The 56,708-nt window shown below is 69.8% G+C and carries 55 protein-coding genes (2 of these 55 running past the window's edge); 31 read left to right on the top strand and 24 right to left on the bottom strand.

The genetic code is table 11. The features are described from left to right. The 5 genes from mycP to ACN27E_RS16890 all read right to left on the bottom strand — a co-directional run. Positions 1 to 1,220, bottom strand: partial view of a type VII secretion-associated serine protease mycosin gene (gene mycP / locus ACN27E_RS16910; protein WP_422743179.1) — the 5' portion only. Its footprint begins 127 nt before the window's first position; only the first 1,220 of its 1,347 coding nucleotides appear in the window; the start codon lies at positions 1,218 to 1,220; the stop codon falls past the left edge of the window. A 230-nt stretch (positions 1,221 to 1,450) separates the two neighbouring features. Next, positions 1,451 to 1,708, bottom strand: coding sequence for an HPr family phosphocarrier protein (locus ACN27E_RS16905; protein ID WP_422743177.1), 258 nt, complete (start codon positions 1,706 to 1,708; stop codon positions 1,451 to 1,453). Between the two features lie 28 nt (positions 1,709 to 1,736). Then, on the bottom strand, positions 1,737 to 3,761 hold the full coding sequence (locus ACN27E_RS16900) for a PTS fructose transporter subunit IIABC (protein WP_422743175.1): 2,025 nt from the start codon (positions 3,759 to 3,761) through the stop codon (positions 1,737 to 1,739). A 31-nt stretch (positions 3,762 to 3,792) separates the two neighbouring features. Beyond that, positions 3,793 to 4,782 carry a 1-phosphofructokinase family hexose kinase gene (locus ACN27E_RS16895; RefSeq protein WP_422743173.1) on the bottom strand — a complete coding sequence of 330 codons (990 nt, stop codon included), beginning with the start codon at positions 4,780 to 4,782 and terminating at the stop codon, positions 3,793 to 3,795. Continuing rightward, positions 4,779 to 5,546 (bottom strand): DeoR/GlpR family DNA-binding transcription regulator, encoded by a 768-nt coding sequence (locus tag ACN27E_RS16890; protein ID WP_422743171.1) that lies wholly within the window; start codon positions 5,544 to 5,546, stop codon positions 4,779 to 4,781. Before ACN27E_RS16890 ends, ACN27E_RS16895 begins: the two co-directional genes overlap by 4 nt. A gap of 88 nt (positions 5,547 to 5,634) precedes the next feature. Between ACN27E_RS16890 and ACN27E_RS16885 the strand changes: the two genes are divergently transcribed. After that, the gene (locus ACN27E_RS16885; protein ID WP_422749931.1) at positions 5,635 to 7,389 is read left to right on the top strand and encodes a phosphoenolpyruvate--protein phosphotransferase; all 1,755 of its coding nucleotides are present in this window, start codon (positions 5,635 to 5,637) and stop codon (positions 7,387 to 7,389) included. Here ACN27E_RS16885 and ACN27E_RS16880 read toward each other — a convergent pair. Continuing rightward, complete coding sequence (locus ACN27E_RS16880) at positions 7,386 to 7,625, bottom strand: hypothetical protein (RefSeq protein WP_422743169.1); 240 nt, start codon at positions 7,623 to 7,625, stop codon at positions 7,386 to 7,388. The two genes, ACN27E_RS16885 and ACN27E_RS16880, sit on opposite strands and share 4 nt — an antisense overlap. 63 nt (positions 7,626 to 7,688) lie before the next feature. Between ACN27E_RS16880 and ACN27E_RS16875 the strand changes: the two genes are divergently transcribed. Continuing rightward, positions 7,689 to 8,675 (top strand): pirin family protein, encoded by a 987-nt coding sequence (locus ACN27E_RS16875; RefSeq protein WP_422743168.1) that lies wholly within the window; start codon positions 7,689 to 7,691, stop codon positions 8,673 to 8,675. A gap of 1 nt (position 8,676) precedes the next feature. On the opposite strand, the gene ACN27E_RS16870 is transcribed toward ACN27E_RS16875, so the two are convergent. Both ACN27E_RS16870 and ACN27E_RS16865 read right to left on the bottom strand, forming a co-directional pair. Beyond that, positions 8,677 to 10,830, bottom strand: coding sequence for an FUSC family protein (locus ACN27E_RS16870; protein ID WP_422743166.1), 2,154 nt, complete (start codon positions 10,828 to 10,830; stop codon positions 8,677 to 8,679). 30 nt (positions 10,831 to 10,860) lie between these two features. Beyond that, on the bottom strand, positions 10,861 to 11,427 hold the full coding sequence (locus tag ACN27E_RS16865) for a TetR/AcrR family transcriptional regulator (protein ID WP_422743165.1): 567 nt from the start codon (positions 11,425 to 11,427) through the stop codon (positions 10,861 to 10,863). Positions 11,428 to 11,564: 137 nt separating this feature from the next. Here ACN27E_RS16865 and ACN27E_RS16860 point away from each other — a divergent pair, with 137 nt between their 5' ends. The 7 genes from ACN27E_RS16860 (at position 11,565) to ACN27E_RS16830 (ending at position 17,248) form a co-directional block, all read left to right on the top strand. After that, complete coding sequence (locus ACN27E_RS16860) at positions 11,565 to 12,197, top strand: TetR/AcrR family transcriptional regulator (RefSeq protein ID WP_422743164.1); 633 nt, start codon at positions 11,565 to 11,567, stop codon at positions 12,195 to 12,197. An 86-nt stretch (positions 12,198 to 12,283) separates the two neighbouring features. Next, positions 12,284 to 13,237 carry a class I SAM-dependent methyltransferase gene (locus ACN27E_RS16855; protein ID WP_422743162.1) on the top strand — a complete coding sequence of 318 codons (954 nt, stop codon included), beginning with the start codon at positions 12,284 to 12,286 and terminating at the stop codon, positions 13,235 to 13,237. A gap of 10 nt (positions 13,238 to 13,247) precedes the next feature. Continuing rightward, positions 13,248 to 14,015, top strand: a complete 768-nt coding sequence (locus ACN27E_RS16850; protein ID WP_422743160.1) for an SAM-dependent methyltransferase — start codon at positions 13,248 to 13,250, stop codon at positions 14,013 to 14,015. A gap of 89 nt (positions 14,016 to 14,104) precedes the next feature. After that, a complete protein-coding gene (locus ACN27E_RS16845; RefSeq protein ID WP_422743158.1) occupies positions 14,105 to 14,971 on the top strand; it encodes an SDR family oxidoreductase in 867 nt (288 codons plus the stop codon). Positions 14,972 to 14,977: 6 nt separating this feature from the next. After that, a complete protein-coding gene (locus ACN27E_RS16840; protein ID WP_422743156.1) occupies positions 14,978 to 15,940 on the top strand; it encodes an NADPH:quinone oxidoreductase family protein in 963 nt (320 codons plus the stop codon). 121 nt (positions 15,941 to 16,061) lie between these two features. After that, entirely contained in the window at positions 16,062 to 16,766 is a 705-nt protein-coding gene (locus ACN27E_RS16835) for a haloacid dehalogenase type II (protein WP_422743154.1), read from the top strand. Beyond that, complete coding sequence (locus tag ACN27E_RS16830; RefSeq protein ID WP_422743152.1) at positions 16,763 to 17,248, top strand: DUF456 domain-containing protein; 486 nt, start codon at positions 16,763 to 16,765, stop codon at positions 17,246 to 17,248. The genes ACN27E_RS16835 and ACN27E_RS16830 overlap by 4 nt, the downstream gene beginning before the upstream one ends. Before the next feature lie 33 nt (positions 17,249 to 17,281). Here the strand turns inward: ACN27E_RS16830 and ACN27E_RS16825 are convergent, their stop codons facing one another. The 3 genes from ACN27E_RS16825 to ACN27E_RS16815 are packed head-to-tail and all read right to left on the bottom strand — an operon-like array spanning position 17,282 to position 21,747. Continuing rightward, the gene (locus ACN27E_RS16825) at positions 17,282 to 19,642 is read right to left on the bottom strand and encodes a PEP/pyruvate-binding domain-containing protein (protein WP_422743150.1); all 2,361 of its coding nucleotides are present in this window, start codon (positions 19,640 to 19,642) and stop codon (positions 17,282 to 17,284) included. Between the two features lies 1 nt (position 19,643). Next, a complete protein-coding gene (locus ACN27E_RS16820) occupies positions 19,644 to 20,621 on the bottom strand; it encodes a TIGR03617 family F420-dependent LLM class oxidoreductase (RefSeq protein ID WP_422743148.1) in 978 nt (325 codons plus the stop codon). Between the two features lie 10 nt (positions 20,622 to 20,631). After that, entirely contained in the window at positions 20,632 to 21,747 is a 1,116-nt protein-coding gene (locus tag ACN27E_RS16815; RefSeq protein WP_422743146.1) for a hypothetical protein, read from the bottom strand. A 49-nt stretch (positions 21,748 to 21,796) separates the two neighbouring features. On the opposite strand from ACN27E_RS16815, the gene ACN27E_RS16810 reads away from it, so the two are divergent. After that, on the top strand, positions 21,797 to 22,396 hold the full coding sequence (locus tag ACN27E_RS16810) for a TetR-like C-terminal domain-containing protein (protein ID WP_422743145.1): 600 nt from the start codon (positions 21,797 to 21,799) through the stop codon (positions 22,394 to 22,396). Positions 22,397 to 22,759: 363 nt separating this feature from the next. On the opposite strand, the gene ACN27E_RS16805 is transcribed toward ACN27E_RS16810, so the two are convergent. Continuing rightward, on the bottom strand, positions 22,760 to 23,551 hold the full coding sequence (locus ACN27E_RS16805) for a tyrosine-protein phosphatase (RefSeq protein WP_422743144.1): 792 nt from the start codon (positions 23,549 to 23,551) through the stop codon (positions 22,760 to 22,762). Then, a complete protein-coding gene (locus ACN27E_RS16800) occupies positions 23,548 to 24,789 on the bottom strand; it encodes an acyl-CoA dehydrogenase family protein (protein ID WP_422749929.1) in 1,242 nt (413 codons plus the stop codon). Before ACN27E_RS16800 ends, ACN27E_RS16805 begins: the two co-directional genes overlap by 4 nt. A 30-nt stretch (positions 24,790 to 24,819) precedes the next feature. On the opposite strand from ACN27E_RS16800, the gene ACN27E_RS16795 reads away from it, so the two are divergent. Continuing rightward, complete coding sequence (locus ACN27E_RS16795; RefSeq protein WP_422743142.1) at positions 24,820 to 25,065, top strand: hypothetical protein; 246 nt, start codon at positions 24,820 to 24,822, stop codon at positions 25,063 to 25,065. Between the two features lie 58 nt (positions 25,066 to 25,123). Here the strand turns inward: ACN27E_RS16795 and ACN27E_RS16790 are convergent, their stop codons facing one another. From ACN27E_RS16790 to ACN27E_RS16760, 7 genes are read right to left on the bottom strand one after another with little or no spacing between them, the layout of a single operon-like run. Then, a complete protein-coding gene (locus ACN27E_RS16790) occupies positions 25,124 to 26,257 on the bottom strand; it encodes an acyl-CoA dehydrogenase family protein (RefSeq protein ID WP_422743140.1) in 1,134 nt (377 codons plus the stop codon). Between the two features lie 24 nt (positions 26,258 to 26,281). Then, positions 26,282 to 27,151, bottom strand: coding sequence for a DUF4436 domain-containing protein (locus tag ACN27E_RS16785; protein WP_422743138.1), 870 nt, complete (start codon positions 27,149 to 27,151; stop codon positions 26,282 to 26,284). Positions 27,152 to 27,156: 5 nt separating this feature from the next. Next, a complete protein-coding gene (pntB, locus tag ACN27E_RS16780) occupies positions 27,157 to 28,581 on the bottom strand; it encodes a Re/Si-specific NAD(P)(+) transhydrogenase subunit beta (protein ID WP_422743136.1) in 1,425 nt (474 codons plus the stop codon). Position 28,582: 1 nt separating this feature from the next. Then, entirely contained in the window at positions 28,583 to 30,118 is a 1,536-nt protein-coding gene (locus tag ACN27E_RS16775; protein WP_422743134.1) for a Re/Si-specific NAD(P)(+) transhydrogenase subunit alpha, read from the bottom strand. A gap of 25 nt (positions 30,119 to 30,143) precedes the next feature. Next, on the bottom strand, positions 30,144 to 31,472 hold the full coding sequence (locus ACN27E_RS16770) for a glycosyltransferase family 2 protein (RefSeq protein WP_422743132.1): 1,329 nt from the start codon (positions 31,470 to 31,472) through the stop codon (positions 30,144 to 30,146). Continuing rightward, on the bottom strand, positions 31,469 to 32,455 hold the full coding sequence (locus ACN27E_RS16765) for a hypothetical protein (RefSeq protein ID WP_422743130.1): 987 nt from the start codon (positions 32,453 to 32,455) through the stop codon (positions 31,469 to 31,471). Before ACN27E_RS16765 ends, ACN27E_RS16770 begins: the two co-directional genes overlap by 4 nt. Further along, positions 32,452 to 33,408 carry a WcbI family polysaccharide biosynthesis putative acetyltransferase gene (locus ACN27E_RS16760; protein ID WP_422743128.1) on the bottom strand — a complete coding sequence of 319 codons (957 nt, stop codon included), beginning with the start codon at positions 33,406 to 33,408 and terminating at the stop codon, positions 32,452 to 32,454. Before ACN27E_RS16760 ends, ACN27E_RS16765 begins: the two co-directional genes overlap by 4 nt. Positions 33,409 to 33,512: 104 nt before the next feature. On the opposite strand from ACN27E_RS16760, the gene ACN27E_RS16755 reads away from it, so the two are divergent. From ACN27E_RS16755 to ACN27E_RS16740, 4 genes are read left to right on the top strand one after another with little or no spacing between them, the layout of a single operon-like run. Further along, a complete protein-coding gene (locus ACN27E_RS16755) occupies positions 33,513 to 34,562 on the top strand; it encodes a glycosyltransferase family 1 protein (protein WP_422743126.1) in 1,050 nt (349 codons plus the stop codon). After that, the gene (locus tag ACN27E_RS16750; protein ID WP_422743124.1) at positions 34,559 to 35,653 is read left to right on the top strand and encodes a glycosyltransferase; all 1,095 of its coding nucleotides are present in this window, start codon (positions 34,559 to 34,561) and stop codon (positions 35,651 to 35,653) included. Before ACN27E_RS16755 ends, ACN27E_RS16750 begins: the two co-directional genes overlap by 4 nt. Further along, on the top strand, positions 35,650 to 36,630 hold the full coding sequence (locus tag ACN27E_RS16745; RefSeq protein ID WP_422743122.1) for a glycosyltransferase: 981 nt from the start codon (positions 35,650 to 35,652) through the stop codon (positions 36,628 to 36,630). Before ACN27E_RS16750 ends, ACN27E_RS16745 begins: the two co-directional genes overlap by 4 nt. After that, the gene (locus tag ACN27E_RS16740; protein ID WP_422743120.1) at positions 36,627 to 37,457 is read left to right on the top strand and encodes a glycosyltransferase family 2 protein; all 831 of its coding nucleotides are present in this window, start codon (positions 36,627 to 36,629) and stop codon (positions 37,455 to 37,457) included. The genes ACN27E_RS16745 and ACN27E_RS16740 overlap by 4 nt, the downstream gene beginning before the upstream one ends. A 24-nt stretch (positions 37,458 to 37,481) precedes the next feature. Here the strand turns inward: ACN27E_RS16740 and ACN27E_RS16735 are convergent, their stop codons facing one another. Together ACN27E_RS16735 and ACN27E_RS16730 are read right to left on the bottom strand one after the other, a co-directional pair. Beyond that, positions 37,482 to 38,387, bottom strand: coding sequence for an SAM-dependent methyltransferase (locus ACN27E_RS16735; protein ID WP_422743119.1), 906 nt, complete (start codon positions 38,385 to 38,387; stop codon positions 37,482 to 37,484). 59 nt (positions 38,388 to 38,446) lie between these two features. Continuing rightward, positions 38,447 to 38,575 (bottom strand): hypothetical protein, encoded by a 129-nt coding sequence (locus tag ACN27E_RS16730; RefSeq protein WP_422743117.1) that lies wholly within the window; start codon positions 38,573 to 38,575, stop codon positions 38,447 to 38,449. A gap of 143 nt (positions 38,576 to 38,718) precedes the next feature. Between ACN27E_RS16730 and ACN27E_RS16725 the strand changes: the two genes are divergently transcribed. Together ACN27E_RS16725 and ACN27E_RS16720 are read left to right on the top strand one after the other, a co-directional pair. Then, positions 38,719 to 39,405 carry a TetR/AcrR family transcriptional regulator gene (locus ACN27E_RS16725; RefSeq protein WP_422743116.1) on the top strand — a complete coding sequence of 229 codons (687 nt, stop codon included), beginning with the start codon at positions 38,719 to 38,721 and terminating at the stop codon, positions 39,403 to 39,405. A gap of 8 nt (positions 39,406 to 39,413) precedes the next feature. Continuing rightward, on the top strand, positions 39,414 to 40,178 hold the full coding sequence (locus ACN27E_RS16720; RefSeq protein WP_422743115.1) for an SDR family oxidoreductase: 765 nt from the start codon (positions 39,414 to 39,416) through the stop codon (positions 40,176 to 40,178). On the opposite strand, the gene ACN27E_RS16715 is transcribed toward ACN27E_RS16720, so the two are convergent. Continuing rightward, complete coding sequence (locus ACN27E_RS16715) at positions 40,175 to 41,287, bottom strand: alcohol dehydrogenase catalytic domain-containing protein (protein ID WP_422743113.1); 1,113 nt, start codon at positions 41,285 to 41,287, stop codon at positions 40,175 to 40,177. The genes ACN27E_RS16720 and ACN27E_RS16715 overlap by 4 nt on opposite strands. 34 nt (positions 41,288 to 41,321) lie before the next feature. On the opposite strand from ACN27E_RS16715, the gene ACN27E_RS16710 reads away from it, so the two are divergent. Both ACN27E_RS16710 and ACN27E_RS16705 read left to right on the top strand, forming a co-directional pair. Continuing rightward, a complete protein-coding gene (locus ACN27E_RS16710; protein ID WP_422743111.1) occupies positions 41,322 to 41,762 on the top strand; it encodes an acyl-CoA thioesterase in 441 nt (146 codons plus the stop codon). A gap of 17 nt (positions 41,763 to 41,779) precedes the next feature. After that, positions 41,780 to 42,223, top strand: a complete 444-nt coding sequence (locus ACN27E_RS16705; RefSeq protein WP_422743109.1) for an SRPBCC family protein — start codon at positions 41,780 to 41,782, stop codon at positions 42,221 to 42,223. Here the strand turns inward: ACN27E_RS16705 and ACN27E_RS16700 are convergent. After that, on the bottom strand, positions 42,220 to 42,936 hold the full coding sequence (locus ACN27E_RS16700) for a GntR family transcriptional regulator (protein ID WP_422743107.1): 717 nt from the start codon (positions 42,934 to 42,936) through the stop codon (positions 42,220 to 42,222). The two genes, ACN27E_RS16705 and ACN27E_RS16700, sit on opposite strands and share 4 nt — an antisense overlap. Positions 42,937 to 43,069: 133 nt before the next feature. Between ACN27E_RS16700 and fadD5 the strand changes: the two genes are divergently transcribed. The 12 genes from fadD5 to ACN27E_RS16640 form a co-directional block, all read left to right on the top strand. Next, positions 43,070 to 44,725, top strand: coding sequence for a fatty-acid--CoA ligase FadD5 (fadD5, locus tag ACN27E_RS16695; RefSeq protein WP_422743105.1), 1,656 nt, complete (start codon positions 43,070 to 43,072; stop codon positions 44,723 to 44,725). A gap of 290 nt (positions 44,726 to 45,015) precedes the next feature. After that, positions 45,016 to 45,732 carry an MlaE family ABC transporter permease gene (locus ACN27E_RS16690; RefSeq protein ID WP_422749928.1) on the top strand — a complete coding sequence of 239 codons (717 nt, stop codon included), beginning with the start codon at positions 45,016 to 45,018 and terminating at the stop codon, positions 45,730 to 45,732. A 1-nt stretch (position 45,733) separates the two neighbouring features. Then, positions 45,734 to 46,621 carry an MlaE family ABC transporter permease gene (locus tag ACN27E_RS16685; protein ID WP_422743103.1) on the top strand — a complete coding sequence of 296 codons (888 nt, stop codon included), beginning with the start codon at positions 45,734 to 45,736 and terminating at the stop codon, positions 46,619 to 46,621. A 2-nt stretch (positions 46,622 to 46,623) separates the two neighbouring features. Beyond that, complete coding sequence (locus tag ACN27E_RS16680; protein ID WP_422743102.1) at positions 46,624 to 47,844, top strand: MCE family protein; 1,221 nt, start codon at positions 46,624 to 46,626, stop codon at positions 47,842 to 47,844. Further along, a complete protein-coding gene (locus ACN27E_RS16675; RefSeq protein WP_422743101.1) occupies positions 47,841 to 48,872 on the top strand; it encodes a virulence factor Mce family protein in 1,032 nt (343 codons plus the stop codon). The genes ACN27E_RS16680 and ACN27E_RS16675 overlap by 4 nt, the downstream gene beginning before the upstream one ends. Continuing rightward, entirely contained in the window at positions 48,869 to 50,464 is a 1,596-nt protein-coding gene (locus ACN27E_RS16670) for an MCE family protein (protein WP_422743099.1), read from the top strand. The genes ACN27E_RS16675 and ACN27E_RS16670 overlap by 4 nt, the downstream gene beginning before the upstream one ends. Before the next feature lie 3 nt (positions 50,465 to 50,467). Beyond that, entirely contained in the window at positions 50,468 to 52,099 is a 1,632-nt protein-coding gene (locus tag ACN27E_RS16665) for a virulence factor Mce family protein (RefSeq protein ID WP_422743097.1), read from the top strand. Further along, the gene (locus ACN27E_RS16660; protein WP_422743095.1) at positions 52,099 to 53,247 is read left to right on the top strand and encodes a virulence factor Mce family protein; all 1,149 of its coding nucleotides are present in this window, start codon (positions 52,099 to 52,101) and stop codon (positions 53,245 to 53,247) included. Before ACN27E_RS16665 ends, ACN27E_RS16660 begins: the two co-directional genes overlap by 1 nt. Before the next feature lie 3 nt (positions 53,248 to 53,250). Then, positions 53,251 to 54,810 carry an MCE family protein gene (locus ACN27E_RS16655; RefSeq protein ID WP_422743094.1) on the top strand — a complete coding sequence of 520 codons (1,560 nt, stop codon included), beginning with the start codon at positions 53,251 to 53,253 and terminating at the stop codon, positions 54,808 to 54,810. Next, on the top strand, positions 54,780 to 55,442 hold the full coding sequence (locus ACN27E_RS16650; protein WP_422743092.1) for a hypothetical protein: 663 nt from the start codon (positions 54,780 to 54,782) through the stop codon (positions 55,440 to 55,442). The genes ACN27E_RS16655 and ACN27E_RS16650 overlap by 31 nt, the downstream gene beginning before the upstream one ends. Then, positions 55,439 to 56,416: an RDD family protein gene (locus ACN27E_RS16645; RefSeq protein WP_422743090.1), complete on the top strand. Its 978-nt coding sequence runs from the start codon at positions 55,439 to 55,441 to the stop codon at positions 56,414 to 56,416. Before ACN27E_RS16650 ends, ACN27E_RS16645 begins: the two co-directional genes overlap by 4 nt. Next, a protein-coding gene (locus tag ACN27E_RS16640) for a mammalian cell entry protein (RefSeq protein WP_422743089.1) crosses the window boundary here: on the top strand, positions 56,413 to 56,708 show its 5' portion. The gene runs 262 nt beyond the window's last position; 296 of the gene's 558 nt are visible here — the first part of the coding sequence; the start codon lies at positions 56,413 to 56,415; the stop codon falls past the right edge of the window. The genes ACN27E_RS16645 and ACN27E_RS16640 overlap by 4 nt, the downstream gene beginning before the upstream one ends.

The following is a 56,708-nucleotide window of genomic DNA, read 5'->3' as shown; positions in this document are numbered from 1 at the left end:
ATTTCCTTGACGCGGTAGGGGACCGCCGTCGGCCCCTCGGGGACATCCCAGGTCAGCGCGGCCACCGGATCGATCACCCCGGCGCCCACGTAGTTGTCGACGCCACCGCCGGGGTGCCGCGCCGTCGCGGTGATCCGGTTCATGATCTGCGCCGGCGAGAGCGTCGGGAACCGCTCCTTGAGCAGCGCCGCCAGTCCGGAGACGTAGGCCGCCGAGAACGAGGTGCCGCCGATCGGGATGGGCCCGTCCTGGCCCTGCAACGCGTTGACCGGTGCGCCGTCGTAGCCGAGCGCGGTGATGTTGGCGCCCGGTGCGGCCGCACCGACCCAGGGGCCCGACATCGAGAAATTGCTGGGCTGGCCGTTCTCGTCGATGCTGCCGACGGTCAACACCAGCGGCGAGTACCACGCCGGGCTGACGATGGTCTGCACCTGTTTCCAGCCCCGCGGGTCGGCCGGGACCGCCGGATCCGGCGGCGGGTTCTGGTTGCAGTCCTGACCGGTGTTACCGGCGGCGACGACCACCACGGCGTTCTTGACGTTGACCGCGTAGTTGATGGCCGCGCCGAGGCCGGTCTCGTTGATCGGCCGGGTGACCTTGTAGCAGGCGGCCTCGCTGATGTTGATCACCTGGGCGCCGAGATTGGCGGCATGGACGACCGCGCGGGCCAGGCTGCGCAGCGATCCCGCGGTCGGGGTGGTGTTGGGATCGTTGGGGTCCTGGCGGGCGCCGACGGGCTGGAACGCCTCGGAGGTCTGCCGCAGCGACAGGATGCGGGCATTGGGGGCCACTCCGACGAAGCCGTCGGTGGGCACCGGGCGGCCACCGATGATCGAGGCGGTGAGCGTGCCGTGGGCGTCGCAGTCCGACATCCCGTTCCCGGCCTGGTCGACGAAATCGCCACCCGGTTCCGCGGGCACCCGCGGGTTGCCGTTCACTCCGGTGTCGATCACGGCAACGGTCACCCCGGCGCCGGTCGCGAACTTCTGCGCCTCGGCGATCTGCAGGTAGTTGTTCGCCCACGGCTTGTCGGCAAAATTGCTGTTCGGCAGGACCGTGGGGGCTGAGCACACCCGGCGCTGCTCGGTGGGCGAATCCGGTCCGGTCTCGTCCGGCGGCACGGCGGAGGGGTCGATGGTGGGCGGCTCGATCGCCGCGGCCGGCGGCGCGGTGAGAAGAGCCAGCGTCAACGCCAGGAACAGCACGACGAACCGACGCATCGCCTCACACACCCCCCTCGACACTCACCCCGGTTCCCGGGGGCACCCGGGCGGATAGCAAACCGGAATCACGGCGCGTGCGCGCGTTGGCGTCCGCGTCGCCCCGACCGATCGAATGCACGGTAGCAATCGTAAGGGTGTCGCGAAGGTGGTGGCTCCGGAAATACTGCCGGCCACGCCGACCCGCGCGGCCTCGTCGCAGCTAGGAACGGGTGAAGCCGCTGGCAAACTCAGGCATCGAGATCCTGCTCGACCAGGGCTGCGATGGTGTCGAGCGCGTCCTGGTCGTCGGAGGCCACGGTCACCTCGGCGCCGTTGGCGGCGCCGAGGGTCATGATCATCAGTGCGGATCCGGCGTCGACGGGTTCGCCGCCGTCCACCGACAGGGTGACCGGGACGCCGGCATTGACAACGGCCTCGGCGATCAGCGCGGCGGGCCGGGCGTGCAGGCCGATGGACGAGCCGACGGTGACGGTCTTGGCGGGCATAGCGGATTCTCCTTCTGTTGGGGCGGGGTCAGGCGGTGGCGAGTTGGGGGGCCGCCTCGGTGCCGGCGCCGGGCCGGGCGAACTGTTTGGCGGCCACCACGGCGGCGGCGGCGGCTGCCGTGCCGGCGGCCAGCGCCACCAGGAACCAGAGCAGGTTCCCGATGGCGAAGAAGACGAAGATCCCGCCGTGCGGCGCTTTGAGCGTCACATCGAACGCCATGATCAAGGCCCCGGTGACCGCTCCGCCGAACATCATCGACGGGATCACCCGCAGCGGGTCGGCCGCGGCGAAGGGTATTGCCCCCTCGGAGATGAACGAGGCGCCGAGCAGCCAGGCGGCGCGGCCGTTCTCGCGTTCGGGCTCGGTGAACAGCGCGGGCCGCACGGTCGAGGCCAAGGCCATCGCCAGTGGCGGCACCATGCCTGCGGCCATCACTGCGGCCATGATCCGCAGCGACGCCGGGTCGGCGACGTTCAGACCGGCGGTGGCGAATGCGTAGGCCGCCTTGTTGACCGGTCCACCGAGGTCGAAGCACATCATCAGGCCAAGGATCACGCCGAGGATGATGACCGAGCTGCCCGACAGCCCACCCAGCCAGTTCGTCAGGCCGGAGGTGATGGCGGCCAGTGGGCGGCCCAGCAGCAGGAACATCAGCAGTCCGACCGCCAACGAGGCGAACAACGGGATGATCACCACCGGCATCAGGCCCCTGGACCACTGCGGCACCTTGATCCGACTGATCCACAGCGCGGCGAATCCGGCGATCAGGCCGCCGACGATGCCGCCGATGAAGCCGCCGCCGACGAAGACGGCGACCGCGCCGGCGGTGAAACCCGGGGCGATGCCCGGACGGTCGGCGATGGCGAATGCGATGTAGCCGGCGAGCGCGGGCACCAGGAACGAGAAGGCCAGCCCGCCGAGGGTGAACAGGATGGCGCCGAGGTACTGCAGCAGGCCGCCGGCGGGCAGGTTGGTCAGCGAGTTGGTGGTGGCGATGATGTTGCCGAGCGAACTGGTCTCACCGTCGGGGGTGTTGGCGATGTCGTAGCCGGCGAACAGGAAGCCGAGCGCGATCAGCAGTCCGCCGGCCGCGACGAACGGGATCATGTAGCTCACCCCGGTCAGCAGGATCTGTCGGGTCCGGGTGCCCCAGCCGACGCCCGACGAGGCCGATGCGGCGGTGGACGACCCCGCGGCCGGGCTGCCCTCCACGCGCGCGGCGTTCGGGTTGTCTGCGGCGGCCAGGGCTTCGGCGACCATCGTGTCGGGTTCGTTGATCGCCCGTTTGACGCCCGAGGCGATGACGGGTTTACCGGCGAAGCGTTGCCGGTCCTTGACGCCGACGTCGGTGGCGAAGATGACCGCGCCGGCGGCGGCGATGGTCTCGGCGGACAGGGGGGTGCTGCCCGAGGAGCCCTGCGTCTCGACGTGCAGGGTGACCCCGGCGTTCTTGGCCGCGGCGACCAGGGAGTCGGCGGCCATGTAGGTGTGGGCGATGCCGGTGGGACAGGCCGTGATGGCGACGAGTGAGCGCGGCGCGGACGGTTGGGCGGGCGGGGTCTCGGCGGGTGCGGCGGGCCGGGCGGGGGCGGGGTTGACCACCTCCTCGACCAGCGTCACCACCTCCTCGGGCGTCCGGGCGTCGCGCAGCGAGGCGACGAACTCCTTGCGCACCAGCGCCCGGGCCAGACTTGAGAGCAGCTTCATGTGTTCGGCACCGCCGGAGTCGGGGGCGGCGATCAGGAAGGCCAGGTCCGCGGGCCCGTCCGCGGCACCGAAGTCGACGGCCGGCGCGAGCCGGGCGAACGCGATCGTCGCGGTCGGTACGAACGGCGAACGGCAGTGCGGGATCGCGATCCCGCCGGGTAGGCCGGTCGCCGACTGCGCCTCCCGGGCCATCGCCGCCGCGATCAGCCCGTCGGTGTCGTCGGTGCGTCCGGCGTCGGCCAGCAGGTGGGCGAGGCGGCCGATCACGGTCTCGCGGTCACTGCCGGCGTCGACGTCGAGCAGCACCAGATCGCTGGCGATGATCGAGGCGGTGGGACTGGACATGGCGGGTTCTTTCTCTCTCGAGCTGACCGGATCAGGAACCGGCCGAAGCGGGGGTGAACATCGGGGGGAGCGGGGTGACGGCGACGCCGTCGAGATCCAGCTGGTCGGGACCGGGCAGAGCCGAACCGGGTAGGGCCGCGGCCGCGCTGCCATAGGCCACGGCCATCCGCAGTCGAACCGGCGGTTCGGCTCCGGCCGCCGTGGCGCGAAGGTACCCGGCCAGCGCGGCGTCACCGGCGCCGACGGTGCTGCGGGGCGCGATCGGCGGCGGAACGGCCAGCCAGGCGCCGGTCGCGTCGACCAGGACGGCGCCGGCCGCGCCGAGGGTGGCGAGCACCGCGCCCACTCCGCGGTCGACGAGGTGGCGGGCCGCGGACACCACCGGCCCGGGATCGCCGGCGGCCGCGGCGCGCTCGAGATCTTCGGGGCGGGCCCCGACCAGCCCGGCGAGTTCCTCGGCGTTGGGTTTGAGCAGATCGGGGGCCGCGCGGTCGAACGCGGCGGCCAGTGCGGCGAGCGGACCCTCGGAGGTGTCGACGGCTATCCGGCAGCCGGTGCCGGCCAGCGCGGCGACCGCGACGGCGTACCAGTCCTCGGCCGGGCCCGGCGGCAGTGAGCCGGAGAGCACCACCCAGTCGGCGCCTGCGGCCGCCTCGACCACCGCGGCGGTGAGGGCCTGCGCTGCCGGGGCGGCGAGTATCGCGCCGCGCTCGTTGAGTTTGGTCGTGGTGCCGTCGGGTTCGGTGATGGCCAGGTTGGTCCGTACGGGCTGGTCGGTCGGTACTCGGCGGAATGGCACGCCGCCGGTCTGCAGCGCGCTCAGCAGCGGATCTCGGTCGGCGGCGGGCAGCAGCGCGACGGTGTCGACTCCGGCCAGGGTGAGGGCACGTGCGACGTTGACCCCCTTGCCGCCCGGTTCGTCGAGTACGCGATCGACCCGCTGCACGGCGCCGCGCACCAGCGTCGCGGAGAGCATGACGGTGCGGTCGATGCTCGGGTTGGGGGTGACGGTGACGATCACGCGACCACCACCTCGACACCGCGGTCGCAGAACTGGGCGCGGTAGCCGTCGCCGAGCTCGTCGTCGGTGATCAGGGTGTCGACGCTGGACAGCGGGGCGAAACTGACGAAGTCCTCGCGGCCGGCCTTGGACGAGTCGGCGGCGACCACGACTTGGCTCGCGGCGCGCACCATGGCCCGTTTGACCGCCGCCTCCTCGCTGTCGGGGGTCGACAGCCCATGGCTCACGCTGATGCCGTTGGTGCCGATGAACGCGACGTCCACGCGCAGGGTCTCCAGCACCCGCAGCGCCTGTTCGCCGACGGTGGCCTGGGTGAGCCCGCGTACGCGCCCGCCGAGCAACTGCAGGCGCACCGTCGGCACGCCGGCCAGGCGCGCCGCGATCGGCACCGAATTGGTGACCACGACGAGCTCGCGGTCGGTGGGCAGCTGGGCGGCGATGCGGGCGGTGGTGGTCCCGGCGTCGAGCAGCACGCTGGACCCGCCGGCGGGCAGGTGGTCGACCGCCGCGGCGGCGATCCGGTCTTTGTGTTCGGCCCGGGTCTCGTCGCGTTCGCCGACGCCGGATTCGACCAGGTGCAGCGCGCGGGCCGGCACGGCGCCGCCGTGGACGCGGCGCAGCAGGCCGGCCCGGTCGAGGGCTGCCAGGTCGCGTCGCACCGTCTCGGTGGTGACGTCGTACGCCTCGGCCAATTCGGCCACCGACGCCCGGCCCTTGCGCATGACGAGGGAGGCGATGGCCTGCTGCCGTTCTTCGGCGTACATGGAGCTCCGTCAATCTCGGGCTGGCATTCGGACAAGATCCGCGGTCTGGCTTCGGAACATGCGTGGATCGGGCACCGAAAAGTTGGTTATGTTTGGTTTTACCTCCGTTCGTGTTGACTTGTCAACGAATATTTGTAATCTGGTTCACATGGTCACGCCTCTGTCGTCCACCTCACAGCCACCGTCGGGCAGCGTTCTCCAAGGAGTCCCGGTGGTCCCGGGCGTGCGGTACGGGCCGGTGATCCGGCCCGGCGGACCCCCGGTCGTCGATGACGACGGCGGTGACCTCGCCGAGGATGACCGGTCCGCCGAGGTCGCGCGCTTCACCTCTGCGGCGACGGCCGTCGCCGGCCGGCTGCGCGACCGGGCCGCGCATGCCACCGGGGCGGCCAGTGAGGTTCTGGCGGCCACCGCCACGCTCGCGCAGGACCGCGCTTGGCTGGGCGCCGCGGAGAAGCGGATCACCGGCGGCGCTTCTGCCGCGCGTGCGGTGCGGGAGGCCGTCGCCCAGTTCGTCGAACTGTTCACCACGATGGGTGGGTTGATGGCCGAACGTGTCACCGATCTGCAGGACATCCGCGACCGGGTGGTCGCCGAGCTCAGCGGCCTGCCCGAACCGGGTGTGCCGGTGCCGGCGCAGCCATCGATCCTCTTCGCGCCGGACCTGGCACCGGCCGATACCGCCGGCCTGGATCCGACGCTGGTGGTCGCGCTCGCCACCACCCTGGGCGGCCCCACCAGCCACACCGCGATCATCGCCCGCCAGCTCGGCATCCCGTGCGTCGTCGCCGTCGACGGTCTGGACACGGTGCCCGCCGGGGTGTCGGTGCTGGTCGACGGTACCGCCGGAACCGTCACCGTGGCCCCCGACGAGGCGGTCGCGGCCCAGGCGGTCGCCACGGCGGTACAGGCGGCCGAACGTGCCGGGCGCTGGAGCGGACCCGGTGCCACCGCCGACGGCCATCCGGTGGCAATCCTGGCGAACGTCCAGGATGGCGCGGCCGCGCGTGCCGCCCGGGAGACGCCGGCCGAGGGTGTCGGACTGTTCCGCACCGAACTGTGCTTTCTCAACCGCGATACCGAACCGAGCGTGGCCGAACAGGCCGACATCTACGCCGAGGTGCTCGAGGCGTTCGAGGGGCACAAGGTCGTCATTCGCACGCTCGACGCGGGATCGGACAAACCGCTGAAGTTCGCCGGGCACCCCGACGAGGCCAATCCCGCGCTCGGCGTGCGCGGCATCCGCATCGCCAGGAACGAGCCCGGTCTGCTGGAACGGCAACTCGAGGGCATCGCCGTGGCGGCGGAGCGCACCGGAAACCCACCGTGGGTGATGGCGCCGATGATCGCCACCGCCGACGAGGCGAAAGACTTCGCCACGGCGGTTCGGCGGCACGGTCTGACGCCCGGGGTGATGATCGAAGTGCCCGCGGCGGCGCTGCTGGCCGACCGGATCCTCGAGCACGTCGACTTCCTCTCGATCGGCACCAACGATCTGGCGCAGTACACGATGGCCGCCGACCGGATGTCCGCCGATCTCGCGGCGCTGACCGATCCCTGGCAGCCGGCCGTCCTCGCGCTGGTGGCCATGACGGTGCGGGCGGGCGCGGCGGTGAGAAAGCCGGTCGGCGTGTGCGGCGAGGCCGCGGCCGATCCGCTGCTGGCCGGCGTCCTGGCCGGGTTCGGCGTGACGTCCCTGTCGGCCGCGGCCGCGGCGGTGCAGGGGGTGGGCGCGCGACTGTCGGAGGTCACCCTGCAGCAGTGCCGTGCCGCCGCGGATGCCGTCCTGGCCACCGCCACCGCCGCCGAGGCGCGGGCCGCCGCACGCGCGGTCCTGGGTTAGACGGTCCAACCGGTGGCCTGCGGCCAGGCCTCCACGTCGGCGCCGTTGCGTCGCAGTGCGACGTACTCGTAGCCCTCCTCGGCCGCGTATCCCACGGTGTCGGCGTACACCCGGCGCGCCTCGTCCTCCGGTCCCGTGGCCACCGACACCTCCTGGGCGCCCTGGGCGGCGTCGCCCCGGTCGTTGAGCCGGGCGGCCACCACCTCCCATTCGGCGGGTTCATTGGCATGCGTCATGGCCGTGGGGTAACCCGGACCCGCCGCGGGAATCAATCGGACCGTGGTCCGGTTACTCGTGGCATGCCCGCGATCACTGCCGACACCCTGACCCTGCCCCGCGTGGCGGCACCCTTGCCCTCCGACACCGACCGACCCGTCCGCTCCGTCACCACCGGCCCCCGCGGCTACGAAGGCGAGGGGTTCCCGGTCGTCCGTGCGTTCGCCGGAGTGAGCGCCGCCGACCTCGACCCGTTCATCCACATGGACCAGATGGGCGAGGTGGAGTACGAGCCGGGCGAACCGCGCGGGACCGACTGGCATCCGCACCGCGGCTTCGAGACCGTGACCTACATGATCGACGGCCGATTCGCGCACCAGGATTCACACGGCGGCGGCGGTCTCATCACCGACGGCGCCACCCAGTGGATGACGGCCGGTTCGGGCATCCTGCACATCGAGACACCGCCCGCCGAACTCGTCGAGAGCGGTGGGGTGTTCCACGGGATCCAGCTGTGGGTGAACCTGCCGCGCCGCGACAAGTTCGCCGCGCCGCGCTACCAGGCGATCGAGGGCGGTCAGGTCGCTCTGCTGACGTCCGAGGACGGCGGTGCGCTGGTGCGGGTCATCGCCGGCCAGATCGCCGGGCAGCACGGGCCCGGCCGTGGCCCCGGTTCGACGCACACCCCGATCACGCTGGCGCACGCGACGATTCAGCCCGGCGCCCGGGTAAACCTGCCGTGGGAGCGCGACTTCAACGCCTTGGTGTACGTGCTGTCGGGCCGCGGCACCGTCGGCCCGCTCGGCCATCCGATCGAGCAGGGACAACTCGCGGTGCTCGGGCCCGGGGACCGTATCGACCTCGCCGCGAATGTCACCCAGGAATCCCGTCGTCCGGCGTTGGAACTGCTGATCCTCGGCGGCCGGCCGATTCGCGAACCGGTTTTCCACTACGGCCCGTTCGTGATGAACTCCAAATCCGAACTGATCCAGGCGCTCGAGGACTATCAGGCCGGCCGATTCGGCACCATTCCGCCGGATGCGCTGATGCCGCACACCTCGGGTCGTTAGCTCAGCGCGGTGCGGTCCGGGCCTCCTCGCGGCGGGGGTAGAGCAGCTCCAGCTCGCCGAGCTGGGCGGCGACGGTGACCAACGGCAGCGCCGCCGACACCGACAGCTCACGATCGCCGGCCTCGGCGCGCAGCGCCCGGACGAAGTCGTCGGTGATCGGCGGTAGCGAGCGTGCGACCGGACGGCCGAGCAACCGCAGTGCGGCCAGGTCGGCATGGCTCTCCAGCACCGCTCGGGTGCGCGGATAGACACCCAGCGGGGGCGGCACCACGTCGGCGACCAGCTCGGCGGCGGCGCGCAGCCGCACGCACCGGTTGGCGGTGCGCACCACCGGAGCCTTGGGGTCGATCTCCCCGCCGGTCTCCGAAAGATATTGCCGCAGAGCATCGTCGAGTGTCCGGGAGGCTTCCAGGGCGTCATGGCTCAGCGCCATCACCCGGTCATCGGCAGTCTCGGACGCGCCGCGGGTGACCCGCAGGACCGCCGCCTTGAGCAGCGCGGCCCCGGTCACGCCGGCCTTACGCACGGCCAGCGACACCGACGCCGACGCCCCGCGGGGCCACAGCAGCAGCGAGACGGTCACCCCCACCAGCGCGCCGACCACGACGTCCTCGACCCGGATCAGTCCCACCGACCACCCGGTGGGCTGGATGACGTTGAAGATGATCAACACCATCATGGTGAAGGCAGCCTGGCCGGCGATGAACGAGGCGACCTCGGGCACGTAGGCCGAGCCGAAAGCCACCACGGGCAGCAGCGCCCACATGATCACCGGCTCGACGCCGACCACCTCGATGACCACCACGCCGATGACGAATCCGATGCCGGTGCCGGCGACCGCTCGCACCACGCGGGTCCCGGTGGTCAGCGCGCTGCTGCGCAGTACCGACATCGCGCCGAGCACCACCCAGAATCCGTGTTCGACCGGGAACACGTGGGTGACCGCGACCGCCAGCGCCAGGCCCAGCCCGGTGCGCAGGCTGTTGCGCAGCACCACGGCCCTGGTCGCGACGAAACCCTTGGTGATCGCGGCGACGGCCGTCGTCTCGGGCATCACCCACTCGGCGGCACCGGTGTCCGGCAGGCCCCGCCCGAGCACCCGCGCCCACACCGGGCGCGCGTCGGCCAGCGCGGCGTTGCGCACGATTCGGCCGGTGACGCCGACGGTCGCGGAGAAGGTGCGTCGGCCGAGCAGGGTCCGGCCCACCTCCACCGCGGTGGCGTCGTCGGGCACCACCAGAATCTGCTCGATGTCCTCCCGGTAGCGGCCCTGCGCGATCCCGCGTAGTTCGGTCAACGCCTCGTCGAGGTCGCGGGCGTGGGCGGCGCGGTCGGCGCGGCCCGACAGACTCAACACCGCGGCCGACCCCCGCAACACCCGCATGATGGGCGGTTTCATATCGCCGAGCAGGGCGCCGTGATCGTCGGTGATCCGGTCGGCCAGCCAGCCCAGGTCGTCCACCACGCGGACCAGTGCGCGGCTGCCGGCCGTCAGGGCCACCGGCCGGAAGTCGGCGTTGACGAAGTTGTCGTAGAGCGCATTCATCGCCCGGTTGACGTCGCGGGTGCTCGCCGCCCCGTCCAGACAGTCGGCCAGCTGCCGGCACACCTCGGCGGCGTGCCGGCGCAGATCGTCGTGGTGCCGGGGCGGCAGCATGAACAGCGCCGCGGGGACACAGACCACCAGTGCGATCAGCCAGCCGGTCAGGCGTTCGTCGATCGGGCCGGGCTGGGTGCACGCCGGCAGCACGAAGGTCAGCAGCGTCGCGCGCTGTCCGGCCGCCACGATCTCGCTGAGCACCCCGGAGAACGTCACGGCTACACCGAGGACGAACATCAGCCCGACCGACAGCCACGGATACGGGGCGACCAGGGTGCCGATCGTGATCAGGACCGCACCGTTGAAGCCGAGCCCGGCGTAGGCCAGGGCGCGTGCGGGCCGGTTGCCGGGGAAGTCGGCGAGAATCAGCAGCGCGACCGAGCCGAAGATGGTGAACATCGGGGTCTGGGACTGGCCGGCGAGGACGAAGCTGACGGCCGCGGCGATGGGCAGCACGATCGCCGCGCGGGCCGCCCGACGCAGCGCATCACGCTCCGGGTCACGCCGTTCGACCCGGTCGGCCGCCCGGCGCCAGATCACGGCCGGGGTGAGCATGGTCGCCGATGGTAGCCCGGGGCGGGCGGGTCAGCCCTGGTCCGGCACCGAGGTGAACCGACCCGCATCGAGTGCAACGATCATCTGATCGGCGATCCACCGCAGGGCAGCCTCATCGGGCGGCAGCGTGCTCTGCTCGTAGCCGACGAGGATGTACACGCTCCATGCGGCGAACAGTTCGGCACGCCGTTCGTCGCCGAGCACCTCCAGGGACGATTCGCGCATGATGTCGTAGCGCTGCCGGTCGACCGCCGACTGCACGGCGTGCACGTCCGGGTCGATCGAACTCCACACCCGAATGGCGGCTTCGGCCCCGTGCGGCAGCGCCAGCGCCTCCTTGATCAGCCACTCGATGCGGCGGTGCGGGTCGGGTTCGACCCGCACCGCATCGACCACCCGCATGGTGCGGTGGTGACGCCAGTACTCGACGAGTTCACGGCTGTAGGCCGACCAGTTGGCGAAGTAGTGGTAGAACGATCCGGTCGTCACCCCGAGCCGCTGGCACACTTCGGCCAGCTTCAACCCCCCGTACCCCTGATCGGACAGCACGGCCAGGCCCGTTTCGAAGTAGGCCTCCCGTGTGATGGCACCCCCCATGTCCGGACAGCGTAGTTGCCTCAGGACGGGTTCGCGGACACATCCCGGCACCTAACAGTTTGCTGAGAATCGCCGTTCAGCCGGGATGTCGGGCGGCGAGTGCCGGGGGCGCAGGTGAGTTGTGGCACAATTTCGATGTGCCCCACACTGCCAGCAGAGGACCAGGACGGCCTCCTGCAGCGAAGGCGGCGGAGACGCGCGAACGCATTCTGCGCGCTGCAAGAGAAGTGTTCAGCGAACTCGGCTACGACGCAGCGACTTTCCAGGCTATCGCGATCCGTGCCGATCTGACCCGCCCCGCGATCAACCACTACTTCTCGAGCAAGCGGGTGCTGTACCGGGAGGTCGTCGAACAGACCAACGCCCTGGTGATCAGTGCCGGGATGGAACGGGCCCGGGGCGTGACCTCGCTCCTGGGCCGGCTGTCGGCGTTCTTCTCGGCGGCCATGCACGCCGAATCGGAGGATCGCTCCGCGGCGGCGTTCCTGGTGACCTCGGTGCTCGAGTCGCAGCGCCACCCCGATCTGCGCAGCGACGAGCACGATGCGCTGCGGATGTCCCGGTCGTTCGTGTCCTGGGCGGTCAACGACGCGATCGAGCGCGGCGAGCTGAGCACCGACACCGATATCGACTCGCTGGTGGAGATGCTCGTCGCGGTCATGTGGGGGATGGGCTTCTACGCCGGCTACGTCGGCAGTCACCAGGAGCTCGACGACATCGTCGACAAGTTCGAGCTGCTGATGGCCAACAAGTTGTGGCAGCTCAACTGAGTCGGCGGTGACATCGCGCACACTCGCATAGCTTGACTAAGCTCCTTCGCTAGCATGGACGGTCTCGGCTGGCAGAAGGGGATTCGATGAGTTCGTTGCGCAGTCACGACGACACCTGGGACATCGCGACCAGCGTCGGATCGACCGCGGTCATGGTCGCCGCGTCGCGCGCGGCCGAGACCGCGAGCGACGCCCCCCTGATCCGGGATCCGTATGCGCGCATCCTGGTCGCCAAGGCCGGCACCGGCGTCTGGGAATCGGTGCTCGACGACGACTTTGTCGCCAAGGTCGCCGACGCCGATGCCGAGGCCGCGGCCATCTTCACCCATATGAACAACTACCAGGCGGTGCGCACGCACTTCTTCGACGCGTTCTTCGCCGCCGCCGCCGATGCGGGCATCCGCCAGGTGGTCATCCTGGCCTCCGGCCTGGATTCGCGGGCCTACCGGCTGCCGTGGCCCGACGGCACCACCGTCTACGAGATCGATCAGCCCAAGGTGCTCGAGTACAAGGCGGCCACGCTGGCTGAGCACGACGTCAGCCCGGTCGCCGAGCGGCGCGAGGTGCCGATCGATCTGCGCTTCGACTGGCCCACCGCGCTCCGCGACGCCGGTTTCGACCCGTCGGTGCCCACCGCCTGGCTCGCCGAGGGGCTGCTGATGTATCTGCCGGCCGACGCGCAGGACCGGCTGTTCGAACAGGTCACCGAGCTGTCGGCGCCGGGCAGCCGGATCGCCGCCGAAACCGCCGGCTTCCAGTCCGACGACGAGAAGCGCCAGCAGATGCGGGAGCGTTTCGAGCGCATCGCCGAGAAGTTCGGCCTGACCGACACACTCGACATCCAGGAACTGATCTACGAGGACCCCGACCGCGCCGAGGTCGACGACTGGCTCAACGCGCACGGGTGGTCGGCCACCGCGGTGCGCTCGCAGGACGAGATGCGGCGCCTGGACCGCTGGGTGCTGCCCGAGGAGTTCACGCAGGACGACGACAGCCAGGGTGGGTTCTCCTACTTCGTCACCGCCGAGCGGAAAGCGTAGGGACGCCCGGGTGGAGTCGACGGGTGTCATCGGTGGAGTGAGCCCGGCGTCGGTGCTCACCGCTGCAGCCGTGGCCAGCGCCTCGGGGTGCGACGATGCGCTGACGGCCGTGCTGATCGGCACGCCGGAGATCACCGCGGTCCTGCGGCGCTCGGCCGCCCTGATCGACGAGGTGCCGGCGTTGGCGGCTGCGCACCACGTGCTCGCCGACTACCAGGCGCTGCGCAGCCGCCGCTTCGACGCCTTCCTCGAGGACGCGGGACGCGACGGGATCCGGCAGTGCGTGATCCTGGCCGCCGGCCTGGACACCCGGGCCTTCCGCCTGCGCTGGCCGGACGACACCACGATCTTCGAGGTCGAATGGCCCAAGGTGCTGAGCTTCAAGTCGGCGGTGCTGGACGCTCACGGTGCGTCCCGGCCGGCGCATTGGCGTCCGGTCGCCGCGGAGGCAGGCTCCTCGTGGCCGCGCGCACTGTGGGATGCCGGCTTCAACCACAACGAGCCGACGGTGTGGCTGGCCGAGGCGCTGTTGCCGCTGCCCGATGACGCCCAGGACGCGTTGATGTCCCAGATCGACGGGCTCAGTGCCGCGGGCAGCCGGTTGGCCTACGACGACGCGCTGGGCCGCTGTGCGGGCCGTTCGGATGCGGCGGACTGGCTCACCTCCCGCGGTTGGTGGACCGACGTGGTGGAGGCCCGTTCGCTGCCCGAACTGGCCGCCCACCGCGCCGAGCTGTCCGAGCACGCGATCCTGGCCACCGCCGAGAAGATCGCCTAGTACCCGCGATACCCGACCCGGCGTTCCGCCGCCGATGTCGCCGCCGTATACCTAAGGGTGAACTGGCCGACATCGCCGAGAGGAACCCCATGTCAGGAGTGCAGGATCGCGTCATCGTCGTCACCGGAGCAGGTGGCGGTCTGGGCCGTGAGTACGCGCTGACGCTGGCCCGCGAGGGCGCCAGCGTCGTGGTCAACGATCTCGGCGGCGCGCGCGACGGCACGGGAGCCGGATCGGCGATGGCCGATCAGGTGGTCGAGGAGATCAAGGCGGCCGGTGGCCGCGCGGTGGCCAACTACGATTCGGTCGCCGAAGCGGAGGGCGCCGAGAACATCATCAAGACCGCGGTCGACGAGTTCGGCAAGGTCGACGGTGTGGTGAGCAACGCCGGGATCCTGCGCGACGGCACCTTCCACAAGATGTCGTTCGAGAACTGGGATTCGGTGCTCAAGGTCCACCTCTACGGCGGCTACAACGTGATCCGGGCGGCGTGGCCGCACTTCCGCGAGAACAATTTCGGTCGCGTGGTGGTGGCGACGTCGACCAGCGGGCTGTTCGGCAACTTCGGTCAGGCGAACTACGGGGCCGCCAAGCTCGGTCTGGTCGGCCTGATCAACACGCTCGCCCAGGAGGGCGCGAAGTACAACATCAAGACCAACGCCGTCGCCCCGATCGCGGCGACCCGGATGACGCAGGACATCCTGCCGCCCGAGGTGTTCGAGAAGCTCACGCCGGAGTACGTGGCGCCGGTGGTGGCCTATCTGATGACCGAGGAGGTGCCCGACACCGCGTCGGTGTTCATCGTCGGTGGCGGGAAGGTGCAGCGGGCCGCGCTGTTCCAGAACGAGGGTGTGACGTTCAGCCAGGGGGTGCCGTCGGTCGACGACGTCGCCGGCAAGTGGGGCGAGATCACCGATCTGTCCGCGGCGCAGCAGGCCAGCTTCAAACTCGGCTAGCTGACCGTGAAAGCGCTTCTCGCACGCGAACTCTCGGGCCCGTCAGGGCTCGACTACACCGATGTCGAGGACGCAGGCGGGGAGAGCTCGGTGGTGGTGGACGTCGGCGCTGCCGGCGTCTGCTTCCCCGATCTGCTGCTGCTGCGGGGCGAGTACCAGATGCGCCTCGAGCCGCCGTTCGTGCCGGGCATGGAGGTGGCCGGCACGGTGCGTTCGGCGCCCGCTGGCTCCGGTCTCGCTGTCGGACAACGGGTCTCGGCGTTCACCATGCTGGGCGGGTACGCCGAGCGGGTCGCCGTCGCTGCGGACAGTGTGGTGCCGACTCCCGAAGGCATCGACGATGCGTCCGCGGCGGCGCTGCTCGGCAACTACTACACGATGTACTTCGCGTTGGTCCGTCGCGGAGCATTGCGGCCAGGGGAGACCGTGCTGGTGCTCGGCTCGGCCGGCGGGGTCGGCACCGCGGCGGTGCAGATCGCCAAGGCACTCGGGGCCCGGGTGATCGCGCTGGTGCACCGCCCGCAGGCCGCCGACTTCGTGGCGTCCCTCGGCGCCGATGTGGTGCTGCCGCTGACCGACGGCTGGCTGCAGTCGGTCAGGGACGCCACCGACGGCCGTGGCGTCGACCTGGTCGTCGACCCGATCGGCGGCCCGGCGTTCGACGACGCGGTGCGCGCAATGGCCACCGAGGGCCGGCTGCTGGTCATCGGATTCGCCGCGGGCGGTATCCCGACGGTCAAGGTGAACCGGCTGCTGCTGCGCAATGTGTCGGTGATCGGTGTCGGGTGGGGTGAGTTCGTCAACCGCCACCCCGGCGCGCAGTCGCTGTTCGGTTTCGGGCTGGGCAAGCTGGTCGAGGCCGGGCTGCGTCCGCCGCCACCGGTGCGCTATCCGTTGGCCGAGGGGCGCGACGCGCTCGAGGCGCTGGCCGACGGAAAGGTGCGGGGAAAGCTGGTGCTGGTGCCGTGACGAGCGCTTGCGCGAGGAACCGACAGTGCTGACGAGCGCTTGCGCGAGGAACCGACAGTGCTGACGAGCGCTTGCGCGAGGAACCGACAGTGCTGACGAGCGCTTGCGCGAGGAACCGACGATGTTGACGAAGATCAGGGCGCTCGCCTTCGACGTGTTCGGCACCGTCGTCGACTGGCGAGCGAGCGTGATCGCCGAGGCCGAGGCGTTCGGCCGGCGGCACGGTGTGCAGCGCGACTGGGCGGCCTTCGCCGACGACTGGCGCGGCGGATACGTTCCGGCGATGGACCGGGTGCGCCGCGGCGAGTTGCCCTGGACGAAACTCGACGATCTGCACCGGGAGATGCTCGTCTCGCTGCTGGGCGACATCCCCGGGGTCGGCGCGCAAGACATCGATGATCTCAACCGGGTCTGGCACCGGCTCGCCCCCTGGCCGGATTCGGTGGCCGGGCTGACCCGGCTCAAACAGCGCTACGTCATCACCCCGCTGTCCAACGGCAACGTCTCCCTGCTGACCGAGATGGCCAAACACGCCGGGTTGCCATGGGATTGCGTGATCTCGGCCGAGCTGTTCCGGCACTACAAACCCGATCCCGAGGTGTATCTCGGCTGCGCAGCGCTGCTCGACGTCGCCCCGCAGGAGCTCATGCTCGTCGCGGCCCACCCGAGCGATCTGCGCGCCGCGCGCGACGCCGGGCTGCGCACCGCGTATGTGGAGCGTCCGCTGGAGCGCGGGCCCGGCCGTCGGCCGCCGCGCTACGACGACGGCGAATTCGACCTCGTCGCCGGCGATTTCGTGGAGCTCGCGACCAGGCTGGACGCATGAGCGCCGGCGGGATCGTGCTCGTCGCGCTGGCGATCGCGATCGGGATCATCGGCATCGTCGTGCCGTTGCTGCCGGGCACCCTGCTGGTGTACGCGGCGATCGCGGTATGGGCGTTCGTCGAACAGCGCACCGCGGCCTGGGTGACCCTGGGGGTGGTCACGGTGATCCTCGGGACGTCGCTGCTGATCAAGTACCTCTGGCCGATGCGGCGGATGCGCGCGGCCGACGTGCGCACGACCAGCCTGGTGGTCGGCGCTGTGCTGGGTGTCGTGGGGTTCTTCGTGATCCCGGTGATCGGGCTGGTGATCGGCTTCGTCGGTGGTATCTACCTCGCCGAGCTCGGCGTGCGGCGGGATCAGCGGGTCGCGTGGGCCTCGACGGTGCATGCGATCAAAGGGGTGGCGCTGTCGATGGGGGTGGAGTTGGCCGGCGCCCTGCTGGCCACGACGGCGTGGGTGGTCGGGGTGTACCTGACGCAGTGATGCGGTGGTCCCGGTAGTCGGTGGTCCCGGTACTCAGTCGAGCCGGGTCACCACGCCGCGGTCGCCGTCCACGCGGACCCGGTCACCGGTCCGCAACACCTGGGTGGCCACCAGGGTGTTCACCACACACGGCAGGCCGTACTCGCGCGCCACCACCGCGCCGTGGGACACCGAGCTGCCGATGTCGGTGACCAGCGCGGCGATCACGGTGAAGTACGGCGTCCAACCCACATCGGTCACCGGTGCGACGAGGATCTCTCCGCGCTGCACCTCGCGCGCATCGCGGATCGACTTCGCCACCCGGACAACCCCGTCGACGACGCCCCGGCCCGCCGGTCGACCGACGATCCGGTCGTCGGCCACGGCGCCCGGCGGCGGGGCCAGCACCGGGGTGGGCCGTCCCACCGAGACGTCCTCGAACTCCAGGGCGTCCTGGAACGCCAGTGCCTCTCGACGGGCCTGCGCCCGCCGCACCAGGTCGGTGATGTCCACGTCGGCGACGACGATGGGGAGTTCGGACCGGTCGAAGAAGAAGACCAGATCGGCGTCGGGCAGCCGGCCGGAGCCGGCCAACACCTCGCCGAGGTGCCGGTAGCCGCGTTTGAGGGCGTGGGCCATCAACGCCATCTTCGATTTGGTCTCCTCGCGACCCCGCGCGCCGCCCTGGGCGAGCCGGGCCAGCATCCGCACCGCCCGGGGCGGGCGTTCGCCGGTCCGGGTGTGCACCGGCCCCCGCTCGGCCGGGTCGAGTGCGGCGCGCAGCATCGTCTGCATCATCGACCCCAGCCCGGCCGGATCGTCGGCCCAGGACGGGTCCCGCATGCACAGCTCGCGGTATCCGCGGTGACCGTGCCGGGCCAAGAAGCGCTGCAGGGCCTCTGCGCTGGGACCGGATCGCGCACGCAGCGTGGTGACCGCATCATCCGGGGCTGTGGCGAGGAACCGTGCGGCGGCGTCGCCGTCGGCGGCGAGTTCCTGCACCACCGCGTGCAACTGGTCGAGCATCATCGCGCTCTCCACGTCGGTGGCGCCGGCCATCAGCCGCATCGCCTCGGCCCGGCCGTCGTCCTCGCTGCGCCCGGCCTTGACCGCGCGGCGGATCACGGTGCTCTCGAGGATGTTCGCGGCCACCGCCGCGCGTGAGGACGACCGGACGTGCGTCAGGGTGACGTCACAGTAGAGGTCGACGCCGCGCTCCATCTCGTCGAGGATCTGGCGGGGGTCCCGGCCCGTCGGCACCGGCCACCCGCCGATCCGGCTCTCCAGGGCGCGGATGGCCGGTCCGGCCGAGAGCGCGTGCGAGGTGAGCCGGACGGTGTTGACGAGACGGCGCGAGAACGGTTGCGGCGGTTTGGCCTTGAGCTCATCGACCACCCGGCCGCAGATCGACATGGAGAACTGTTCGCGCGAGTTGCCCAGGATGCCCGAACTCAACGCCGTTCCCTCGGTGAGGTTCAGGAACATGTGACCGTAGAAGTACCCGACCTGCAGCCACGGCGTCTCGTACCGCGCCTGGGCCCGGGCCACCACCTGCGTCGTCTGCATGGCGTAGTCGATGGCATATCCGGACACCGACGCGGTCAACGGGCAGAACGCACCCGGCATCATCTCGCCGATGTTGCAGCGGGTGTAGACATGGTCCGGGCCGGCCACCGGGGAGTCCATCTCGTTGAGATCGCCGGGCAGTGTGGTGATCGGGCGCGCCTGTAGCCACCACAGCGTCCCGGACCGGTCGATCGCCCACTCCAGATCCATCGGCCTGCCCCAGTGCTGGGCGGCGCGCAGCGCCCCGCTGCGGACCGCGGCGAGCTCGTCGGTCGACAGCACCGGCTCCGCACCGGTTTCGTATACCGCGGTGGAGCCGTCGGGATGCAGCAGGATGTGATCGGGGGAGGCCGAGCCGTCGACGAGCGCTTCACCGAGTCCGGCGATGGCGTCGATCACCATCAGGTCGCGCCGGCCGGTCGCCGGGTCGGCGGTGAACACCACGCCCGCGGCGCGGGCGTCGACCATCTGCTGCACCACCACGTGCATGGTCGCTGCCCGGTGTCCGCTGTAGGACGACGCCCGCTGGGAGCGCACGGATTCGGTGCAGGTGTGCACGGCAGCGGTGAAGGCGTCGACGGAATCCACACCGAGCACGGTGTCGTATTGGCCGGCGAAGGACTGGTCGGCGCCGTCCTCGCCGACCGCCGAGGAGCGCACGGCCACCGGCCCGGATATCGCGGTGAACCGGGCGACCGCGTCGTCCAGCGCGCCGGGCGCGGACGCGTCGGCGAGGACGAAGCCGACCGGTACGGGCAGTCCGAGGCGGCGCAGCTCGGCCAGGCCGGCCGCCTTACCGCCGAAGCGGTCGTCGGTGATGTCGTCGAAGTCGACTGCGGTGGGCGACATGTCAGCGCAACGCATCCACGATCTCAGCGAGCGCGTCCACCGCGATCGGCCCAGGCTGATACAGACAGATCCGGTCGGACACTCCCTCGACGCGGCCGCGGATATGCGCGGCCACCTCGGCGGGGGTGCCGCAGGCGGCGATGGTGTGCAGGATCTCGTCGTCGATCAGCGTGGCCATCTCCTGCCAGCGACCCTGTTTGGACATCGCGTTGAGCTCGGGCTGCAGATCACCCCAGCCGTGGGCGTCGAGCACCGGCCGGTATGCGGGGGTGGAACCGTAGAACGCCAACAGCATTCGCGTCGAGTCGTGGTTCTCACCGACCGAGACGATGATCTCGGGCACCACCGCGAAATCCTCCCATCGCCGGCCCGCGGCGATCAGCCCCTCGCGGACGGCGGGCAGCGTGGTCTCGTGCAGGAACCGTTTGGTACCGAACGGCATGACCAGCAGCCCGTCGGCCACCTCGGCGGTGGCCCGGGTCAGCCGGGGGCCCAGCGCGCCGAGGTAGATCGGGGGAGGGCCGTAGGGGTTGGGGCCGGGGACGAAGGTCGGCGTCATCAGGGTGTGGCGGTAGTACTCGCCGCGAAAGTCGAGCCGTTCCCCCTCGTTCCACGCCGCGAAGATGGCGCGCAGCGCGCCCACCAATTCCTTCATCCGCGCCACCGGGTGGTCGAACGCGGCGCCGTAGCGCTTCTCGATCTGGGCGCGCACCTGGGTCCCCAATCCCAGGACGAATCGGCCCTTGCAGAGCAGTTGCAGGTCGTTGGCCTGGTGGGCGAGCTGAATCGGGTTGCGCGGGAACGCGATCGCGACATTGGACATCAGGTCCAGACCCTTGACCGTCGAAGCCAGCACCAGGGGCGTGAACACGTCGAACGGGCCCTCGAAGGTGAACACGCCCGAGGCCCCGGCCTCGCGCAGGACCGCGGCTCGTTCGACTGCATCGGTCGGTCCGAACAGCGCCGTCATGACTTTCATCGACCGTCCCCTATTCCGCGACGTCGGTCCAGTCGGAGAACCCCGACGGGTGGTGCGGGCCGATCACGCCGTGTTCGAACAGCCCGGCGCCTTCGCTACGGCGGCCGTCGGCCTCGGTGCAGACCGCCGTGCCGACGTGGTCGATCAGGCTGAACGGCGCCCGCGCCATCACGGCCGGGTCGGTCAGGTCGAAGTCGACGCGCTGGGTGAACGGCCCGCCTTTCCACGTACCGTGCGCCCACGACGAATCGCCACCGTATCCGGAGCCGAAGGCGATGGGCGCGAACAGCTTCGACTCGACGTCCAGGCGGGTCCGCTCCCCGGCGCGGTTCATGAACTCGACGCGGGCGCCGCGCGGGATCCGGGTGCCCGGCATGTAGTCGATCGTCGCGCGCACACCGTCGAGCTGCTCGACCCGGCCGTCCCGCCAGCGCCGCGTGCAGTCGTACAGGCTGCGGTGTCCGTCGGGATCCTCCTGCAGGATCAGGAACAGCTGATAGTCGTCGAACGCCAGCGGCAGGTAGAGCCACCACATGCCGCCGAATGAGGTGTCCGGCCTGCCCGCGGGTTCGGGCTCGCCCACGGGCCGGATGCCCCAGCTGCGGTCACGGCTGCCGACGCTGGTCGTGTGGTCGACGGTCAGCCGGTCGCCGTCCACCTCGATCCAGCCCGTCCAGGAGCCCACCTGGGCGAACCGACAGGCCTGCAACGTGACCCGGCGTTCGGTCACCATCTCGTGCGGGCGTTCCAGCGCGGCGGGGAACAGGCCACGCCAGGTCAGGTCGGCGGAGATGCCCTCGGTCTCGGCGACGGTCAGGTGCAGCTCCTGCAGCGGTTCGACGACGTCGAGCCGGTAGCCGCGGACGTGCTGGTGCAGGCGGTCGTCGTCGAGCGCATCACTGAAGTGCACGGCGGTCTGGGTGTCGCCGCGCCGAATCAGGAAGTAGGCGTCCTTCACGCCGAGGCGCGGGTAGTAGCCGATGCCGGTGAGCGCCATGAACCCGCCGGCGCGGTCGAGCACGTTGAAGTAGGACCGGTCGTAGAAGTTGCGGTCCGAGGTGGCCGGTGTGGCGATCGGCGCGGGCACCTGGTGGATCGGGTACTCGTCGAGCGGGCTGAGGCTCACAGCGTCTCCATCAGATACGATGCGTGCTGCATCGGAATTAACGGAGATCATGACAGCAGATCGCGACGGAGATGGCAAGGCCCCTGCGCGTCCGGCGCCGGGCCGGCCCCGCGACGGCCGCATCGACGCGGCGATCGTCGCTGCCACCCGCGAATTGATCCTGCAGACCGGCTATTCCGCGCTGTCGCTGTCGGCGATCGCCGCCCGCGCCGGAACCACCACGGCCGCGATCTACCGGAGGTGGTCGGGTAAGGCCCACCTCGTGCACGAGGCGGTGCTCTCCGACGTGGCGTTGTCCGCACCAACCGGCTCTGGGGACGTCCGCGACGACATCCGCGCACTCGTCGAGGTGACCCGGGAGATGTTCGACCGGCCCGAGGTGCGCGCCGCGCTGCCGGGCTTGATCGCCGACACCGTCGCCGACCCCGACCTGCACGCGATGATGATCGCGCGTCTCACCGGCAGCCTGAGCGCCTTCGAGACCCGGTTCGGACAGGAACGCCGCGGCGGCGACCAACTGCCGATGCTCGCCGAGGTCGTCGCGGGCAGCGCGATCTTCCGGCTCCTGATCCGCCACGACGCCGCCCTCGACGACGCGTGGGTCGACGCGCTGACGGCGATGATCGCCGAACGCTGGCCCGACGGCTGACCGCGCAGCGTCAAGCGGAGAGTTGCGTAACGCCACGGCAGATACCGCGCCCAAATATCGCCCTGGCGTTACGAAATCGCTGGCGTCCGCTGTGCCCAGGCGAGGGACAGCCGCCTGACCACAGTTCCCTCGGTGTGCGCGTCGATCCAGCGGGCGCCCGTGCAGCGCCGAAGCCGAGAAGCCGGCGAGCACACCGTGGCCACGGGTCCGCAGCGCGTGGCGCGTCAGGGTGCCCGCGGCGAGAGCAGCGCTCGCGCGGAATGGCTCGTCCATGGCGGAAGCATGCCGGTGATCACTGACATCATGCGTTCGCGTGACACCACGGCGGAAATCGGTCGCGAAATGCGCCGTGACGTTACGCGATCAGCCGCGCAGCGCGTCCCGCAGGCGGGTGATCTCCTCGCCGGTCACCCCTGCGGTCTGCAGATAGTCCTGCAGCGAGCCGTACCGCGACACGATCGTGTGCCGCGCCCGGTCGAGGTACTCCTCACGCACCCCGAGGACCTCGTCGGTCAGCCGGGCTTCGGCGAAGGTCATCACCTCGGGCGTCTCGGCAGCCCGGTCGCGCAACGACTTCAGGATCTGCTCTCGTAACTGCGGCACCGCATCGTTGCTGCGCAGGAAGTCCGCGACGATCGCGTCGCGGTCCACCCCCACGGCTTCGAGCACCGTGGCGACGGTGAACCCGGTGCGGTCCTTGCCGGCGAAGCAGTGAGCGAGCACCGGTCGCCGGTCAGCCAGCAGGGTGACCACCCGGCGCACCGCTCGCTGGGCGCCGCCGAGAGTCGGGAAGCGTTCGTACTCCTCGGTCATGAACCGCGCCGCGGCGAGCGACACGTCCTCGTCGTCGGGTTTCTCGGTCATCATCCGCTGGAAGGACGCCTCGTGCGGTGCCTCACCGTCGACCGCCGACACATCGGGGAACGGCAGCAGATGCACCTCGACGCCGTCCGGGACCAGGCCTGGTCCGCGGCGCTCCACTTCGCGCGGCGAGCGCAGATCCGCGACGTCGGCGACCCCCAGGGCGGCCAGCGTCGCGCGGCCGGCCTGGTCCAACGCGCTGATCTCACTGGACCGGAAGAACAGCCCGGGCCGGACGCCGGTCTCCTGCGCGACGTCGCGGAAGTTCCAGGCGCCCGAGAGATCCGCCGTCACGCTCCGGTCACCGCCGTGTTCGATGGGCGGCACACCGCCGCGGCGAACGGCGACTTCTCCCGCCCGAGCTCGAACCGCGCGATGGTGCGCATGTGCACCTCGTCGGGTCCGTCGAACAGCCGCATCGCCCGGTGCCACGCGTACAGCCGGGCCAGCGGGAAGTCGTCGCTCACCCCGGCACCGCCATGGACCTGGATGGCGCGGTCGATCACATCGCACGCCACCTGCGGCGCCACCGACTTGATCTGGCTGACCAGGACTGCGGCGGCCTTGTTGCCCTGCTGGTCGATGGTCCAGGCCGCCTTGTGGCACAGCAGCCGGGCCATGTCGATCTCGTTGCGGGACTTGGCGATCGCCTCCCGCACCACGCCCTGCTCGGCCAGCGGCTTGCCGAAGGCGACCCGCTTCTGCACGCGGTCGACCATCAGCGCCAGCGCCCGCTCGGCCGCACCTAGAGCGCGCATGCAGTGGTGGATGCGGCCCGGTCCGAGCCGCGCCTGGGCGATCGCGAAGCCGGAGCCCTCGTCGCCGAGCAGGTTGCTCGCCGGGATCCGGACGTTGTCGTATTCGATCTCGCAGTGGCCGTGCTGGTCCTGCCAGCCGAACACCGGGGTGCTACGGACGATGTTCACCCCGGGTGTGTCGATGGGCACCAGCACCATGGACTGCTGCTGGTGGCTGGCCGCGTCGGGGTTGGTGCGGCCCATCACGATGAGGATCTTGCAGCGCGGGTCGGCCGCGCCGGTGGTCCACCACTTGCGCCCGTTGATGATGTAGTCGTCACCGTCGCGCAGGATCAGAGTCTCGATGTTGCGGGCGTCGCTGGAGGCGACGGCGGGCTCGGTCATCGAGAAGGCGCTGCGGATCTCGCCGGCCAGCAGCGGTTCGAGCCACTGCTGGCGCTGCTCCTCGGTGGCGAACAGATGCAGCGTTTCCATGTTGCCGGTGTCGGGTGCCGCGCAGTTGAGCACCTCGGGCCCGATCTCCGAACTCCACCCCGAGAGTTCGGCCAGCGGGGCGTACTCGAGGTTGGTCAGACCCGAGACCGACGGCAGGAACAGGTTCCACAGCCCGCGCTGCCGGGCGATCGCCTTGAGGTCCTCGACCACCGGAGGGACGGTGTGGTCCTTGGGGCCCATCTCCTCGCGGTAGCGGTGGTACTCCGCCTCGGCCGGAAACACATGCTCGGTCATGAAATCGGTGAGCCGCTGGTGGTAGTCCTGCGCCTTTGCCGACATCGCGAAGTCCATGACCGCCACGATATGACGGTGCATCGACGCACCGCCCGCCGGGCCACCGAAGCCGACGTACCCGGGATCGGGCGCATCGGCCGCCCGCCGGCCCCGATGACGCACGATGACCGCGCGCTGATGACCACGGCCCGGGTCTGGGTGATCGACGGTGACCAGGGGCTCGCCGCGGTCCTGGTGACGGTGCCGCAGCCCGACCATCTGCTGCTCGACACCAACGCCGCGATGACCGAGAACCTCACGAAGTCGGTTCCGCGAACGTGACGTCGCGTGCGAGAAATCGGCGGAAACTCGAGCCGGAGCTCACGGTCGGCGGGGAGGTTCAGCGGGTGAGCGAACGCGAGATGACTAGGCGCTGAATCTGATTCGTGCCCTCGAAAATCTGCGTGATCTTCGCCTCGCGCATGTAGCGCTCCACGCGGAAGTCCCTGGTGTACCCGGCGCCGCCGAACACCTGCACGGCGTCGGTGGTCACCTTCATGGCGGCATCGGTGGCGATCAGTTTCGCGACGCTGGCCTGCGTCGAATACGGCAACCCGAGATCACGGCGCCGGGCGGCGTCCAGATAGGTGGCCCTGGCGCTGACCACCGCGGCGGCCATGTCGGCGAGCAGGAAGCCCAACCCCTGGTGGTCGATGATCCTGCGGCCGAACGTGGTTCGCTCGTTGGCGTAGGTCGTGGCCTCGTCGAGCGCGGCCTGGGCCAGCCCGACGGCGACCGCCGCGATGCCGAGCCGTCCGGAGTCCAGGGCGGAGAACGCGATCTGCAGACCCTGACCCTCGGCGCCGATGCGGCGGTCGGCACCGACCTCGGCGTGGTCGTAGTACGCCGACGTGGTGGGCACCGCGTGCAGGCCCATCTTCTCCTCCGGCTTGCCGAACGAAAGGCCCTGCTGGTCAGCAGAGATCAGAAAGCACGAGATCGACCGCTCACCCGTCCGCGCGAACAGCGTGTAGAAATCCGCCCGCCCGCCGTGGGTGATCCACGACTTCTCCCCGGTGATCACGTATCCGCCCGCGGACGGCACGGCCGCACACCGCAGTGCGGCGGCGTCCGAACCCGCCTGCGGCTCGGACAGGCTGTAGGCGCCGATCTGCTCGCCGGAGAGCATCCCGGGCAGGAATCGCTGCTTCTGCTCGTCGGTACCGAACATCAGCAGCGGATGCGACGACAGGCTGTGCACGCTCACCGCGACCGCCACCGCCGCCCAGCGAGCGGCGATCTCCTCGAGCACCTGCAGGTACACCTCGTAGGGCTGACCGCCCCCGCCCCACTCCTCAGGCTGCGGCAGGCTCAGCAGCCCCGCCGCACCGAGGGTGGCGAAGACGCCGTCGGGATAACTCTCGGACTTCTCGTGCGCGTCGACGATCGGAGCGAGCGCCTTGTCGGCGACGTCGCGGGTCAGCGCGATGAGGTCCTGGGCCTCCCGGGTGGGTAGCAGCCGGTCGACGGTCATCGGACTACCATAGGCGCGGACGGGTCAGTCGCTGCGCCGGTACCAGGCGACGAAATACAGCACCATCGCCGCGGTCAAGGCGACCAGGACCCACAGCACCAGGATCTGATCGATCCACGCGCCGGGCGGCGGCGCACCGGGCATGAAGTTGCGGATCGGCACGATCGCGAACAGCGACGCGGCGTACCAGGTGCCGAACGGTGGCATGAACTTCCGGCGTCCGCGCAGCATCTCGATGGACACGAACAACGCCAGCGCGGGCAGGGTGAGCAGTACCAGGCACAGGCCGAGGTCGAAGGCGAGCGGACCGCGCGCCCGGCTCAGCGTGACCGTCTGGTAGTCGCCGTCGTCGGCGGACTGGGTGGCCGGTCCACTGCGCTCGCTGGTGATGTCCCAGCTGTTGAGCCCGCCGGCGACCTCCAGCCGGGCGGGTTCGAACGTTCGGTCGTCGCCGGATCCCACGAGCACATCGGCGCCCAGGGGGCCGACGGTGTAGGTGTCGAACGGCCAGTTGTCCGGATCGCCGTCTGCGGTGAGCGTCGTATTGATCTCCTGCGGGAGCTGCCCCTTCGGGGTCTCCAGATCGCCGCCGACGTTCACCTCGTCGACGAACAGCCGCACCGCGATATCGGTGTTGACCACGTTGAGCTCGGTGTTCATGTACTCGTCGGCCGGGTAGACGACGACACTCACGTCCACCTTGTTGTCGACCGGGTGGATGCCCTGCAGGGTGACCTGGACGATCGTGTCGGTGTTCTCACCGAGATTGGGTGGACCCAGCGACCGGGCCGGGCCCGCGACGGCGTGGTAACCGACCAGCGCCGCGGCGTAGATCGCCACGATGATCAGAACCGTGCCGATACTGGCGAGCCGTCCGCGGTGGTTGATCGCCATGGCGGTCAGAGGGCGGCGAGGATGTCGTTCACCCGGTCCCGGGCGTCCCCGAACAGCATCTGGGTGTTCTCCCGGAAGAACAGCGGGTTCTGCACGCCGGCATAGCCCGACGCCATGGAGCGTTTGAACACGATCACGTTCTCGGCGTTCCACACCGTGAGCACCGGCATACCCGCGATCGGGCTGCCGGGGTCCTCGGACGCGGCCGGGTTGACGGTGTCGTTGGCGCCGATGACCAGAACGACGGCGGTGTCGTCGAAGTCGTCGTTGATCTCGTCCATCTCGAGCACGATGTCGTAGGGCACCTTGGCCTCGGCCAGCAGCACGTTCATGTGCCCGGGCAACCGGCCGGCGACGGGGTGGATGCCGAAGCGCACGGTGACGCCGCGTTCGCGCAGTTTGCGTGTCAGGTCCGCGACGCCGTACTGGGCCTGGGCGACGGCCATGCCGTAGCCCGGCGTGATGACCACCGAATCGGCGCCGGCGAGCAGTTCGGCCGCGCCCTCCGCGGTGATCTCGCGGTGTTCGCCGTAATCCACGTCCGACCCGCCGCTGGAACTCTCGATCCCGAATCCGCCGGCGATCACCGAGATGAACGACCGGTTCATCGCCTTGCACATGATGTAGGACAGATAGGCACCCGAGGATCCGACCAGCGCACCGGTGATGATCAGCAGGTCGTTGCTCAGCAGGAAGCCCGACGCGGCGGCGGCCCAGCCCGAGTAGCTGTTGAGCATCGACACCACCACGGGCATGTCGCCGCCGCCGATCGAGGCGACCAGGTGCCAGCCCAGCAGCAGCGCCAGCACGGTCACCACGATGAGCAGCCACAGCTGCGGGTCGATGACGAACCACACGGTCAGCGCGGCGAAGACCACCAGCGCGCCGACGTTGAGGATGTTCTTGCCGGGCAGCATCAGCGGTGCGGACTTCATCCGCGCCGAGAGCTTGAGGTTGGCCACGACCGAGCCGGTGAACGTGACCGCACCGATGAACACACCCACGAACACCTCGGCCGAGTGGATGCCGAGCATGCCCTCCGCACCCAGCGCGATCGCCTCGGCGCCGCCGGGTTGCGCCTCGACATGCAGGTAGCCGTTCCAGCCCACCAGCACGGCCGCCAGGCCGACGAAGCTGTGCAGCAGCGCGATCAATTCGGGCATCCCGGTCATCTCGACCACCCGTGCGCGCCACAGGCCGATCGCCGCGCCGACGGCCATCGCACCCACCAGCAGACCCACACCCAGCGGCTCGATGCCGTGGTTCAGCGCCAGGGCGATGGTCGCGACCAGGGCCACGGCCATGCCGGCGATACCGAAATTGTTGCCGGCCCTGGAGGTCTCGTGTTTGGACAGCCCGGCCAGCGCCAGGATGAACAACAGGGCCGCGACGACGTACGCCGCCGTGGCGGCGGTCTGAACCGTGAACAAATCAGCTCCTCGAGAACATCGCGAGCATGCGGCGCGTGACCGCGAAACCGCCGAAGACGTTGATGCTGGCGAGCAGAGTCGCCGCGGTGGCCAGGATGGTGATGGTCAGATCGTGGTGGCCGATCTGCAGCAGCGCGCCGACGACGATGATGCCCGAGATCGCGTTGGTCACCGACATCAGCGGCGTGTGCAGCGCGTGGTGTACATGGCCGATCACGTAGTAGCCGATGACGATCGCCAGCGCGAACACGGTCAGATGGACCTGCAGGGCGGCCGGGCTGAGCGCGATGAGCACGAACAGGACCGTGGCCGCGGCGAAGGTGACGCCGAGCCGGCGGCCCATGGACATGGGGGCCTTCGGTTCGGACTTCTCGACCGGTGCGGCCTTGTTCGCCGCCGCAGGTGCCGCCGAGACCTGCACCGGTGGCGGCGGCCAGGTGATCTGTCCGTCGCGCACCACCGTGATCGAGCGCTGCACCACGTCATCCCAGTCGAGGGTGAGCTGCCCGTCCTTGCCGGGAGTCAGCAATTTGAGCAGGTTGACCAGGTTGGTGGCGTAGAGCTGGGAGGCCGTCGCGGGCAGTCGGCCGGCCAGATCCGTGTAACCGATGATCGTGACACCGTGATCGGTGACCACGGCCTGATCCTTGACGGTGCCGTCGACGTTGCCGCCGTTGGCCGCGGCCATGTCCACGATCACACTGCCCGGCTTCATCGAGGCCACCATCTCGGCGGTGATGATCCGCGGTGCCGGCCGACCCGGGATGAGCGCGGTGGTGATGATGATGTCGACGTCCTTGGCCAGTTCGGCGTAGAGCGCCGCCTCGCGGGCCTGGTAGTCCTCGCCCATCTCCTTGGCGTAGCCGGTCGCCGACACCTCACCGGCGTTCGGGTCGACCGAGACGTATTCGCCACCGAGGGATTTGACCTGATCGGCGACCTCGGGGCGCGGATCGGTGGCCCGCACGATCGCGCCGAGGCTGCCCGCGGCGCCGATCGCGGCGAGGCCGGCCACTCCGGCGCCCACCACCAGCACCTTGGCCGGCGGCACCTTGCCGGCGGCGGTCACCTGCCCGGTGAAGAATCGTCCGAAAGCGTGGGCCGCCTCGACCACGGCGCGGTAGCCCGCGATGTTGGCCATCGACGACAGCACGTCCAGCGACTGCGCCCGCGAGATCCGCGGGACGGCGTCCATCGCCAGCACGGTGATCGGCCGGGCGGACAGTTTCTCGACCAGTTCGGGGTGCAGCGCCGGGGAGATCAGGCTGACCAGCGTCGCACCGTCCTCGAGGGCGGCGATCTCCTCGTCGCTCGGGGCGTTGACCTTGAGGACGACATCGGCGGCCCACACCTGGTCGTAGGAGCCGATCTCGGCGCCGGCCTCGACGTAGGCGGCGTCGGCGAAGCTCGACGCGGCTCCCGCGCCGGACTCCACCGCCACCGAATAGCCGAGCTTGATGAGCTGTTCGACCGTCTGCGGGGTGGCGGCGACGCGGGTCTCACCCGGCTGAGACTCGCGGGGGATCGCGATGAGCATCGGAAGAGTCTTCCATGCGGTGCGCTCACCACGAGAGGTCGGGTTCTCGCGTGCCGCCGTGCAGGTCGATCTCGTTCGCATCGACGGTGACGGTGCGCCCCACCCGCGCGGCGTCGGCGGGATCGGCGAATCGGACCGGTCCCGCGGTCCACCGGCGGATGCGGTTGCGGGCCCAGGTGGCGTGGCAGGTCACCGCGGTGCCCGGGGCGCCGGCGGTCACGGCGCCCACCGAATCTCCCGCGCAGACCCGCAGCAACGTCGCTGTCCCGGTGCGGGACAGTACGGGGCGTCCGGAGGTGGTGACCAGGAACCGGCAGCGCCTCAGCACATCCGGCGGCACGGGCCCGGTGTGGAGGCGGTCGTCGGCCGCCCCGATCGTCCGCAGCAACCGGTCGGCGGTATCGCCGCGCACCCACACTCCCGCGTCCTCGCCGAGGAAGCCGCCGAGGGTGGTCAGCAGCGAGCTCGCCGTGTGCTCGTCGCCGTCGACCTCGACGGCGACGTCGGGCAGGGCGTAGCGCAGCCCGGTCCGCCGGGCGTCCGGGTCGGTGATGCGGCGCGCGAGGGCCAGCGCTTCGGCGTTCTTGACCGCGGTCCGGTCGGCGACAGCGCGGCCGGCCCAGTCCGGTCCGTCGTGCCAGGCCACCGCGTCCGCGGCGTGGTGCAGCACCGCGCCACCGGCCAGCGCGCGGTGGGCGAACTCCCAGTCCTCGCCCCCGTAGCCGACGAACGACGCGTCGAAGCCGCCGATGTCGGTGAACAGGTCGGCGCTGCAGCACATCACCGAGCTGATGACGTACCGGTAGGACCGGCGGTCCAGGTGCAGCAGATCGCCGGTCGCCGCATAGCCGTCGGACAGCCAGCGCGGTTCGGGCAACTCGGCGCCGGTGTCGGTGTCCCGGTAGCGCCGCCGCCCCACCACCAGCGCGTCGGGAACCAGTGACGGCAACCGGGTGACGGCGCGCAGATAGCCGGGTTCGGGCGCGGTGTCCGCGTCCAGGAAGCACAGCACGTCGGCTCCGGATCCGCGCAGCGCCGCGGCGCCGAGATTGCGGACCGCCGCCGCGCGGAAGCCGAGGTCCTCCTGGGCGACGGTGCGGATCTCCAGCGGCGAGCGGGGCAGCACCGGGGAGCGCGCGGAGCCGTCGTCGGCCACCACCACATGGATGAGGTGGCGCGGATAGTCCTGGGCGGCCAGTGCGGCCAGCACCTGTTCGAGGCTGCGTTGCTGGTTGTAGTAGGGGATGACCACTCCGACGGTGGTGTCGCGGCCGCGGTACCCGGCCATCAGATCCCACCGGTTGCCGGGCACCGCGAAGCGGCCGTCGGTCAGCGGAAGCGGACGCTCGGTCACCGGTGCCACCCCTGCAGCAGGGCGGCGTACCGTCGGGCGGCCTCGGCGGGGGAGGGGACACAGGTCGTGCCGGCGGGTATCCAGGTCGTCGCGGGGTCGGCGAGCGCCCGTTCGAGGGCGCCGCGCAGGCCGGTCGGGGTGTCGGGGTAGAGCAGCACGGCGTCGGGATTGCGTGCGTGGAACTCCCACGTGTAGCGGTTGCCCGGCGCCAGCGGGCGCCGGCCGGCGCCGATCCACGAATTCAGCGATCCGGACGCCGAGACGTGGCGGTGCGGTGTGACCGGCACGGTCACCGCGCGCAGGGCGGTGGCGACCTCGGCGTCGGGCAGGTGTCCGGTGATGCGGAACGGTCGTGCGCGACGGGTGCAGTCGTCGCGGAGCGAGTCGGCCAGCTCCGCGTGGCCGGCCGACGGCGCACCCAGGGCCACGACCTCGACGTCCGGTGCCCAGCCGTCCAGCGCGGCGATCACCTCGGCGTGCCCTTTACCCGGATAGAGGAACCCGAACACGCCGACGGTCCGCGCATCGGCCGGCGGCGGTGGCTGCGCGGCGGCGGCGGTGACCGGCAGCGGTACCACGGCCACCGCATCCGCCGCCAGCCCGGCCTCGGCGAGCAGCCGGCGCTCGTGCTCGCTGTTGACCACCAGCCCGTCCAGCGCCGCGACCACGTCCCCGTAGGCCGCCCGGCGGCGGGCGGCGTTCGTCCCGTCCGACGGCTGGGGCAGATCGTGCAGGGTGGCCGTGACCCGTTGCCCGCGCCGGTGGGTTTGGTCGATCAGCGCGCATATCGCGCCGGCGGCCTGTTCGGGGGTGTTGCCGTACAGCCGGTCGGTGAACTGCACGTGCACTCCACCGTCGTCGCATGACGTGTGCGCCAGATCGTCGAAGCCGTTGTCGCGCAGGGCGCCTACCAGTTCGATGCCGAACCGGGTGACCCCGTGTTCGGGCGGGCCGACGATCAGATGGGTGACCCGTGCCGTCATCCGGCCACATCCGTTCTGCTCAACCCGAGCAGATCGAGCGTACCGGCGTGGCGTTCCAGCGCCAGTCTGAGGAAGTCTGGATTATCTGCGTACCAACGCATTTGGATGGCATGGACGGCGTCGGGCCGCCAGGTGCGATCGCCCTGCTCCCACTGCGGTCGCGGTGCCGCCTCGATGCCCAGCGCGGACAACACGCGGCTCTCGAGCGGGGCGCGGATCGACCCGAGCAGCGTCCGCGGCGGCGGAAGGACCGGCAATGTGACATTTCGGTGACGCATCACCCGAGCGGCCAACTCGGCGAGCACCGCGTTGCCGGGATGATTGATGGTGTGGGCGGCGTCAATTCCCGTCCCAGCCAGCACGTCGGACACCCCGACGTCGGTGTGCGCCCGCTCGCGGCGGGCGAGTTCGGCCCGGCTGGCCTCGGCGACCGCCCGCACCTGGGCGGCCGACACGTCGACGTCCCAGGGGTCATCGGGGGAGCGCCGGTCGCAAGCGGCGACGACGGTCCGCAGATCGTGGTACGGCACCGGCGGCGGGGTCACCGACCGGTCGGCCGGGTGCCGCACGATGACCTGGAACGGATACAGGCCGGCGTACCGAATCACCGGCCAGCGCACCACTTTCGCGCCGGCCGGCAGCCGCTCGATCAGTTGCCGGGTGCCGATCGGCAGGCCGCGGTAGTCGTCGCGGATCGGCTGGCAGACCAGCACAGCGGTCTCGCGCAGCAGATCGTCGAGATGACCCAGATCCGAGGGCTCGAGTTCGTGGACCGGTGGGATGCGGGCGGTGCGGTAGGGGCGGTCGGGCACCGCGTCGAGGATCACCCGTAGCGCCTCGGCCTGACAGTTGCCGACCACCAGCCACAGCGGCGCCGAGGACGCCGGCCCCGATCCGGGCGGCCGGTAGAAGTCCCGGTAGTGCCAGACCCGGGCGGGGATGTCGTCGCTCACGTCGTCGAGAGTAGGTCGGCTGATCGTGATACAAATTTCGTGGCGCAATCGTCTAGCAAGCGGCGAGGGTGTGCCGCCCCTGCTTGCTCGACAGGTTTGGATGGTTGATCGCTGTTGCCTCGGTCCCTGCTGCGCACCCCTACGTGCGCACCATCACCGACCCTGATTCCGTAGTACTACTGGACGATCCGCGCCCGGTCGGCGCCACGCTGCCCGGCCAGTGGTGGCCGCCCCGACTGCTGGAGCCGGACTATCTGGCCGGCCACGCCGACCGGTTCGACGTGCTGCACGTGCACTTCGGATACGACTCGACCCCGCCGGCGGTGCTGCGCGAGGTCATCGCGGTGCTGAACGCCGGTCGCACGCCGCTGGTGGTCACCGTGCATGACCTGCACAACCCGCACTTCGCCGATCCGCGCGAGCACCTGGCCCGGCTGGATGTGCTGATCCCGGCGGCCGATGCCGTCGTCACGCTGACCGCCGGGGCGGCCGACGCGATCGCCGATCGGTGGGGCAGGCGGGCCACCGTAGTGGCCCATCCGCATGTGCTTGCCCTGGACGCGGTCGGCGCCCCGCGTCCGGTGCGAACCGTGCCCGTGGTCGCCGTGCACGCGAAATCGTTGCGGGCCAACATCGATCCGCTCCCGGTGCTCGAGGTGCTGCTCGCCGCCGAGGAGCCGGCCTGGCGGCTGCGCCTGGATGTGGACGACGATGCGCACCGCTCGGCGCGGGCCGGTGTGCTGCCCCCGCAGCGGCTCGACGACCTGCGCGCCCGCGGCGTCGAGGTGCGGGTACATCCGCGTTTCACCGACGCGCAGTTGCAGCAGTATCTGACCGAGATCGATGCGCTGGTGTTGCCCTACCGGTTCGGGACCCATTCGGGCTGGGTGGAGGCCGGCCACGACGCGGGCGTCGCCGTGATCGTCCCCCGGTGCGGATACCTGCACGAACAGCACGGCGACCCCAGCTATGAATACCGAACCGATGAGGCCCAGGGGCTGATAGCCGCGATCCGCACGGGATTGGCTGCTGCACAACCGCTCTGCGAAGGTGACCCGGATCGGCGACGGCAGCGCGAACGTCAACTGCGAGATGTCCGGCGGGAGATGACCCGCCTGTACCGCACCGTCCTGGCGAATGCGGACGCCGCGTGACCCGCTCGATGCGGGTGGCCCTGATCGCCTCGGCGCGTTATCCCGTACGTCAGCCGTTCGCCGGCGGCCTCGAGGCGTTCGTGTACCAGTTCGCGCACGCCCTCACCGCCGCAGGACATTCGGTCACGATGTTCGCCGCACCGGGCTCCGCGGTGGACCTGCCGTGGGATGTGATCCCGGTGCACTCGCTGGAGATGACCGAGGCATCCCGGCAGGATCCGTCGGTGCCGGACTGGGTGGTGCACGAGACGCACGCCTACCTGTCGGTCATGTTGAATCTGGCTGACCGGCTGCGCAATTCGTTCGACATCGTGCACAACCACAGCCTGCACTATCTGCCCCTGGCGATGGCACGCACGCTCGCGGTACCGATGCTGACCACCTTGCACACCCCGCCGTTGAAGTGGCTCGAGCAGGCTGTCGCGCTGCCCGGCGGGGTGGCCAGCGCCTTCACCGCCGTCAGCGCCTTCACGGCGCGACAGTGGGAACCGGTCAACGGGCCGGTCCCGGTCATCCACAACGGCATCGACCTCGACGACTGGCAACCGGGACCGGGCGGGGAGTACGTGGTGTGGAGCGGACGGCTGGTCCCGGAGAAGGGGCTGCCGGATGCGGTCGCCGCGGCGGCACTGGCCGGATTCCCGCTGCGCATCGCCGGGCCGGTCGGCGACGAGACCTATTTCGAACAGTCGGTACGGCCGCTGCTGCGCGGGCAGGTGAGCTACGAGGGGCACCTGCGTCGCGACGAACTCAACGAGCTGGTCGGCGGTGCCGCAGCCGCATTGGTGACCCCGCGCTGGGAGGAACCGTACGGTCTGGTGACGGCCGAAGCGCTGGCCTGCGGCACCCCGGTGGCGGCCTTCGCCCGCGGTGGCATCCCCGAGACGATCGACGCCGACAGCGGCCGGCTCGCGCCGCCGGGCGACGTCGACGCGCTGGCCAGGGCGTTGCGGGCCGCCGCGCAGCTGCCCCGTGGTCCGGTCCGGGTCCGCGCCGAGACGCACTGCTCCCAAGCGGTCATGGTCGAGCGCTACCTGGCCCGCTACCGGGAGCTGACCGGTGACGCCGAGCCCGAACGCGTCCCGGCGTGATCGGTTACTACGTGCACCACCACGGGCGGGGCCACCTGTCGCGCGCGTTGGCGGTCAGCGGACAGCTGGCCGAGGACGCCGTCTTCTTCTCCTCCGCACCCCGCCCGGCCGGTCTGCGCCCCGGCGACGACTGGGTTCAGTTGCCCCTCGACGTGCCCGCCGAGGGGGCACCGCCCGCCGACCCGACGGCCGGCGGCCGGCTGCACTGGGCGCCGCTGGGTGTCGACGGGCTGGCCCGGCGGTCGGCCACCCTGTTGAACACGATCGCCACCCTGCGGCCGCGCCGCATGGTCGTCGACGTGTCGGTGGAGGTGACGCTGCTGTGCCGGCTGGCCGGCGTCCCCGTGACGGTGATGGCCATGCCCGGCGAACGCGGTGACGCCGTGCACCAACTGGCCTATGACGTCGCCGACACGATCATCGCCCCCTGGTCGGACGCGGTGTACCGGCCACCGTGGCTGCGCCGCCACGAGGGCCGAACCCATTACGTCGGCGTGATCAGCCGGTTCGACGGGATGTCGCCGGTACCGACGGCGCCGGGCCGAAGGACCGGTCTGCTGCTGGCCGGGGCGGGCGGCTCGGAGGTGCCGGCCGACGCGCTGACCCAGCTGCGGCAGGCGGCTCCCGAGCACCGGTGGGTGGCCGCCGGCGGTGCCGCCGGGTGGGTGGACGCGCTGTGGCCGCTGCTCTGCGCCGCCGACGTGGTGGTGACCCACGCCGGGCAGAGCGCCGTCGCCGACATCGCTGCCGCGCGTGTCCCGGCCGTCGTCATCCCGCAGCGGCGGCCCTTCGACGAACAGCACGCCACCGCTGCCGCACTCGGCGCGTCCGGTGTCGCGGTCACCGCGACGGCGTGGCCGCGCACCGAGCAGTGGCGTGCACTGCTGGCGGCCACCCGCGCGCTGGATCCCGCGCGCTGGCAGCGGTTGCGCGGGCGGGGCGCCGCCGGGCGGGCCGCCGCGGTGCTCGCCGCATGAGAACCGCGCTGGTGACCGTCGTGCACGGGCGGCACGGACACCTGCGGATGCAGAGCGCCGGTCTGGACCGATCGCGCGTGCGGCCGGATCTGCGCATCGTGGTGGCGCTCGACGATCCCGGTGTCGCGGCGCTGGTAGGCGATGAGGTCGATGTGATCGACTGCCCGACAACGGATTCGGGTCTACCGCTGGCGCGGGCCAGAAACCTGGGCGCCGAACGTGCGCTGGCTCTCGGCGCCGAGGTGCTGATCTTCCTCGACGTCGACTGCATTCCCGGTGACGCGCTGGTCGGCCGCTACGCCGAGGTCTGCGCCGATGCGGCCGGCCCCGCGCTGTTCGGCGGACCGGTCACCTATCTGCCGCCCGCCCCGGCCGGCGGTTACCGGCTGGATGTGCTGCACACCCTGACCCGTCCGCATCCGGCCCGGCCCGATCCCGGACCCGACCGGCTGGTGACGGCCGAGGACCACGATCTGTTCTGGTCGCTGTCGTTCGCCGTGTCCGCGCCGACGTGGCGGCTGCTGGGTGGCTTCTGTGAGCAGTACATCGGATACGGCGCCGAGGACACCGACTTCGGTGCGGTCGCCCACCGCCTCGGGGTGCCCCTGGTCTGGGTGGGCGGCGCGCACGCCTACCACCAGCATCACCCGGTGTCCCACCCGCCGGTCGAGCACCTCGACGACATCGTGGCCAACTCGCGCGTTTTCCGGCGGCGTTGGGGGCGCTGGCCGATGCCGGGCTGGCTCGACGCCTTCGAGCGAGACGGTGTGATCTCGCGGCGCGGGGACGACATCGTGTCGCTGCGTACGTCACGTCGACCCACGTGAACGGACGCGCCGGCTCGGGCGGGTTCAGCGGCCGCGGGTCGCCGACAGATAGGTGACGTCGGCGAACAGCTCGAACTCGACCCCCTCGGGGTAGCTCAGCCCGTTGGCCGCGTACAGCTCCTCGGCGGTGCGCGTGCGGCTGCTCCACGACCGGCCCGCCAGGTAGTCCGGGACGTGGTTGCGCTCCCCCTGGTAGACCAGGTCGGAAATGTTGATCGAGGACTGTTCGAAGCGGCTACGCACCTGCTCGTGCCCGAATACCGACATGTCGGGTACGTATTCGCAGGCCAGCTGGCTGCCGGTGGCGCTGAGATCGGTGATCCGGTCGAACAGGGCGTCCTGCGCCGCGGCGGGCAGATAGACCAGCAGACCCTCGGCGGTCCATGCCGTGGGTTGTGCCGGGTCGAAGCCGGCGGCGCGCAGGGCGGCCGGCCAGTCGTCGCGCAGATCGGCGGTGACGGCGCGCCGGTCCACCGCCGGTTGGATCGACAGGCCGGTCAGCGTGCGCGTCTTGAAGTCCAGGACATCGGGCAGATCCACCTCGTAGAGCGTCGCGTCGGCCGGCCACGGGAGCCGGTAGGCCCGGGTGTCGAGACCGGAGGCCAGGATCACCACCTGACGAATGCCACTGCGCACGGCGTTGACGAAGAAGTCGTCGTAGAACCGGGTCCGCACCGCCATGTGATCGCCGGAGCGCTGCGCATCGAAATCGGGGTCGCCGGCCGGGGGGCGGCCGTCGAGGATCGCGGTGAAGTACTCCATGCCGACGGCGCGCACCAAGGGTTCGGCGAAGGGATCGTCGATCAGGGCATCGGCATCGCGGGAAGCCAGCGCGCGCAAGGTGGCCACCATTGTGGCGGTCGCGCCGACACTCGTGGCCAGATCCCAGTTGTCGTCGGCACTACGCAGTGCGGGTGTTGGCGTCTCCATTACTTAGAGAAGCTAACACGATATGGCGTCGTCCCAGGTACCCGCCCTGCACGGGCGGTCTAGACGGGCGGGTACGCCGGCGGGGGATAGCCGCCGCCGGGTCCGGAAACCCCGCGCAGGCCCCAACCCAGATAGCTGAAGAAGAACTCGATCTCGTCGCTCGCGTCGTAATCGGGATTCGGATCCATCTCATACCTCCGTGGGACGCCAGCGTTTCGTGCAGTTTAGACCGGAAACGCCCGCGCCAAACAGGGTGTTCCGGCGATTGCCTACACTGTTCAACCAGCCAGTTGATTGATGCCCGGTGCCGGGCCCGTCGATAGCGAGTGCCATGTCCCGACATCTCGGCAGCGAGACCCCCTCCAACGGGTCGTCCCGCCGCGACGAACTCCTTCGCGTGGCCACCAAATTGTTCGCGGCCCGCGGGTACCACGGCACCAGGATGGACGACGTCGCCGACGCCGTCGGCCTGAACAAGGCGACGGTCTACCACTATTACGCGAGCAAGTCGCTGATCCTGTGGGACATCTACAAGGGTGCGGCCGATTTCACCGTCGACGCCCTGCACGACGACCCCACCGCGTCGGCGCGCGAGACCATCTACCACTTCACCCGGCGGCTGCTGGTCGGCATCTCGAGCGATATCGAGCGGGCCGCGGTGTACTTCCAGGAGGGTCCCTACATCAGCGAGTGGTTCACCGAGGAACAGGTGGAGTACATCCGCGAGAAGGAGACCCAGGTCTACGAACACGTCCGCGACGTCATCGACCGCGGAATCGCCAGTGGCGAGTTCTACGACTGCGACTCCCACGTCCTGGCCCTGGGCTACATCGGCATGACCCTGGGCGCCTACCGCTGGCTGCGGCCGCAGGGCCGGCGCACCGCGGCCGAGATCGCCACCGAGTTCAGCACCGCGCTGCTACGCGGGCTCATCAAGGACCAGACGGTGCGCACGGAGTCCCCCCTCGGCCTGCAGGCATCGACGGACTCGACCGATTCGGCGGCCCGCACCCGATGAGCGCCGGGATGTTCTCACTCGACGGCAAGGTCGCCGTCGTCACCGGCGGTGGCCGGGGGATCGGCGTCATGATCGCGCGGGGGCTGCTGCAGGCCGGCGCCGCGGTCTACCTGTCCAGCCGCAAGGAGGCCGAACTCGACGCGGCGGTCGCCGAGCTGTCGCCGCTGGGCCGGGTCGAGGCCATCCCCGCCGACCTCGGCACCGCCGAGGGGGTGCAGACGCTGACCGCCGCGTTGACCGAGCGCGAGCAGGCCGTGCACGCGTTGTTCAACAACGCCGGCGCCAACTGGGGCGCTCCCTTCGAGGAGTTCCCGGAATCAGCGTTCGACCGCGTCTTCGACGTCAACGTCAAAGGCGTCTTCCTGCTCACCCGGGCGCTCGTACCGCTGCTTCGAGCAGGCGCCACCGACGACGACCCCGCCCGCGTGGTCAACACCGGCAGCGTCGACGGCTTCCACACCCCCGAACGGGGCCGCAACAACTTCTCCTACAGCGCCAGCAAGGCGGCGGTGCACATGCTGACCCAGCAGCTCGCCGGCGAACTGGCCCCGAGAATCCTGGTCAATGCCATCGCCCCGGGGCTGTTCCCGTCGCGGATGACCAAGGTGCTGCTCAGCGCGGGGGCCGAGGAGGTGGGGCGGCACCTGCCGCTCGGACGCGTCGGCGCCCCCGACGATATGGCCGGGATCGCGGTGTTCCTGGCCAGCCGAGCCAGCAGCTACATCACCGGTGCGGTCATCCCCGTCGACGGCGGTGTGAGCGTCATCCGCTAACCGAATTCGATCACCTGCCGCACCGCTTTGCCCTCCGCCAGACGATCCATGGCGCCGTTGATCTCCTCGAGCGAAATGGTAGAGGAGACAAGGGTTTCCACGGGAAGCCGGCCCTCCCGCCACAGATCCACGAAGCGCGGGATGTCGCGCGCAGGTACCGCCGAACCCAGATAGCTGCCGATCAGCGATCGCCCCTCGGCCACCAGACCCAACGGCGACACCGAGATCCGGGCGTCGGGCCGGGGCAGGCCGACGGTGACGGTGCGCCCGCCCGGGGCGGTGTGGGCGATCGCGGTTTCGAGGGCCGACGGATGCCCGACCGCCTCGATCACCACGTCCGCCTTGACGTTTCGCTCTTCGGCCTCGTCCGGGGTGTAGGCGGCGTTGATGCCCATGGACCGGGCGCGCTCCAGCTTGTCCTCCAGCCGGTCGATGCCGATGACGTCCACATCGTCGTGGGACAGTGCCGTGATCATCGCCGCCATACCGACTCCGCCCAGGCCGACGATCGCGACGCTCTGGCCGGGTCGGGGTTTCCCGACGTTGAGGACCGCGCCCCCGCCGGTCAGCACCGCGCAGCCGAGCAGCGACGCGACGACCGGCGGAACCTCCTCGGCGACGGGCACCACCGAATGCCGGTCGACCACGGCGTGGGTGGCGAAACCGGAGACGCCGAGGTGGTGGTAGACCGGCTCGTCACCGCGGCGCAGCCGGATGTCGCCCTGCATCAGGGTGCCCGCGGCGTTGGCGGCACTACCCGGTTCGCACGGGGTGAGCCCGTCGGTGGCACAGGCGGTGCAGTGTCCGCAGCGGGGGAGGAACGTCATCACCACCCGTTGCCCGACGGTGAGATCCGAGCCGCCCGGGCCGACGTCCTCGACCACACCGGCGGCTTCGTGGCCGAGCAGCATCGGCACCGGACGTACCCGGTTGCCGTCGACCACGGAGAGATCGGAATGGCACAGTCCGGCCGCCTCGATCCGCACCAGCAGTTCGTCGGGACCCGGCGGCGCCAGCTCGAGATCGGTGACGGTCAGGGGAGTCGACTGCGCGAAGGGGCCCGGCCGGCCGATCTCGTCGAGTACGGCGCCGCGGATGGTGATCGTCATGTCCCCAGACTGCCCTGACTGCGAGACTGCAACCATGCCCCGTGACACCTCGAGCTTCTCGAGCGGCGATTTCCCCGTGCACTGGCCGGTCAGCACGCGGTGGACCGACAACGACATGTTCGGCCACCTCAACAATGCGGTGTACTACGCGCTGTTCGACACCGCGATCAACGGCTGGATCACCACCACCGTCGGCGTGGATCCGGTGTCGGCCCCCTGGCTGGGAGTGGTCGCCGAGTCGGGCTGCCAGTACTTCGCCGAGCTGCGGTTCCCCGATCCGCTGACCGTCGGGCTGGCGGTGGCCCGCCTGGGCAACAGCAGTGTGACCTATCGACTCGCGCTGTTCGAGCCGGGCGAGACGGCGCTTGCGGCGCTGGGGCATTGGGTGCACGTGTACGTCGACCGGTCGACGCGGCGGCCGGTGCCGATTCCCGGTGAGGTGCGGTCGCTGCTGGAGACGGCCGTCATCGGCTAGTCGATATGCTCTGCGCCATGCCGCTCGTGAGCAAGACCGTCGAGGTCGAGGCGCCCGCCGAGGCGATCATGGCGATCGTCGCCGACTTCGAGAGATATCCGGAGTGGAATCCCGAGATCAAGGGCTGTTGGATCCTGGCGCGGTACGCCGACGGCCGGCCCAGCCAGCTGCGCCTGGACGTCGAGGTGCAGGGCCAGGCCGGCACCTTCATCACCGCCGTCTACTACCCCGGCGAGAACCAGATCTTCACGCTGCTGCAGCAAGGGGACCACTTCGACAAGCAGGAGCAGAAGTTCTCCGTCGTACCCATCGGCGCGACGTCGCTGCTCACCGTCGACCTCGACGTCGAGACGAAGCTGGCCATCCCCGGCCCGATGGTCAAGAAGGCGATCGGGGACACGCTGGACTATCTGGCGGCCAACCTCAAGACCCGTGCCGAACAGATGGCCGCCGGCGCCTAACCGTAGGTGGTCCCGGCGGGCTGATCCCAGAGGCCGATCTGCTCGAGCCGCGCGATCAGACGATCGGCGCCGTCGGTGAACTGGGCGACGGTCAGGCGGACGACGGTGTCGCGGTCGCGTCGGCGCAGCGCCTCGATGAGTGCGCGATGGCCGGCGACCGCATCGGCGCCCCAGGAGGGATCGGTCGCATAGAGCAGCGGCGGAAGATAGCGCGCCACATGCAGCAGGAACCACGCCAGCTTGATCCGGCCGCTGGCCTGGTTGAACACCCGGTGGAAGGCGAATTCCGCGGAGGAGACCTCCTCGGGGTCGCGCCGGTCGACGGCCTCGCGCAGCGCCTCGTTCAACCGCTCCAAGTCGTCGATCTGTGCCGCGGTGATCCGGTGGGCCGCCGCATCGGCCAGCTTCTCGGCGATCGTGGCCTGCAGCCAGAAGATGTCCTCGATGTCCCCGCGCGTCATCGGCACCACCACGTGGCCGCGATGTGGCTCCAGACGGACCATCCCCTCACCGCGCAACGTCCGCAGCGCCTCGCGCACGGGCGTGATGCTGACCCCAAGGGCGGCGGCCGTCTCGTCGAGCCGCACAAAGGTCCCCGGCCGCAGCGCCCCGGTCATGATCTCGGCGCGCAGATGCGCCGCGACCTCGTCGGAGAGCTGTTCGCGGCGGCTGGGGCGACGGCGGGCGGGCCGCGGTCTGACAGGCGCGTTCACGGTGCTGCGGACCTCCGGTGTGAATTCAGGCGTGGGTTGTCTCGAAGACACCGAGGCCATAGTGTGACCGGGGCCATCCCATGTTTGATCAAATATCAACGACTCGCAACCCACGACCGATGGAGTTCCGCCGTTGACCACCCAGCCCTCGGCCGTCGAGCAGCCCTACCTGGCCCGTCGGCAGAACTGGACCAACCAGCTGGCCCGGCATGCGCTGATGCAGCCGAACCAGCCCGCGCTGCGGTTCCTGGGCCGCACCACCACCTGGGGGGAACTCGACCACCGGGTGACCAGGCTGGCCGGTGCGCTGAGCCGGCGCGGCGTCTCCTTCGGCGACCGGGTGCTGGTGCTGATGCTCAACCGCACCGAGTTCCTTGAGTCGGTCCTGGCGGTCAACAAGCTCGGTGCGATCGCGGTCCCGGTGAATTTCCGGATGACGCCGCCCGAGATCGCCTTCCTGGTCGGTGACTGTGCCGCCCGGGTGGCCATCACCGAATCCGTGCTGGCCCCGGTGGCCGTCGCCGTGCGGGACATCGACGCCACGCTCGAGACCGTGATCGTGGCCGGCGGCCCCACCGAGGACGGGTTGCTCGGCTACGACGATCTGCTCGCCGAGCCGGGTTCGGATCCCGAACCCGTCGACATCCCGGGCGATGCGCCCGCACTGATCATGTACACCTCGGGCACCACCGGGCGGCCCAAGGGTGCGGTGCTCACCCACGTCAACATCTCCGGTCAGGCGATGACCGTCCTGTTCACCAGCGGCGTGGACCTCAATCACGATGTCGGCTTCATCGGCGTCCCGCTGTTCCACATCGCCGGGATCGGCAACACCATCGTGGGGCTGTTGCTCGGCCGACCGACCGTCCTCTACCCGCTGGGCGCCTTCGACCCCGGCGCCCTGCTCGACGTACTGGCCCAGGAAGGTGTGACCGGCATCTTCCTGGTACCCGCCCAGTGGCAGGCGGTGTGCGCCGAACAACGCGCCAACCCGCGTGAGCTGAAACTGCGCACCCTGTCCTGGGGCGCCGCCCCCGCGTCGGACACCCTGTTGCGCGATATGGCCGCCACGTTCCCCGGCGCGCAGATCCTCGCCGCCTTCGGCCAGACCGAGATGTCGCCGGTCACCTGCATGCTGTTGGGCGAGGACGCACTGCGCAAACTCGGCTCGGTCGGCAAGGTCATCCCGACCGTCGCCGCCCGGATCGTCGACGAGGACATGAACGACGTCCCGGTCGGCGCGGTGGGCGAAATCGTCTATCGCGCACCGACTCTGATGGCCGGCTACTGGAACAACCCCGAGGCCACCGCCGAGGCGTTCGCCGGTGGCTGGTTCCACTCCGGAGACCTGGTCCGCCAGGACGAGGACGGCTACATCTGGGTCGTCGACCGCAAGAAGGACATGATCATCTCCGGCGGCGAGAACATCTACTGCGCGGAGGTCGAGAACGTACTCGCCGCGCATCCGGCCATCGCCGAGGTGGCCGTCATCGGCCGGTCGCACGAGAAGTGGGGCGAGGTGCCGGTGGCCGTCGTCGCAGTGAAGGCGGCAGTGGAGGTCGCGACACAGGGCGCGCTGACGCTGGCCGATCTCGACGGATTCCTGACCGAGCGGCTGGCCCGCTACAAGCATCCGAAGGCCCTCGAAGTCGTCGACGCGCTGCCACGCAACCCCGCCGGCAAAGTCCTCAAGACCGAACTGCGGCAGCGCTTCGCCGCTCCGCGGTCAGTTGACGCAGACGAAAGTTCCGCTGCGGCAACGGTTTCGGCCGACGACCAGCGGACCTAGCCGATGATTACGCACTTGTTAACGGTTAGTGAGCCAATCCGGCCGATGCGGCGCACCGCCGTTCTGCCATCGGGTACAGTCCTGTGGTCTCACTTACTACTTGCGAGTAGGGAGACAGAAGTCACCAACAGTGGGCCGGGGCAAGGAGAGGGCGTGCGACAGCTACTGCCGTTGCGCCATGACGGTTCGGTCATGGGAGCACGTCGGTGACCGCCTCCAACGGAGGCCTCACCGGGTACGTGCGCGAACAGACCAGGCCTGCCCTGGAGGCGGTCGGCGGATTCGTCCGCATGTGCGTCCTGACCGGAAAGGCGCTGTTCCACCCGCCGTTCCAGTGGCGCGAGTTCATCCTTCAGGCCTGGTTCCTGTTCAAGGTGTCGTTCCTGCCGACGGTCGCCGTCGCCGTGCCGCTGACCGTGCTGATCATCTTCACGCTCAACATCCTGCTGGCCGAGTTCGGCGCGGCCGACGTCTCCGGCGCGGGCGCCGCGCTGGGCGCCGTGACGCAGCTCGGCCCACTGGTCACCGTGCTCGTGGTCGCCGGTGCGGGGTCCACCGCCATCTGCGCCGATCTGGGCGCCCGCACCATCCGCGAGGAGATCGACGCGCTCGAGGTCCTGGGCATCGATCCCATCCAGCGGCTCGTGGTGCCGCGGGTCGTCGCGTCCACGTTCGTGGCCCTACTGCTCAACGGCGCGGTCATCACCATCGGCCTGGTCGGCGGCTTCATCTTCGGCGTCTACATCCAGAACGTCTCCGCAGGCGCCTACGTGTCGACGCTGACCCTGGTCACCGGGCTGCCCGAGGTGGTCATCTCGGTGGTCAAGGCGACCCTCTTCGGTCTGATCGCCGGTCTGGTCGGCTGCTACCGCGGACTGACCGTCGGCGGCGGCGCCAAAGGTGTCGGCACCGGTGTGAACGAGACCCTGGTTCTGTGCATCGTCGCGCTGTTCGCGGTCAACGTCGTGCTCACCACCATCGGCGTCCGGTTCGGGACGGGGAGCTGACATGGCCGTCAAGACTCAGACCAACACCGGTACCGTTCTGCGGCAGCGCTTCCCGCGGGGTTACGCCCGCGCCGAGAAGGTCATCGGGGCGCCGTCGCGCGGCCTGGACAGCGTCGGGCATGTCGCCTGGTTCGTGGTTACCGCCGTCGGCTCGATCGGGCACGCCCTGCGGTTCTACCGCAAGGAGGTGCTGCGGCTGATCGCCGAGATCGGCATGGGCACCGGCGCCATGGCTGTCATCGGCGGCACCGTCGCGATCGTCGGCTTCGTCACCCTCTCGGGCGGTTCGCTCATCGCCATCCAGGGCTTCGCCTCGCTGGGGAACATCGGCGTCGAGGCCTTCACCGGCTTCTTCGCCGCCCTGGTCAACGTCCGCATCGCCGCGCCCGTGGTGGCGGGCCAGGCATTGGCCGCCACGGTCGGCGCCGGTGCCACCGCCGAACTGGGCGCCATGCGGATCAGCGAGGAGATCGACGCGCTGGAGGTGATGGGCATCAAGTCCATCTCCTATCTGGTCTCCACCCGCATCATGGCCGGCTTCATCGTGATCATCCCGCTCTACGCAATGGCGATCATCATGAGCTTCCTATCCGCGCAGGTCACCACGACGCTGTTCTACGGTCAGTCGACGGGCACCTACGAGCACTACTTCCGCACCTTCCTGCGGCCCGATGACGTGGCCTGGTCCTTCGTCCAGGCGATCATCATCTCGATCATCGTCATGCTGAACCACTGTTACTACGGCTACTACGCCAGCGGCGGACCCGTCGGCGTCGGCGAAGCCGTCGGTCGCTCGATGCGGGCATCGCTGATCGCGATCGTGCTGGTCGTCCTGTTGGCCTCGTTGGCGCTCTACGGCACCGACCCGAACTTCAACCTGACGGTGTAGCCATGTCCGCACCCCAGGTTCCGGTCAACAATCCGCGCACCCCGCCCCTGAAGATCGCCGCGATCGTCCTGCTGCTGATCGCTGCGGTGGTGGCGACGCTGGTGTGGTTCCAGTTCCGGGGTGACTTCACCCCGCGCGAAACACTGACGATGAAATCCGCCCGGGCCGGGCTGAACCTCGATCCGGGCAGCAAGGTGACCTACAACGGGGTCGAGATCGGTCGCGTCGCCGAGGTGAACCCCACCAGCGTCGGCAACGAACCGGCCGCGATGATCACCCTGGATGTCGACCCCAAGTACCTCGATCTCATCCCGGCCAACGTGGTCGCAGACATCTCGGCCACCACGGTGTTCGGCAACAAGTACGTGTCCTTCTCGTCACCGCCCAACCCATCGCCGCAGCGCATCAGCAGCAACGACGTGATCGACGTGACCAACGTGACCACGGAGTTCAACACGCTGTTCGAGACCGTGGTCTCGGTGGCCGAGAAAGTCGACCCGATCAAGCTGAACCAGACTCTGACCGCCGCCGCCCAGGCCCTCGACGGGCTGGGCGACCGCTTCGGCGAGTCGATCATCGACGGCAACGCGATCCTGGCGGACGTCAACCCGCGGATGCCCCAGATCCGCCGCAACACCCAACTGCTCGCCGACCTCGGCGAGGTCTACGCGGACGCCGCACCGGACCTGTTCGACGGTCTGGACAACGCCGTCACCACCGCGCGCACCCTCAACGAGCAACGCGGCAACCTGGACCAGGCGCTGATGGCCGCCGTCGGGTTCGGCAACACCGGCGGCGAGGTCTTCGAACGCGGCGGACCGTATCTGGTGCGCGGCGCCGAAGATCTGCTGCCGACCTCGGCCCTGCTCGACGAGTACAGCCCGGCGCTGTTCTGCACCATTCGCAACTACCACGACGTCCAGCCCAAGATCGCCGCGTCGCTCGGCGGTAACGGCTACTCGCTACGCACCCACTCCGAGATCCTGGGCGCGGGCAACCCCTACGTGTATCCGGACAACCTGCCCCGGGTGAACGCCCACGGCGGACCCGAGGGCCGGCCGGGCTGCTGGCAGCCCGTCACCCGCGATCTGTGGCCGGCGCCGTATCTGGTGATGGACACCGGCGCATCGATCGCCCCCTACAACCACCTCGAACTCGGCCAGCCGATCGCCATCGAGTACGTATGGGGTCGCCAGATCGGGGAGAACACGATCAACCCATGAAAATCACCGGTACCGCCATCAAGCTCGGCGCCTTCTCTCTGGTGCTGCTGCTGTTCACCGCGATCATCATCGTGGTGTTCGGTCAGATGCGTTTCGACCGCACCACCGGCTATTCGGCGATCTTCAGCAACGCCAGCGGCCTGCGCCCCGGCCAGTTCGTCCGCGCGTCCGGCGTCGAGGTAGGCAAGGTCTCCAAGGTCGAACTGATCGAGGGCGGCAACCGTGCCCGGGTCGACTTCGCCGTCGACCGGTCCCTGCCGCTGTTCGACGAGACGACCGCGTCGATCCGCTACCTCAACCTGATCGGCGACCGGTATCTCGAGCTCAAGCGCGGGGACAGCGACCGTCGGATGAACGCCGGGGACACCATCCCCGTCGAGCGGACCGAACCGGCCCTGGATCTCGATGCGCTGATCGGCGGTTTCCGCCCGCTGTTCCGTGCGCTCGACCCCGACAAGGTCAACAACATCGCCCAGTCGATCGTCACGATCTTCCAGGGCCAGGGCGGCACCATCAACGACATCCTCGACCAGACCGCGTCGCTGACGTCGGCGCTGGCCGACCGGGACCAGGCGATCGGAGAGGTGGTCCGCAACCTGAACACCGTGCTCGACACCACGGTCAAGCATCAGAAGCAGTTCGACGAGACGCTGGTCAACTTCGAGAAGCTGATCACCGGGCTGAAGAACCGGGCCGATCCGATCGCCACCTCGGTCGCCGACATCAGCGACGCGGCCGGCACCATCTCCGATCTGCTGGCCGACAACCGGCCCGTGCTGCAGGACACCATCGGATACCTCGACGCCGTCCAGCAGCCGCTGGTCGACCAGCAGGCCGACCTCAACGACCTACTCGTCCGGTTGCCCAACGCGCTGAAGATCATCGGCCGTGCGGGCGGCATCTACGGCGACTTCTTCAACTTCTACGCCTGCGACATCTCGCTGAAGCTCAACGGGCTGCAGCCCGGGGGGCCGGTGCGCACGGTGAAGATCACCTCGCAGCCGTCGGGTAGGTGCACGCCGCAATGAGGACACTGGAAGGGTCGAACCGGGTCCGTGGCGGGCTCATGGGCATCATCGTGCTGGTCCTGGTGGTCGGCGTGGGCCAGAGCTTCGCCAGCGTGCCAATGCTGTTCGCGCAGCCCAAGTACTACGCACAATTCACCGATACCGGCGGCATCAACCCCGGGGACAAGGTCCGCATCGCCGGTGTCGAGGTCGGCGAGGTGCTCACCACCGAGATCGAGGGCGACAAGGTCGTCGTCGGCTACACACTCGGCGGGACGCAGATCGGCCGCGACAGCCGCGCGGCCATCCGCACCGACACCATCCTGGGCCGCAAGAACCTCGAGATCGAGCCGCGCGGTACGCAGAAGCTGCCGGTCGACGGCGTCCTGCCGGTCGGCCAGACCACCACGCCCTACCAGATCTACGATGCGTTCTTCGATGTCACCAAGGCGGCCTCGGGGTGGGACACCGAATCGGTCAAACGGTCGCTGAACGTGCTCTCGGAGACCATCGACCAGACCTATCCGCATCTGAGCGCTGCGCTCGACGGCGTGGCCCGGTTCTCCGACACCATCGGTAAACGTGACGAACAGATCAAGCAGCTGCTCGCCAACGCCAACAAGATCGCCGGTGTGCTCGGCGACCGCAGCCAGCAGATCAACCAGCTGTTGGTCAACGCCCAGACGCTGCTGGCCGCGATCAACGAGCGCAGCTATGCGGTGAGCATGCTGCTCGAACGGGTGTCGGCGTTCTCGGCGCAGGTCGAGGGCTTCATCGACGACAATCCGAACCTCAACAAGGTGCTCGAGCAGCTGCGGGTGATCAGCGGCATCCTCAACGAGCGCAAATTCGACCTGGCCGACGTGCTGACCACGCTGAGCAAGTTCACCGCGTCGCTGGCCGAGGGCATCGCGTCCGGTCCGTACTTCAAGGTCATGTTGGTCAACCTGCTGCCGTATCAGATCATCCAGCCGTTCGTCGATGCCGCGTTCCAGAAGCGCGGCCTGGATCCCGAGCAGTTCTGGCGCAGCGCCGGCCTGCCCGCCTTCCAGTTCCCCGACCCGAACGGGCAGCGCTTCCCGAACGGTGCGCCGCCACCGGCGCCGACACCGCTGGAGGGAACCCCGGAGTTCCCGGGTCCGGCGGTGCCCAAGGGCAGCCCGTGCTCCTACACCCCGCCCGCCGACGGCATTCCCAGCCCGGGCAACCCGCTGCCGTGTGCAGATCTGACGGTCGGCCCGTTCGGGGACAACCCGTACGGCCCGAACTATCAGCCGCCCAATGTGGTCACCTCACCGCCGAATCCCAACGCCCCGCCACCGGCGCCCGGGATCGCGAGCGCGGGCATTCCCGGTCAGGTTGCACCGACCGCGCCGGGCATCCCGGTGCCGCTGCCGCCGGCGCCGCCGGGGGCCCGCCACGAGCCGCCCGGACCCTTCCCGGGTCCGACCGCCACCGGTGGCAACGTGACCCAGGCGCCGCCGCCGCCCGCGCTCAACGGTCCGCCGCCACCGCCGGGACCGGGACAGCAGTTGCCGCCGGTCGGTGTTCCGCCGCTGCCGGGGAACCCGCCGTTCCTCCCGCCCGGCTCGCAGGAAGCTACGGGGGACTGACCGATGTCGACGATCTTCAACATCCGTAACTTCAAGGCGCCGAACATGTCCCGGGCCGCACTCATCATCGGCTCGCTGGTGGTGGTGCTGGCGCTGGTAGCGGCCTTCGTGGGTTGGCAGCTGTACAAGAAGCTGACCACCAACACCGTCACCGCGTATTTCACCGACACGCTGGCGCTCTACCCCGGTGACAAGGTCCAGATCATGGGCGTCCGCGTCGGTTCGATCGACAAGATCGAACCCGACGGCGACAAGATGAAGGTCACCTTCAGCTACGAGAACAAGTACAAGGTGCCGGCCAACGCCACCGCGTCGATCCTCAATCCGAGCCTGGTCTCGTCGCGCACCATCCAGTTGGCGCCGCCCTACACCGGCGGCCCCGTGATGGAGGACGACGCGGTCATCCCGCTGGACCGCACCCAGGTACCGGTCGAATACGACGAGCTGCGCGACTCCATCAACCGCATCCTGACCGACCTCGGCCCGACGCCGGAGCAGCCCAAGGGTCCGTTCGGCGAGGTCATCGAGTCGTTCTCCGACGGTCTGGCCGGCAAGGGTCAGCAGATCAACAAGACGCTGAACAGCCTGTCCGAGGCGCTGACCACCCTCAACGAGGGCCGCGGCGACTTCTTCGGCGTGATCAAGAGCCTCGCGCTGTTCGTCAACGCGCTGCACAAGAGCGACCAGCAGTTCGTGGCACTCAACAACGACCTGGCCCAGTTCACCAACTCCTTCACCAACACCGACCGGGAACTGGCCAACGCGCTGCAGGACCTCAACGGGCTGCTCACCACCACCCGTGGGTTCCTGGACGAGAACAGCGAAGTGCTGACCACCGACATCAACAACCTGGCCGACACGACGAACGCGATCCTGCAGCCCGAGCCGCTCGACGGCCTGGAGACCGGTCTGCACGTGTTCCCGAACCTGGCGGCCAACATCGTCAACATCAGCTCGCCGAACAACGGCGGCATCGTCGGCCTGCCGGTCATCACGAACTTCGCCAACCCGCTGCAGTTCATCTGCAGCTCGATCCAGGCCGGTAGCCGCTTGGGCTATCAGGAGTCGGCGGAGCTGTGCGCGCAGTACCTCGCCCCGATCCTCGACGCCATCAAGTTCAACTTCCCGCCGTTCGGGCTGAACCAGGTGAGCACGGCGCTCACGCTGCCCAAACAGATCGCCTACTCCGAGGACCGGCTGCGGCCGCCCCCGGGATACAAGGACACGACGGTGCCGGGCATCTTCTCGCGCGACACCTTGTTCTCGCACGGCAACCACGAACCGGGTTGGGTCGTCGCGCCGGGAATGCAGGGCGTCGACGTGCAGCCGTTCACCGCGAACATGCTGACGCCGGATTCGCTCAATGCCCTGCTCGGCGGGCCGGACCCGGTCAACCCGGCGGCACCCCCGGCGTTCGGCGTCCAGCCCAACGGCAAGCTGCCCGGGCCGCCCAACGCCTACAGCGAGAACACCCCGCTGCCGCCGCCGTGGTACCCGCAGCCGGGTCCGCCGCCGGCGCCCGCGCCCGGCGTCATCCCCGGTGACCCCGGTGGATCTCCGCTGTCCGCTCCGGCGGCCGGACCGCCCCCGGCGGCCCCGGGCCCGCCGCTACCCGCCGAGATGGGAGCGCGTTGATGAAGATCAGCTTCGCCAAGCTCGGCAAGCGGACCGCGGCGCTGGCCGTGGCCGCCGTCGTGCTCACCTCCTGCGGTTCGTGGAAGGGCATCGCCAACGTCCCGCTGCCCAGCGGACCGGGTTCGGGCAGCGACGCCATGACGATCTACGTGCAGATGCCGGATACGTTGGCGCTCAACGTCAACAGCCGGGTGCGGGTGGCCGACGTCTTCGTCGGCAGCGTCAAGGCCATCGAGCTGAAGAACTGGGTCGCCACGCTGACCCTCAGAGTCCAGCCCGACGTCGAGCTGCCGTCGAACGCCCTGGCCAAGATCGGTCAGACCAGCCTGCTGGGGTCGCAGCACGTCCAGCTGGACGCTCCGCCGGATCCGTCGTCGGAGCCGCTGCGCAGCGGGGACACCATCCCGTTGAAGAACGCGTCAGCGTTCCCGACCACCGAGCGGGTGCTGGCCAGCATCGCCACCATCCTGCGCGGCGGCGGCATCCCGAACCTCGAGGTGATCCAGACCGAGGTCAACAATCTGCTGACCGGCCGGGCCGAGCAGATCCGCGACTTCCTCGGTCAGCTCGACGTCTTCACCGATGAGCTCAACCAGCAGCGCGACGATCTGACCCGGGCGATCGATTCGACCAACGAGCTGCTGTCCGTGGTCGCCGACCGCAACGCCACGCTGGATCGGGTGCTCACCGAGTTCCCGCCGCTGATCGAGCATTTCGCCGACACCCGCGATCTGTTCGCCGATGCGGTGCAGGCCCTCGGCCGGATCAGCGCCGCCACGGACACCTACCTCGGCCAGTCCAGCGACAACCTGAACACCAACCTGAACAACCTGCAGCGTCCGCTCAAGCAACTCGGCAAGGCGTCGCCGTACCTGATCGGCGCGCTGAAGCTGTTGTTCACCGCGCCGTTCAGCATCGAGAACGTGCCCAAGGCGGTCCGCGGCGACTACATCAACGTGTCGCTGCTGGTCGACGCCACGCTGTCTGCGCTGGACAACGGGTTCCTCACCGGCACTGGCGTGTCCGGGATGCTGCGCGCCCTGGAGCAGTCGTGGGGCCGTGACCCGGCGACGATGATCCCGGATGTGCGGTTCACCCCGAATGCGCACGACGCGCCGAACGGCCCGCTGGTCGAGAGGGGTGAGTGAGCTGTGCTGACTCGCTTCATCAAGATCCAGCTGATCATCTTCACGATCCTGACCGTGCTCGCCGTGGTCGTGCTGGGGTGGTACTACCTGCGGGTGCCCAGCCTGGTCGGAATCGGGCAGTACACACTCAACGCCGAGCTACCCCGCTCGGGTGGGCTGTACGAGACGGCCAACGTGACCTACCGCGGCACCACGATCGGCAAGGTGACCAAGGTCGAACCGACCGAGACCGGCGCCCGGGCCACGATGAGCATCGACGACCAGTACAAGATCCCGGTCGATGCCGTCGCCAACGTGCACTCGGTGTCGGCGATCGGCGAGCAGTACCTCGATCTGGTCTCCGACGGCAACCCCGGCCAGTATTTCAAGGACGGGCAGACCATCACCGAGAGCACGGTGCCCAGCGAAGTCGGTCCGGCACTCGACGCCGCCAACAAGGGCCTGTCGGTGCTACCCAAGGAGAAGATCGACTCGCTGTTGACCGAGACGGCCGACGCGGTGGGTGGGCTCGGCCCGGCGCTGCAGCGCCTGGTCGACTCGACGACGAACATCGCCTCGGATTTCCGGGACAACCTGGGTCCGGTCAACGACATCATCGACAACTCGGCGCCGATCCTGGACAGCCAGGTGCAGTCGGGCGACAGCATCCAGCAGTGGGCCCGCAATCTGAACATCCTGGCCGCTCAGTCGGCTGAACAGGACGCCGCGCTGCGCAGCGGCCTGCAGCAGGCGGCGCCGACGGCCGATCAGCTCAACGCCGTGTTCGGCGGGGTGCGCGATTCGCTGCCGCAGACACTGGCGAATCTGTCGGTGGTGATCGACATGCTCAAGCGCTACAACAAGGGCGTCGAACAGGCGCTGGTGGTGCTGCCGCAGGGTGCGGCCGTCGCACAGGCCGGCACCATCTTCGAAGGCGAGGGTCTGCTGCACTTCGGTCTGTCGATCAACCAGCCGGCGCCGTGTCTGACCGGCTTCCTGCCGGCCTCGGAATGGCGGTCGCCGGCCGATACCAGCATGGCGCCGCTGCCCTCGGGGACCTATTGCAAGATCCCGAAAGAGTTCCAGGGCAACGTCGTTCGCGGTGCCCGCAACTACCCCTGTGCCGACGTGCCGGGTAAGCGGGCGGCCACCCCGAAGGAGTGCCGCAGCAACGAACCCTATGTTCCGCTGGGTACCAACCCCTGGTACGGCGATCCGAACCAGATCCGGGACTGCCCGGCGGCCGGAGCGCGCTGCAACCAGCCGGTCAATCCGGGCCGGGTGATTCCGGCTCCGTCTGTCAACAACGGCATGAACCCGCTGCCGGCCGATCAGCTGCCGCCCCCGCAGTCGACGGCCCCGATCAGCGATCCGTTGAGCCCGCCGGGGCAGGGCCGCGTCGAGTGCAGTGGACAACAACCCAACCCGTGCATCTACACTCCGGCACCAGGACCACCGGGCACCGCGGTGTACAGCCCGGCCAGCGGCGAGGTGGTCGGCCCTGACGGCGTCAAGTACAACGTCAGCAATACGATCAGACCAGGAGACGACGGATGGAAGGAGATGCTGGCACCCGCCAGCTGAACCCCACTTCCGGAGGGCAGGAGCGCAGCGACCCGGGATCGGGCGCCGATGCTGACGAGACACCGGACACCACGGTGGCGGTATCCCCGGACGACACAACCGAATCGGCTCCCGATGGGAAGGGCCGCCGCGTGTCGCGGCTGGGCCGCGGTTGGCTCAACACGATCTGCGCGCTACTGCTGCTGTTGACCGCGGGTGCCGCTGTCGGCGGCTACCTGGCGTTGCGCACCCACAACGAGAGCGTGGAACTGGCCTCCGACGAGGTGCGGGCAGTGCAGGCCGCCAAGGACTGTGTGGCCGCCACCCAGGCGCCCGACACCACGGCGATGACGACCGGCCAGGCCAAGATCATCGAGTGTTCCACCGGGGACTTCGGCGCCCAGGCCGCCCTCTACAGCGGGATGCTCGTCGACGCCTACCGGGCGGCGAACGTGCAGGTGCAGGTGTCGGACATGCGCGCCGCGGTGGAGAAGCACAACGGCGACGGATCGATCGACGTGCTGGTGGCGGTTCGGGTCAAGGTGACCAACTCCGAGACCGCCGACCAGGAGCAGGGCTACCGGTTGCGGGTCCAGATGGCGCCGGCCGACGGAACCTACAAGGTGGCCAAGCTCGATCAGGTCACGTCGTGACGGCAGTGCTCGATCCCGTGTCGGACGAAGCCGTCGCGCAGCCGCTGCCCGAACCCGTCGCCGAATGGCACCTGCGGGCGGCGGCGTTAGCGGTCGACACCCTGCCGGGGTTGGCGGTGCTCGGAACCACCGCCCCGTGGGTGCTGGTCGGACCGCAACTCGGGTGGCTGTGGTGGGTGCTGACCGTCGCGGCCGCCGGTACCGTCGTCGCGCTGGCCGCCAACCGGTGGCTGCTGCCCAGCACGACGGGCTGGTCGCTGGGCCGGGCGCTGGTGCGCATCCGAGTGGTGCGGCGCGACGGTTCGGCGGTCGGGTTCGGGCGCCTGCTGTTGCGCGACGCCGCGCATCTCCTGGACACCGCCGCGCTGTTGGTGGGCTGGCTGTGGCCGCTGTGGGACCGGCGCGGGCGCACCTTCGCCGACTTGCTGCTGCGTACCGAGGTCCGCCCCGCACCCCGGCCGCAGCGCGACCTCCGGCGCCTCACCGCCAAGGTGCTGGCGGCAGCGGTCGTCGTCGCGGCGCTGGCGGTCGGGTTGAGCTACGTCGTGGTGTATCGACAGCAGCAGGCCGTCGACCGGGCGCGGGCACAGATCGCCGTGCAGGGACCACGGATCGTCGAGCAGTTGCTGACCTACAGCACCGAGACCATCGACGAGGATTTCGCCAGGGCCCGGTCGCTGACCACCGATTCCTATCGCGAACAGCTGGTCGGCCAGCAGGAGGCGGTCCGCAAGGCGGGCCCGTCGACCAACGAATACTGGGCCGTCGCTTCGGCGGTCCTGCCGGATCCGCCGGTGAGCACCGAGCGTGCCGCGATGCTGTTGGCGATGCAGGGCCAGCGGGGCACCAAGGTGGAGGATCTGAAGTTCATCACCGCGACCGTGCGGGTGGACTTCGTGAAGGTCGGCGACGACTGGCGGGTGGACAATCTGACCGTATTGAAGAAGCCGCTGATGCAGGGTGGCGGGCAGTGAGTCCGCGGCGCCGGCTCGACGCCGATCAGCGCGACTATTTCGACTTCACGGTCGAACCGCGGGAGCCGCGCAGCTGGCCGTTCACCATCTTCTCGACCGTCGCCGGACTGCTGCTGGTGGCCGCAGTCGCGGCGGCTTCGCTGATGCTGGTGTCCTACGAGGGGGACCGTCGGACCGACCGGCGCGACGCCGAGGCGCTGTACTACGTGCGTGGATTCATGACGATGTACACCACGCTCGACCCGTTCAACGCCAACGACTACGCCGACCGGGTGCTGGCCCAGGGCACCGG

The organism is Mycobacterium sp. WMMD1722 (assembly GCF_049315205.1).
In the GTDB taxonomy this organism is placed as follows: domain Bacteria; phylum Actinomycetota; class Actinomycetes; order Mycobacteriales; family Mycobacteriaceae; genus Mycobacterium.
Note: the sequence above shows the minus strand (reverse complement) of the source record. Positions and strands in the feature narration are given on the sequence as shown.

Coding starts and splice junctions, on each gene's coding strand:
- ACN27E_RS16905 (WP_422743177.1), bottom strand. CDS start 1,708: ATGCCCGCCAAGACCGTCACCGTCGGCTCGTCCATCGGCCTGCACGCC.
- ACN27E_RS16900 (WP_422743175.1), bottom strand. CDS start 3,761: ATGTCCAGTCCCACCGCCTCGATCATCGCCAGCGATCTGGTGCTGCTC.
- ACN27E_RS16890 (WP_422743171.1), bottom strand. CDS start 5,546: ATGTACGCCGAAGAACGGCAGCAGGCCATCGCCTCCCTCGTCATGCGC.
- ACN27E_RS16885 (WP_422749931.1), top strand. CDS start 5,635: ATGTTTGGTTTTACCTCCGTTCGTGTTGACTTGTCAACGAATATTTGT.
- ACN27E_RS16880 (WP_422743169.1), bottom strand. CDS start 7,625: ATGACGCATGCCAATGAACCCGCCGAATGGGAGGTGGTGGCCGCCCGG.
- ACN27E_RS16875 (WP_422743168.1), top strand. CDS start 7,689: ATGCCCGCGATCACTGCCGACACCCTGACCCTGCCCCGCGTGGCGGCA.
- ACN27E_RS16870 (WP_422743166.1), bottom strand. CDS start 10,830: ATGCTCACCCCGGCCGTGATCTGGCGCCGGGCGGCCGACCGGGTCGAA.
- ACN27E_RS16865 (WP_422743165.1), bottom strand. CDS start 11,427: ATGGGGGGTGCCATCACACGGGAGGCCTACTTCGAAACGGGCCTGGCC.
- ACN27E_RS16855 (WP_422743162.1), top strand. CDS start 12,284: ATGAGTTCGTTGCGCAGTCACGACGACACCTGGGACATCGCGACCAGC.
- ACN27E_RS16845 (WP_422743158.1), top strand. CDS start 14,105: ATGTCAGGAGTGCAGGATCGCGTCATCGTCGTCACCGGAGCAGGTGGC.
- ACN27E_RS16835 (WP_422743154.1), top strand. CDS start 16,062: ATGTTGACGAAGATCAGGGCGCTCGCCTTCGACGTGTTCGGCACCGTC.
- ACN27E_RS16830 (WP_422743152.1), top strand. CDS start 16,763: ATGAGCGCCGGCGGGATCGTGCTCGTCGCGCTGGCGATCGCGATCGGG.
- ACN27E_RS16825 (WP_422743150.1), bottom strand. CDS start 19,642: ATGTCGCCCACCGCAGTCGACTTCGACGACATCACCGACGACCGCTTC.
- ACN27E_RS16820 (WP_422743148.1), bottom strand. CDS start 20,621: ATGAAAGTCATGACGGCGCTGTTCGGACCGACCGATGCAGTCGAACGA.
- ACN27E_RS16810 (WP_422743145.1), top strand. CDS start 21,797: ATGACAGCAGATCGCGACGGAGATGGCAAGGCCCCTGCGCGTCCGGCG.
- ACN27E_RS16800 (WP_422749929.1), bottom strand. CDS start 24,789: ATGTCGGCAAAGGCGCAGGACTACCACCAGCGGCTCACCGATTTCATG.
- ACN27E_RS16790 (WP_422743140.1), bottom strand. CDS start 26,257: ATGACCGTCGACCGGCTGCTACCCACCCGGGAGGCCCAGGACCTCATC.
- ACN27E_RS16785 (WP_422743138.1), bottom strand. CDS start 27,151: ATGGCGATCAACCACCGCGGACGGCTCGCCAGTATCGGCACGGTTCTG.
- ACN27E_RS16775 (WP_422743134.1), bottom strand. CDS start 30,118: ATGCTCATCGCGATCCCCCGCGAGTCTCAGCCGGGTGAGACCCGCGTC.
- ACN27E_RS16765 (WP_422743130.1), bottom strand. CDS start 32,455: ATGACGGCACGGGTCACCCATCTGATCGTCGGCCCGCCCGAACACGGG.
- ACN27E_RS16740 (WP_422743120.1), top strand. CDS start 36,627: ATGAGAACCGCGCTGGTGACCGTCGTGCACGGGCGGCACGGACACCTG.
- ACN27E_RS16735 (WP_422743119.1), bottom strand. CDS start 38,387: ATGGAGACGCCAACACCCGCACTGCGTAGTGCCGACGACAACTGGGAT.
- ACN27E_RS16730 (WP_422743117.1), bottom strand. CDS start 38,575: ATGGATCCGAATCCCGATTACGACGCGAGCGACGAGATCGAGTTCTTC.
- ACN27E_RS16725 (WP_422743116.1), top strand. CDS start 38,719: ATGTCCCGACATCTCGGCAGCGAGACCCCCTCCAACGGGTCGTCCCGC.
- ACN27E_RS16720 (WP_422743115.1), top strand. CDS start 39,414: ATGTTCTCACTCGACGGCAAGGTCGCCGTCGTCACCGGCGGTGGCCGG.
- ACN27E_RS16715 (WP_422743113.1), bottom strand. CDS start 41,287: ATGACGATCACCATCCGCGGCGCCGTACTCGACGAGATCGGCCGGCCG.
- ACN27E_RS16710 (WP_422743111.1), top strand. CDS start 41,322: ATGCCCCGTGACACCTCGAGCTTCTCGAGCGGCGATTTCCCCGTGCAC.
- ACN27E_RS16705 (WP_422743109.1), top strand. CDS start 41,780: ATGCCGCTCGTGAGCAAGACCGTCGAGGTCGAGGCGCCCGCCGAGGCG.
- ACN27E_RS16690 (WP_422749928.1), top strand. CDS start 45,016: ATGTGCGTCCTGACCGGAAAGGCGCTGTTCCACCCGCCGTTCCAGTGG.
- ACN27E_RS16685 (WP_422743103.1), top strand. CDS start 45,734: ATGGCCGTCAAGACTCAGACCAACACCGGTACCGTTCTGCGGCAGCGC.
- ACN27E_RS16680 (WP_422743102.1), top strand. CDS start 46,624: ATGTCCGCACCCCAGGTTCCGGTCAACAATCCGCGCACCCCGCCCCTG.
- ACN27E_RS16675 (WP_422743101.1), top strand. CDS start 47,841: ATGAAAATCACCGGTACCGCCATCAAGCTCGGCGCCTTCTCTCTGGTG.
- ACN27E_RS16670 (WP_422743099.1), top strand. CDS start 48,869: ATGAGGACACTGGAAGGGTCGAACCGGGTCCGTGGCGGGCTCATGGGC.
- ACN27E_RS16665 (WP_422743097.1), top strand. CDS start 50,468: ATGTCGACGATCTTCAACATCCGTAACTTCAAGGCGCCGAACATGTCC.
- ACN27E_RS16660 (WP_422743095.1), top strand. CDS start 52,099: ATGAAGATCAGCTTCGCCAAGCTCGGCAAGCGGACCGCGGCGCTGGCC.
- ACN27E_RS16650 (WP_422743092.1), top strand. CDS start 54,780: ATGGAAGGAGATGCTGGCACCCGCCAGCTGAACCCCACTTCCGGAGGG.